The organism is Sulfitobacter sp. W027 (assembly GCF_025143985.1).
Lineage (GTDB): Bacteria > Pseudomonadota > Alphaproteobacteria > Rhodobacterales > Rhodobacteraceae > Sulfitobacter.
Genome location: NZ_CP083564.1, coordinates 664,631 through 719,521, shown reverse-complemented (window position 1 = coordinate 719,521; position 54,891 = coordinate 664,631). Strand labels below are relative to the sequence as shown.

Below are 54,891 nucleotides of genomic sequence, written 5' to 3'. Positions count from 1 at the left end.
ACCAGAACCGGACGGTAGTCATGCTCACGGGCCAGTGAGAAAGCCAGCTTCTGATCGCCAACCAGCGCCAATTGCTGTCCTTCTGCGTCATGGACCGCGTAGAGGAGCTCCAGTCCCTCCGCCTGATCGCGGACTTCGCGCGGCAGATCCGCGACAGCAATCGTTTTGACATAGACCATACGGTCGTTCCCGTGGGTGATTGCGTCTTGCATAATATTACCCCTTCTTGATCTTGATGGTTTGAACCACCGTTTCAGGCTTGGCGCGGGTCAGGTCGACATGCAGCAGACCATTCTCCATAACGGCTTCGCCCACATCGACCCCATCGGCCAGTACGAACGAGCGCTGAAACTGTCGCGCAGCGATCCCACGGTGCAAGAACACCCGGTCTTCGCCATCGTCAGACTGACGCCCACGGATCACGAGCTGTCTATCCTCAACGGTTATCGAGAGATCCTGTTCCGAAAAACCCGCAACCGCCAGTGTGATCCGGTAGCTGTAATCAGAGGTCTGCTCGATGTTGAACGGCGGATAACCTTCGTTTCCGGCCTTGGCGCTGCGTTCCAGCACCCGTTCCAATTGTTCAAACCCCAGCATGTGAGGGTAAGAGGCAAGCGTTAGTTTCGTCATGCGACACGTCCTTATCAGGTCAAGCGACAGTGTTTCACAGGCCCCGCAACCGGCAACCCGTTGTCTAGAATATGGGGGGGCTTTCTTGCCTGCGCAAGGGCTATGCCAAATGATCTCAAGCGCTTATATTCAAGGTTCAGATGCCTAACGGAATCACCTACCCATGAATGCCCCTACAGATCTGTCGATGAAAACGGATGAAGTGCTGCGTGTTGAGCTTGAGGTCTTCCGACGGGAACATCGCGATCTGGATGACGCCATCCACGCTCTTGTTGAAAAAGGAACTGGCGATCAATTGACCCTGCAGCGGCTGAAAAAGCGCAAGCTGCGGCTCAAGGATCTTATCGCCCAGATCGAAGACCGCCTGACCCCCGACATTATCGCCTAACCCATTATCCCTATGGCCCACGGCAATCGCCGTTGCCACATGGGCCGGGATGGGTATAGTGCGCGCTCTGATCCACCAAGAGAAGGCCCTCAGCAATGACCACTCCCCCGGTTGGCATCATCATGGGGTCCCAGTCCGACTGGGCCACCATGCGCGAAGCAGCGACCCTGCTGGACGAGCTTCATATCCCATTTGAGGCGCGCATCGTGTCCGCCCATCGCACGCCGGACCGGCTGTGGGACTATGGCAAAACGGCAGTCGACCGGGGTTTGCAAGTGATTATCGCGGGCGCAGGCGGGGCGGCGCATTTGCCGGGCATGATGGCCTCGAAAACCCGCGTGCCGGTGATCGGCGTGCCGGTGCAGACCAAGGCGCTATCGGGCGTGGATTCGCTTTATTCCATCTTGCAAATGCCGCGCGGCTTTCCAGTGGCGACGATGGCGATCGGATCGGCGGGTGCCGCGAATGCAGCATTGATGGCGGCAGGCATCCTTGCTTTGCAGGACGCGGAACTGGCCAAACGGTTGGACGATTGGCGCGAGGCGCTCAGCGCATCGATCCCCGAGGTGCCGCATGACTGAACCGCTGCAAACCGGTGCCACTATTGGCATTCTAGGCGGCGGCCAATTGGGCCGGATGCTCTCGGTCGCCGCCGCTCGTCTTGGATTTCGTATCCATATCTTTGAGCCGGGTGCCAACCCGCCCGCCGCCGATGTGGCCCATGCGGTGACCACCGCAGGTTATGACGACCACAAAGCGCTGGAGGCTTTCGCCCGCGCCTGTGACATCGTGACCTTCGAGTTTGAGAACATCCCCACCGAGGCGCTGGACGTGGTTGAGGCAATCACCCCGATCCGCCCGGGCCGCGAAGCGCTGCGGATTTCGCAGGACCGACTGACCGAGAAGACCTTCCTCGGCGACCTCGGCCTAAAGGTCGCCCCCTTCGCCGATGTCACCGACGCTGCAACGTTGAAAGCCGCCGTGGCGCAGATCGGCACGCCCGCGATCCTCAAGACCCGCCGTTTTGGCTATGACGGCAAGGGCCAAGCGCGGCTGAAAGACGATGCCGACCTCGACGCCGCATGGGAAGAGATGAACGGCGCGCCTTCGGTGCTTGAAGGGTTCGTCAACTTCAGCGCCGAGATTTCCGTCATCGCCGCGCGCAGCGCGACGGGCGAAGTGGCTTGTTTCGATCCCGGTGAGAACGTCCACCGGGATGGCATCCTGCACACGACCACCGTCCCCGCAAAGATCAGCAATGCACAGCGCACCGATGCGGTTCTGCTTGCCGGTCGGGTTTTGAACGCGCTTGATTATGTCGGCGTCATGGGGGTCGAATTGTTCGTCACCCCGCAGGGCCTGATCGTGAACGAGATCGCGCCGCGGGTGCATAACTCAGGCCATTGGACACAGAACGGCTGCGCCATCGACCAATTCGAGCAGCACATCCGTGCCGTGGCTGGGTGGCCGTTGGGCGATGGTCAGCGCTATGCGGATGTGGTGATGACCAACCTCATCAGTGACGATATGGACCGCGTGCCCGAGCTTGCCCGCGCCCGCGACACCGCGCTGCATCTCTACGGCAAGGCCGAGGTGAAGCCGGGCCGCAAGATGGGCCATGTGAATCAGATCATCCGCGACTGAGGTCAGACGGCGAAACGCTCTGCAATCGCCCCTGACATAAAGCTTACCCGCCCCGCCACAAATGTGGCAGCGACGCGGCCCGTCGTCTTGTCCAGCACGACGATATCGGCGCGTTTACCGGGCGTCAGCGTGCCACGATCCGTGAGGCCCAGCACCTGCGCCGGCCCGGATGAGACCAATGCCCAAGCGCCTGCAAGGTCGACGAGCCCGCTCTGCGCCAGCATCAAGGCGGCACGGCGGGGCGACGGGTAGTGATAGTCTGACGCCAAGGCATGGCAAAGCCCCATGCTGATCAAATCCAGCGCCGAGAGATTGCCGTTATGCGACCCGCCCCGCACCACATTCGGCGCGCCCATGATCACCGCATCCCCCGCCTCATGCGCCGCCTCGGCGGCCTCCTGCGTCTCAGGGAACTCCGCCAGCGTGACACCCCGCGCCCGCCATAGAGCGCGGCCCTCGGCGGTTTGGTCGTCATGGCTGCCCATCTTCACCCCGCGCTGCGCGAGCTCCGCGCAAAGCCGATCCAGCGCCGCTGGCACCTCATCGCGCCGCGCGTGCATCTCTTGCATCTGCGCCAAATGGCTCTCGGGGCTGCGCCCGGCCTTTAGCGCCTGCCCCACCAGCCGTTTGGGCATTTTCCCCTGCGCCAAACGATCATGCGGCAGGTGATCGTTAAAAACCACATAGCCTACGCCCCAATCCGCGATCTGCTGCGGCAGGCTGCCATAGAGGTCGAGCATATGGGTTTCAAACCGCAATTGCGGACGGACATCAGTGACCAATTCGGGGGCCGTGTCGCGTATGCCGGTAAAGACTTGATCGGCAAACGCCAGCCCCCGCAGCCCGCCTTCCCAACTTACGAACTGCGCCAATACCGCCGTTGTTATCCCATTGGCTGCCAATTCCGCTTCTGCCGCGACAAGCCCTTCAGAGAGTTGCTTCATCGCGCCCCGGCGCGGGGCCAAATGCCGCTCGAAAGCGTCGCCATGCAGGTCGACGATCCCGGGCAAAACCTGAAACCCAGTCAGATCGACGCGCCGACCCACCGGGTCATCGGCAATCACCCCCTCCGCAAAAGACAGTGACGCGGGGCTGAGCCCGTCGGGATGCAGAACCTCTGCGTTAATCAAATCAAGGTTTGGCATCGTCCCCTCCCATCCCCGGCAGGCACCCTCCTTCAGGGCAACCAATCGCGTTCAATACGCCGTCGATAAAGGTCATTGACCGGTCAAAGCTGCCGGTTTTCAAAAATGCCATGGTCTGCGCGATCACGCGCGGGTTGTTCATCATAAAGGTATGGGTCACGGGCAGCACAATATGTTCTTTCATGCCTGCCACACGGGTGGACGCGACAGAAACCTTTCCATCATCCGGCCCCGGCAAAAGGCTTGAGAAATAAGGGTTTAGCGACTGCGATCCAGCGATCACACCCAGCTCAAAGGGTACGGGCGGCAATTGGTTCGGCAGCGCTTCCGCCCCGGTGCCAATCTCGGCCCCGGCAGGGCCATTAAGCCACTCGAATGCAGGGTTCTCGACCAGCTCATCAACGACTTCGCTGCCGTGGTTCGGCGGTCCCAGCATCACCACGCGGCCCACCCGATCCGCCCCGGCCTCCGCCACCCATTTGCGCACTAAAATGCCGCCCATGGAATGGGTCACAAAGTCGATCCGCGCAGTGCCACATGCAGCAATTGCACGCGGCAGGGTCTGCCGGGTCAACTCAGCGATATTGGCCTCGGTCGAGGGGTAGCCCGGGCGCACCACGCGGTACCCTTCGGCGGCCAATGCGGCTTCCATCACAGCGAAAGACGTCTCGGTCCTCGCCAATCCATGCAACAACACAACACAGCGGCCCGCGGCGGTTTCAGCAGCAGCAAACTGCGGCAGCGCCAACCAAATTGCGGCAATCATCAAGGTGAGACGTTTCATCATGCCCTTCAGATAGACTGATTGCCGTGACTGTGAAATGGTCTTGGCGCGTTACCTGACGAAAGTATGCCGATGCCTCGCCCCTGCCCCCGATTGGCCGCCCGCGCCGTCTTGCTGCACGATGATCGCCTTCTGCTGGTCAATGCCTATGCTGACAACCGGCTCGGCCTGATGTGCGCCCCCGGCGGTGGGGTGGAGGCCGGCGCCTCCCTGCCCGACAACCTGCGCCGCGAGGTTTTTGAGGAGACTGGCCTGAACATTTCGGTAGGCGCGCCTTGTCTGGTGAACGAATTTCACGACCCCAGTGGCGACTTTCATCAAGTGGATATCTATTTTCGATGCCACCTTCTGGGCTCCGCCCAGATCTCGCCCGACTGGAAAGACCGCGAGGCTATTGTCGCCCGGCATCAATGGGTTACCAAAACGGAATTGGCGCAAGTGCCGCATAAGCCCGACAGGCTTGGCGCGGTGGCCTTCGGCCCAGCAGATGCGGCGATCACCTACGATCCGCTTGAACCGATCCTGCGCTGAGCGCCCAAGCAATCCCGCCCAAAACCAACGCTGTCGCGATCACTAGGGTCAAGCTAAGCGGCTCTCCTAAAAGCAGCGCACCTGCAAGAATGGCAATGATTGGCACGATAAGCTGCGCGACCGCGGCCGTACCGCTATCGATCCGGGCCAGCACCGCGTACCACAATGCGTAGCCAAGGCCCGAGGTCACCGCGCCGCAAAGCACGCCCAACAGAAGCCCAGTCATACTGAAATGCCCCCCTGCAAAGACGGGCAGGATAAGCATAACGGGGAAACAGAGCAGAAAATTCGCCGAGGTCGCGGCCAATGGATCACCCGAGGTGCGCCCAATAATCGTATATGCCGCCCAGCCTACCCCTGCGATTACCATAAGCCCGGCCCCTAGGATATCGGTGGAGCCCTCCCCGTCCGGCCAGAGAACAAGCACCAATCCCGCGAAGGCCGCCGCTGCGCCTGTCACCTGCCTCGGAGTGGGCGCTGCTCCGGTCAGCGCGGCGAATGAAAACATGGTAATCTGCACCGCACCGAAAAGGATAAGCGCGCCGAGCCCCGCGTCCAGTGTCAGATAAGCAAGGCTGAAGCCGATCATATAGACAGAAAGGCTTACCGCCCCGCCGATCCTGTTGCGCCGCAAAAGAGGCAAACGCCTGCCCCGCAGCGTCACCATCACGGCCAAAACCAGTGCGCCTGCGCCGACACGAACAAGCGCAAATCCCGCAGGATCAATATGCCCTCCGTTTACGGCCAGCCGTGTCAGAATGGAGTTGGCCGCGAAGGCGCACATGGTTAAAGCGGAGAGAAGAAAAAGCTGCATGACACTTCGCTTACCCTCCGTACTGGTCTGCGCCAAGCGCCGATGTCCCCTTGCGTGCCGATCTAACTGGGTTGTAATCATAACCTCCCTCAGTTTGAAATGTGGTGTCAGGTTAGACGACAGAATGTGCGTCTCACATCGACAAGGTGAGAGTATGCATTTGGCAGGCGGTTTGGGTTCCGTGCTCCATCGTCTATAACGCCACCCCCTGTAATCTTACCTCTACCGAAGTGCCTCGTGCGTCTCCGGGGGAAAGTAGACGCGCATCTCCGCCATAGATTCCAGCGATCTTTCGAACCAGAGCCAACCCTAGGCCGGACCCCTCGACCACATCCCGCGCTCGCAATGTGGTCATCGGCTGGAATACACGCTCATGAAATTGCGGCAAAATCCCCGGCCCATCATCCGAAACCATCAAGACAAAGGCCGCACCCTCCAACTCCCCCTGCACCTCCACCACTCCGGAAAATCTGTCATGGTGCTTAATTGCGTTTCCAATCAGTGCCGTGAGAAGCAGATGAAGGTCCCGATCGCAGATCAAGAGTGAATTGCACCTGAATTGGGGGGCAAGCCGGAAGCCGTCAGGCACCCGTATCTCCTCCACCGCGGCGTCAAAAGCATCTTGCAGGTCCACTTCATGTATATTTCGTACTACACCCGCGCGGGAATACTGCTGGAGATCGATCAGCATCCTATCCAAGCGCCGGGTGTGCCGTTTCATCAAAGCAATAGAGTCGAGCACTGACGTACCCACCTCGAGCCCGGCCTCTTTAATGTCTTCGGCAATCCAGTCAGGCAATTCCAATAGAGCCCGAATAGAGCCACGCAGGTCGTGGCTTACCAAATTGATAAATTCCTCTACATCTAGCGGCGTATCTTGCGGTTGCCTGATCGACGACGGGTTAGCGGCAGAGGGTAAATTTTGCACCGGTTGAGACATGTCGTTACAAACCTACGCCGCGTCGAAAGACGTGGACCGCTTTTGCGCTCGCTCTGAGAGAGATGGCATTCATCACGCGACATCCCGCAGCAAGCGGCGCGCATTTGGCGGGTACTTCGCCCGAAGCTGCGCCCACCTTGTAACTTGTTCTTCACGGCCGGCACGGCTGGTGATGAGTTGCCACTGTTGAGCTACTCGGCTCAGTGCCACTTCGGGCGTCACTTCCCCCTGCAATGCCTTATCCAATCCTCTCCCTAATGTTTGAAAATACTCTGATTGCCCCTTGAGGTAGAGATCAGGGATCGCCCCCTCCAGCGCAGCACGATGCACCTTCAAAAAGGGCTTAGAGTAGGCCTCCTGCACTCCCGGATCGCTGTAGTGTTCATCGCGATAGGGATCAAAGAACCCGTCTGGCTGTCGAATGGCCAACGTAGACATCTCCGGAGTGACTGCGAAGAGGGCAAAAAGGTAGGCGAGCTCCTTTTGTGCCGATGCCGTGCTAATGACAAAGCTCCACCCCCAGTTGAAATAAGGCGCTGCCAGTATTTCGCTCCCGACATTTCCACCGGGTGTTGGTCCGTGCACCATCCGTCCTCGCATCGGTGATTGAGAACGATTGAGGTACTTCTGCGTCCCACCCCAGCCGATATTGCAATACACATCGCCCTCAGCATATCGCGCCCAATTTTCGAACAGGCCGAGGCTGGACGTCTCGGGGACGAGGCAATCTGTGATTGCAATCAACTCTTCCAATGCCGCCACACCCGCATCGCCTGCAATTTGCGGTGTCATATCGGAGGCCAACGGCCAGTAACCTTTAGCGTGAAACCGAACCCACCATTCCCAAGCCAGATACCCTGGTGTGCGGAATAACAGCCCGCCATAACGACCAACTTCTGGCGCATTGAAGAACCGTATTTGCTGATCTAATTCCTCCCACGTCTCTGGTGCGGATAGAGGGCGGCCGAAACGGTCTGCGTAGCGTGCCTGTGTATCTGGATCGTGCAGCATCTCACGGTGATAAAACATCACATAGGCATCGCCATCCGTCTGAAATCCGTAAGTTTGACCGTCGAATTGATCGCCCTCCTGATAGAGCATAGCGTCGCGGAATCCCGGCGGCTCATACCGCGCAGCGTAGTCATCCAACGCATCGATCGCGCCGGCGGCTACAAGGTCGGCCACGCCAAAAGTGGCGGGCAAGGCGACGTCATATTTGGCTTCTCCGAGCACACTATTCAGCATCAATTCTGCGTTGATTTGGTCGACATGCACCTCTCGCAGGATGATCTTAGCTCCGGTTTTCGCCGTAAAAGCCGCAGCCACTGGCACAAGATTGGCCCGCGACCCTTCCGGCAGCAATGTTGAAAGAGGGCGCGCCTTATCGACTAACCTATGCGCTTGTGCAGCGACCTGTAGATCGGTCGCCTTCCCGAATACCGGCCCAGCGGCCAGCCCGGTTAGACCTGCCCCGAGTCCGAGAGACATCTGTCGTCTGGTAAGTCCACGCCCTTTTAACACTTCCCAGCCCTCCAATTCGGAATCGAGACCAAACACATTTTACTGCTGTGGATTCGGTTCTAGGGCTGCGGCGATTAACATGGCGTTAATTGGTTTCGACTACCCAGGCTGCATGGTTACGATGTATCCCCCTCGGCGACTGCTGCAGCTTTTCGGCAGCCGCATTAGCACCCGACTTAGAGCGGTGCTTCTTTTTGTTGCGGTAATTATCGGCTTGGCAGGATGGGCCGTCACAGTACAAATGCGGTCCGTATTGGCCGGTCACGCTCATTTAAGCCAATCTGCCCTGCCGATGATGGCTCTGTCACAGCAAATAGAACGGTCTTTGAACGGCCTGTTCCTGTCGATTGAACAGCTTAATCAAACAGATGCCCCAGTTTCGCTCAAAATGCTGGAAGGAGATATCGCGGCGAAGATTGATCAGGTTATCGATCTGCTGGATGACTTGAAAAGTTTAGGAATATCTTCCCCACTGGTGGCGCGGCTTGAGGGGCGATTGCAGGTGGTCCTACGTGCTACCAATACCACGCTTCAAAACCGTTTGGAGATGCAGCGTGCCGATGCCAAGATCATCGCGACCCTTGATCGCGTTGAGCAAATTCAGGAACAGAGCCATCTCATCATCGATGATCTATCTTTTCAACTGTCCGCTGAGGCCGAAGCCTTGCTACGCAAGGAGGACGGGGATCGTCAAAGGAGCGACGGCACAGCCCCCCAAACGACCTTTGGCTTTCCCGAGTTACTGCTAAATGCCCTTAATCTTAATGATATTCGTTTAAGCCTTGATGCGCTTATAAACCTCGTGATCGCACAGGGGCTGCAAAACCAACCGCTTCAACTCGAACGCGCCAAACTTCTGGTTGAGGAGTATTTACAGGATGCCATCACGCGACTTCCTCGTATTGCTGAGGTGGGCCGACGACAGTCGCTAGCACGCGAGATCGCGGCAGTGCGGGCCGTGCTCCTCGATCCGGATGATGGCTTCTTCGTACATACAGCAGCACGCCTGCGGTTTCGTGAGAGTTTTCGAACGCTGCAAAGCGAACATCTTCCGATGATTGTCGAAATCTCTGACATGTCCTCCGATCTGACGCAGAACACCCTTCAATTGGTAGATGATGCGACGGGTGACCTGAGTGATAGGATCCATCGGGTCATCTGGATTGCAGCGCTCACTGTCGCATCTGCCCTGATTGCCATCGCACTGGCAAATGGTTTGGTTATCGAGCGACAGTTTAACCGTCGCATCCGGCGGTTGACCGATTCCGTCACGGCCATCGCCGAGGGCGATCTTGATCATCAAATAACCGTACGGGGACGCGATGAACTGGGAGAAATGGCACGCGCACTGGTTGTATTCCGCAGTACTGCGGAAGAGTTGCGGCGCTCGAACATTGAACTTGAAAAATTTGCCTATGTGGCCGCCCATGACCTGCGCTCCCCCCTCCGTGCGGTTCATGAATTAAGTCTTTGGGTGCTGGAGGATGAAGAGAATGCGCTGAGTGACGAAAGTCGGAGTTATCTGCTCATGTCCCAGCAGCGGATTGATCGTCTCAACCGTCTTCTCAACGATCTTCTGGACTACGCCCGCGCCGGGCAGGATCAACCTCTTCCCGAACCGGTCAACTTGGCCCGATTGGTGGCGGACCAAGCGCGCTACATCGATACAGAAGGTCGGTTTAGGATCACCTTTACTGGGGCAGAGCCTGTAGTCGATGTACAACTTACCCCGGTGCAGCAAATTTTAGGGAACCTCATTTCCAATGCGATTAAGCATCATGACCGTGATCATGGCGCGATCCATGTAAACGCCGAGGTCGTTGAGGAACGTCTAATTCTGACCGTGCGTGACGACGGCCCTGGGATAGAGCTGCGCCATCAGAAGAAGATATTTGAACTATTTCAAACGCTCCGGCCACGAGACGAGGTCGAAGGGAGCGGTCTTGGCCTTGCGATCGTCAGTAAGCTCGCGACCCATCAGAAAGGAAAAGTCACGCTGCTTTCCAACCCTGACAAAGGGCGCGGATCAACCTTCGTTGTAGAGCTTCCGCACCCAACGCAATCGCAAAGCGCTCTGCCCGTGGCGGCCGCGGCATGACACGAACTGAAAAGGAGTGCTGGATGAAAACGACACCCGCAAAATTTCTGATCATTGATGATGACAAAGTCAGCGTGATGGCCATGCAACGGGCAATGCGTAAGTTGAAGATCGTGAATGAAACAGCAGTCTGCCACGACGGCCAACATGCGCTGGAATTTCTGGCTGAGGAGGTAAAACGGTACGGGCGATTGCCGCCCTATATCATCACGCTTGATCTCAACATGCCCCGTATGGGCGGGCTTGAGTTCTTGGAAGTTGTCCGTGCCGATCCGGCCTTGGAACGAATGGTGGTCTTCGTCTTTACCACATCCGATATGCCCACAGACGTTCAGTCAGCCTATAGCAAGAATGTTGCGGGCTATATTGTAAAAGAAAACCCGTCAGAGACCTTTGCCAATGCGCTCGACATGTTGAACGCCTATGCCCGGATTGTAGAACTGCCCTGTTAAGGGCGCTGATTACAATGCGGGGTCAGCAAATCTCTCGCCCTGAACGGAAAGAGGCGCGCCATTTCTGGCACGCCTCCATGTCTTAAGCTAATTGGGCTGGCTTACATCATTCCGCCCATTCCGCCCATGCCGCCCATGTCGGGCATGCCGCCGCCGGCACCTTCTTTGGACGGACGGTCAGCAACCATCGCCTCGGTGGTGATCAGCAGACCAGCGATGGACGCCGCGTCTTGCAGAGCTGTGCGAACAACCTTGGCCGGGTCGATAACGCCGAACTTGAACATGTCGCCATATTCTTCGGTCTGCGCGTTGAAGCCGAACTTCAGGTCGTCGCTTTCGCGGATCTTGCCGGCAACAACCGAACCGTCCACACCAGCGTTCTCAGCGATCTGACGCAGCGGTGCTTCCAGTGCTTTGCGCACGATGGAAATACCAACGTTTTGATCGTTGTTGTCACCTGTCAGGCCTTCGAGCTTTTTGCCCGCCTGAACCAGAGCAACACCACCGCCAACGACGATGCCTTCTTGAACAGCGGCACGTGTCGCGTTCAGGGCGTCGTCAACGCGGTCTTTGCGCTCTTTCACTTCGACTTCGGTCATGCCACCGACGCGGATTACGGCAACACCGCCTGCCAGTTTGGCAACGCGCTCTTGCAGCTTCTCACGGTCGTAGTCGGAGGTGGTTTCTTCGATCTGGTTACGGATCTGAGCAACACGTGCTTCGATCTCGGCCTTTTCGCCAGCGCCGTCAACAACAGTGGTCTCGTCTTTGGTAATCGACACTTTCTTGGCCGAACCCAGCATGTCCATGGTGACGGACTCAAGCTTCATGCCGAGGTCTTCGGAGATCACCTGACCACCGGTCAGAACCGCGAGGTCTTGCAGCATTGCTTTGCGACGGTCACCGAAACCAGGTGCCTTCACAGCAGCAATTTTCAGACCGCCACGCAGTTTGTTCACGACGAGTGTCGCCAGGGCTTCGCCCTCAACGTCTTCGGCGATGATCAAAAGCGGCTTCTGGGACTGAATGACCTGCTCGAGCAGCGGAACCATCGGCTGAAGGCTCGACAGTTTCTTCTCGTGCAGCAGGATGATCGCGTCTTCCAGCTCGACAGTCATTTTGTCGGAGTTGGTGACGAAATAGGGGCTCAGGTAGCCGCGGTCGAACTGCATGCCTTCGACAACATCGGTCTCTGTTTCCAGGCCTTTGTTCTCTTCAACAGTGATGACACCCTCGTTGCCGACTTTCTGCATCGCGTCCGCGATCTGGCGGCCGATCTCTTTTTCGCCGTTGGCGGAGATGGTGCCGACCTGCGCGACTTCGTCGCTGTCGGACACGTCACGGGCCGCGGCTTTGATCGCTTCGACAACGCGCGATGTGGCGAGGTCGATACCGCGCTTGAGGTCCATCGGGTTCATGCCAGCGGCAACCGACTTCATGCCTTCGCGAACGATCGCTTGGGCCAGAACGGTCGCGGTGGTGGTGCCGTCACCGGCTTCGTCGTTGGTCCGGGAAGCGACTTCCTTGACCATCTGTGCGCCCATGTTTTCGAACTTGTCTTCCAGTTCGATTTCCTTCGCCACGGATACACCGTCTTTGGTGATGCGCGGTGCGCCGAAGGATTTGTCCAGAACCACGTTACGGCCTTTGGGGCCGAGGGTAACTTTCACCGCGTCGGCCAGGATGTTTACACCCCGGAGCATCCGATTGCGGGCATCGGTGTCAAATTTGACGTCCTTAGCAGCCATGTTGTCTTCTCCTAAAATCTTGGATTGATGTGAGCGTCTTCAAAAGGGTCGGCAAGCCGGGTGGCTTACGCGATGATCCCCATGATGTCGCTTTCTTTCATCATCAGCATTTCTTCGCCTTCGATGGTGACCTCGGTGCCGGACCATTTGCCGAACAGGATCTTGTCACCGGGCTTCACGGCCATTTCGATCAGCTCGCCGTTGTCCTTGCGGGCACCGGTGCCCACGGCCACGACTTCACCTTCGGAAGGCTTTTCTTTGGCGGAATCAGGAATGATCAACCCGCCGGCGGTTTTCTCTTCGCTTTCTGTACGCTTTACCAGCACACGGTCATGAAGCGGTTTCAATGCCATCTTTGCAGCTCCTTAAGGCTCAAAGTTACTCTTCCAAGCCACCCCCTCCGGTCGAGGGGTGCAGCCGTTAGCACTCAACCCATGTGAGTGATAACGAGGCATAGCTAAGCAGCGGCCCGCGTCCTGTCAACAACGGCGTTGAAAAATTTTGCGCCAATTGGAACCGTTAGCGAGCGCCCAGAATGCGCCCTGCCGTGGCGACGGCTTCGGCGCCGGTTGGGGTCAGCCCGTAAATGCCTTTGTCGAGCTTTTCAAACCACCCATAGTGGTCGTCGCGCATCATGCGGGTTGCCGCCGAGACCCCGGTGGCGCGGGCCACGTCCGCGCCTTTGCTCGCGCCCGCCTCAAAGAGGAACATCGCCAATTTCAAAGCGTCTTGGCGGTAGGCGGTTACCAGCCCCGCGCGGGTTTGGCCGCCATCGTTCGGATCCCCCTGCCGCCGCGCGAATTCGCGCAAGAGCATCGCCGCCCGTTTGGCATTCTTGCGCGGAGCATAGGGGCCGGGGTCACAATGCACCTCAACCAATCCGTCCGAGAGCCGCACGGTGATCAGCCCCAGCCCAAGCCGCCGCGCCAGCGTGACATTATCCTTCACCGCCTTGGCAAAGCGTTTGCCGGGTTGGCGGGCCACGGCAAGGTAGACGTCATCCGAAACCTTGAGCCTCGCCAGACATTGATGAAACAGCGCCAGCGAAAAGCCGAGCTTTAACTCCACCACCACCGGCGGCTCCGCCCCACGCATGGCCACCACATCCGCCGCGCCGACTTCGGATTTGACCACATAGCCTTGATCCTCAAGGAAAGCCTTGATCGGCGGGTAAAGATCGGTTTCGCGTGGGCTGCTCATGTCGGGCAACTTGCCCCATCGTGCGACGCTATGCAAAGGGGCCACGAGTACATAAAATGACGCCATGGCCCGCGACGAATTTAACGCCTTCTGCGCCGCCCTGCCCCAGACAACTCATGTTGTACAATGGGGCAACGCAGACGTGTGGAAGGTTGGTGGTAAGGTCTTTGCCATTTGCGGTTGGGCCGAAGATGCGCCCGCCTTTACGTTTAAGGTGACCGAACTTGGATTCGAGGTGCTCTCCGACAGCCCCGGCTTGCGGCCCGCGCCCTATCTGGCCGCGCGCGGGCTTAAGTGGATACAGCATTACGCCGCGCCGGGACTGAGCGATGACAGCCTGCGCGACCACATTCGCGCCTCCTATGACATGATCGCCACCGCCCTTACAAAAAAGAAGCGCGCTGAACTGGGCCTCTAGACCCTCCACACAATGCCGCAATGCGGCAGGCGCGCGTGACAAGCCTATTCAACCTGCTATAAGGCGCGCAAATCCACCGAATAGACAGGACCGCCCCGATGACAACCCTTGTTTTTGGCCATAAATCCCCCGACACCGACAGCACCGGCAGCCCGATCGTTTGGGCTTGGTATCTCAATGAGATCAAAGGCATCGCTGCCAAACCCGTTCTGCTGGGCGAGCCGAATACCGAAGCGCTGTTCATGCTCGATAAATGGAACCTCGATAAGCCTGAAATCCTGACCGAGCTTGAGGCCGACACCAAGGTTGTGATCGTCGATACCAACAACCCCGCCGAACTGCCCGCCAACATCAATGATGCCGACATCACGGGCATTATTGACCACCACCGTCTGGTGGCCGGGCTGGAAACACGCGGCCCGATTGAGATCAACATCCAGCCGCTCGCCTGCACCGCGACCATCATGTTCAAGATGATCGGCAAACACTGGGCGCAGGCCCCGCGCGGCGTAAAGGCAGCGGCCCTGTCCTGCATCCTGTCAGACACGCTGGAATTCCGCAGCCCGACCACCACGCAAGAAGACCGCGCCATTGCCGAAGACATCGCGCGGGACTTGGGCGTCGACATCAGCGACTATGCGGCGGAAATGTTCGCCGCGAAATCCGACGTCTCGTCCTTCAGCGAGGCGGAACTGCTGCGCATGGACAGCAAGGAATTCGACCTCGACGGCACCAACCTGCGTGTGAGCGTGCTGGAAACCACCTCCCCCGCGCCGCTGTTGGAGCGCAAAGACGCACTGATGGCTGAGATGCCGAAAGTGGCCGAAGCCGACGGTGCCGCGCAGGTGCTCTTGTTCATCGTCGATATTCTGAAAGAAGAGGCGACGCTGCTGGTGCCCAACGACATGGTCAAACACATCGCCGAGCAGAGCTTTGGCGCTGAGGTCTCCGGCGACACGGTCGTGCTTCGCGGCGTGATGAGCCGCAAAAAGCAGATCATTCCCAACCTTAAGATGTAAGCCAATCGGGCGGGCCAAGTGCCCGCCCTCGCTTTTTGAAAGGCCGCACCATGACCCGCATTATCTCTGACCTGCCGCAAGTTTCCGATCAATACGACGCGCTTTTTGTCGATCTTTGGGGCTGCGTTCATGACGGGCGCAAGGCGCTGCCCGATGCGGTGGCGGCCTTGCAGGCCTATCGCAAGACCGGCGGCAAGGTCGTGCTGGTCACCAACTCCCCCCGTCCGCGCACGGGCGTGGAGAAACAGTTGCAACAGTTTGGCGTGCCGGAAGACGCATGGGACAGCATCGCAACTTCGGGCGATTCCGCGCGCTCTGCTATGTTCCGCGGTGCTGTGGGCGAAAAGGTCTGGTTCATCGGCCACCCCGGCGAGCGCAAGTTTTTCGAGCCGCTGGCGATCCTCGAAAACCCGGTAAATGTAGAAACCGTTCCGCTGGCCGAAGCAGACGGCATCGTCTGCACCGGTCCCGTCGATGCCATGGCCGACCCCGGGATCATGCGCCCTGAGTTCGAACAGGCCATCGCCCGCGGTCTGAAACTGCTCTGCGCCAACCCCGATATCGTCGTGGACCGAGGCGAGGTGCGCGAATGGTGCGCCGGGGCTCTGGCCGCGCTCTATACCGAGATGGGCGGCGAAAGCCTCTATTTCGGCAAGCCGCACGGCCCGATCTATGACCTCGCCCGGCGTCGCCTTGCAGCGCTTGAGGTCGACATCCCCGACAGCCGCATCCTTGCCATCGGCGATGGGATCTTGACGGACATCAAAGGCGCAATGGACGAAGGCATCGATTCGCTTTTCATCACCGGGGGGCTGGCGTCCGCAGAGACCGCGACCACCGAGCAACCGGATGAAGACAGATTGCGCGCTTATCTTGACCGCGAAGCCTCCTCCCCAACCTACGCAATCGGATTTCTCCGCTGAGTCAGAAATAACTTGATTTTCTGCAGCTGCGAAGTAATAAAGTTGCAGTACGGCGCGCCATAGCGTCACTTTGTTACCAAGGAGCCGTCATGTTGGACAATATGCCACGCGGGACGATCTGCATTGAAGACATCGAGATTGGGATGACACGCCACCTGCGCAAGGTCATCACCGACACGGATATCGAAATGTTTGCGAAGGTCTCCACCGACCATAACCCGGTGCATCTGGATGACGATTACGCCCGCGACACGATCTTTGAAGGGCGCATCGCCCACGGCATGCTGACGGCGGGGCTGATCTCGGCGGTAATTGGTGAACAACTTCCCGGCCATGGCACGATCTACCTTGGACAGTCGCTTAAGTTTCTTGCCCCCGTCCGCCCCGGCGACATGGTGCTGGCGGAAGTGACAGTCACCGACATGGATATCCGCAAGCGCCGGGTCAAAATGGATTGCCGATGTTCGGTCGATGGCAAGCCCGTTCTCGAAGGTGAGGCCACCGTGCTCGCCCCTTCAGCCAAGTTCGACTGACCACACAGTTTCGCCCTGCCTGCATCTTGCCCTTGCGCGCCGTCACGGCTAGGCAAGGCCCATGCGGATCATCCGAGATTATCAATTTGTCGACCTGCCGGATCGCGGTGCCACCGCCGCGATTGGCAATTTCGATGGCGTACACCTTGGCCACCGGTCGGTAATCGAACTGGCGCAGCAGGCGGCCCCCGACGCGCCCCTCGGCGTCATCACCTTTGAGCCGCATCCCCGCGAATATTTCGCCCCCGATGCCCCGCCTTTCCGCCTGATGGGCCGCGAAGCCCGCGCGCATCGGCTGGAAAAGATCGGAGTCAAACGGCTCTATGAACTGGCCTTCAACAGCACGCTGGCCAGCCTCAGCCCCGAGGCCTTTGCCCGCGACGTTCTGCACGATGGGCTGGGGCTGGCGCATGTGGTGGTCGGCGCTGACTTCTGCTTTGGCAAAGGCCGCGCAGGCACGGCTGACGATCTGGTACGCTTCGGTCAGGAATACGGCTTTGGCGTCACCATCGCGCCGTTGATGGAGCACGATGAGTTGACCGTCTCCTCGACCGCCATCCGCGAAGCCTTGAGCCGGGGTGAGACCCGCGAAGCCGCCGCCATGCTCGGCCATTGGCACCGGATCGACGGCCCCGTGATCTCAGGCGAACAGCGCGGACGCGAGCTGGGCTTCCCCACCGCCAACATGTCTATCGACGGTCTGCACCCGCCCGCCTTTGGCGTCTATGCCGTGTTGGTGGATGTGCTGGAGGGGCCGCATAAGGGCAGCTACCACGGTGCCGCCAGTATTGGCGTGCGGCCCATGTTCGGTGAGAACAAAGCCAACCTCGAAACCTATCTCTTTGACTTCAAAGGCGACCTATACGGCGCGCCGCTTTCGGTCGGGCTGGTCGAACACCTGCGCGGAGAAGAGAAGTTCGACAGTCTCGATGCGCTGATCACCCAGATGGGGGCCGACTGCGACCGCGCCCGAACCATTCTGGCGGCGCTATGAGCGATCCGATCCCCCGCAAGGGCCTAACCCCGAAATTCTGGGAGAAGAAGCCGCTCAAAGAGATGTCGAAGACCGAATGGGAGGCGCTCTGCGACGGTTGCGGGAAATGCTGCCTGAACAAGCTTGAAGACGAGGACAGCGGCGAAGTGGCCCTGACCCGCGTCGCCTGCCGCCTGCTCGACGATAGCACCTGCCGCTGTGTGCATTACGAAAACCGGCACGAGTTCGTGCCCGACTGTATCGTGCTGCGCCCCGACAACCTCGATACCCACGCCTATTGGATGCCCCAGACCTGCGCCTATCGCCTGCTCTGGGAGGGCAAACCCCTGCCCGAATGGCACCCCCTGCTGACCGGCACCCCCGACAGCGTCCATGACGCCGGGGTCAGCGTGCAATTTGATACCGTGTCCGAATTTGATACCCCATTCGAGGAATGGGAAGACCATATTATCGAGGAGCCCACCTGATGTTTTTCGCCTCTGACAACGCCGGCCCCGTCCACCCCAAGGTGATGGAGCGCGTGATCGCGGCCAACAGCGACTACGCCATGCCCTACGGCAAAGACCTGATCATGGATGAGGTGCGCGCGCAGATTCGCGAACAGTTTGAGGCACCCGGGGCCGAGGTTTACCTCGTCGCCACCGGCACCGCGGCCAATGCCCTAGCGCTGGCCTGCTACACCCAGCCGTGGCAGACGATCTTCTGCTCGAAGGTCGCGCATATCGAAGAGGATGAGTGCAACGCGCCGGAATTCTACGCAGGTGCGGCCAAGCTGACGCTGGTTGAGACCGACGACAAGATGCCCCCCGAGGCCCTGCGCCGCGCCATCGTCGCGCGAGTGGCAGGCGATGTGCACACGCCACAACGCGGCCCGGTGTCGATCACACAGGTGACGGAACGCGGCGGGGTGCATAGCCTTGAAGAGCTGCGGGCGCTCACAGCAGTTGCCAAGGAATACGACCTGCCCGTGCATATGGACGGCGCGCGTTTCGCCAATGCGCTGGTGGCACTGGGCTGCACCCCGTCTGAGATGACGTGGAAATCGGGCGTTGATGTGGTCAGCTTCGGCGGCACCAAGAACGGCTGCATGGGGGTCGAGGCGGTGGTCTTCTTCGACCCTAAAAAGGCTTGGGAGTTCGAGTTGCGCCGCAAGCGCGGGGCGCATCTGTTTTCCAAACACCGTTTTCTGTCGGCGCAGATGGCAGGCTACCTTGCGGATGGGGCTTGGCTGGAAACGGCCAAGACGGCCAACGCCAATGCGGCGCATCTGGCCAAAGGGCTACGCAAAGCGGGGGCGGAATTCTTACATGAGCCTGCGGCAAACATGATCTTTGCCCGCTTCCCCCGCGCCATCCACCGCAAGCTGCATGACGCAGGCGCGCTCTATTATCTCTGGGATGGCACGCTGGACGGTGGCGGTGACGAGATGCTGGCCGCACGGATGGTCTGCGATTGGTCGATCAGCCGCGACCAGATCGACCAGTTCCTAAGCCACTTCTAAAGGCTTAGGCCAGCGGCACGTCGTTCAAGAAATTGCGGATCGCCTCGGCGACCTCAGCGGCATGGGTGATGGGCACCATATGCCCCGCCCCCTCGACCGAGACCCGCCGCGCCTTCGGCAGGCGGCGTATGAGAGAATCGTTGATCGCGTGGGCCGCTTTGGGCGATGCGCTTCCCTCCACCAGCAGCGCGGGCATCGAGGCGCGGTCGAACATGCCCGGTGCCAGCAAGCCGGCGCTGTCTTCGCCAAGGAAAGGTGAAGAGGCGGGGATAAATCCGATCCGATCCACCATATAGGCGCGTGTCGGTTCGGGGATCTGATCCCATTTCGTGCCATCGCCCCAGACCCGATTGAACAGCCGTGCAGCTGTCTCCTTGTCGCCCTCGGCCAGGGCGGCTTCAAACGCCGCGTTCTGTTCATTGTATTCGGTCATCGCGTCAGGGTCGTCTTGCTTGGCAGCGGCGAAATAGACAGGCTCAATCAGGGTAATGCTGCGCACCAATTCGGGGTGTTCAATCGCCAGACGCAGCGCGACCGTCGCACCAAAAGAATGGCCTATCAGATCCATCGGCGCTTCAAGTAGGCTGAGCGCCATATCGGTCGCCACGTCGTGAATATCGCCCTGCCCATCCCAATCGCCCGAGCGCCCGTGCATCGGCAGGTCGAAGGCGCGCAGGGTCAGCTCATCCGACAGCGCCGCCCCGATGCCCCGCCACGCACCGGAGTGCGCGAGCGAGCAATGGATCGCCAAGGCCGGGCGCGGACCGTGACCGAACCGGCGCGCGTTGACCTCTGGAATCACAGGTTGCCCCCGAGGTGCAGATCAAGGTCTTCCAAACGGTCCTGTCCCCAGAACCGCTGATCCCCAACGATATAAAAAGGCGCACCAAAGACCCCCTGCGCGACGGCTTCCTCAAGGTTCGCAGCATAGGTCTCGGCCCCTTGCAGCAAGCCGCTGTTCGCCAGATCGGGGTCAAAACCGCCCTCTTCCAAACAGGCCCGGACCACATCGTCATGGCCGATGTCCTTTTCTTCGGCCCAGACAGCGCGGGTGATGGCATGGGTCAACTTGCCCAGATCACCGCCCCCGGCATTCTGCGCGGCGATCACCGCATAGGCCGCAGGCGCGCCGTTGGTGGGCCAATGCGCGGGCTTGAGGTTGAAGGGCAGGCCCAGCTTGCGGGCTTGGCGCGGCAGGTCTTGCGCGCGGTACTCATTGCGGCTGGGGTGACGCTCTGCCGGGGGCAGCCCCCCGGTGCGCGGGAAGGCCGCCACGATATCGAAAGGCTTGTAAACGATCTCAGCCCCATGCTTTTCGGCGATTGCCTCAAGCCGATTCCCGGCGAGGTAGCAATAGGGTGACAGGGTCGCGAAAAAATAGTCGATCCGGGCCATTTGGGTCTCCTTCGGGGGCGGTGCAGCTTTGCCCGACCGTAAGCGCATGCTAAGCGGTGTCAACGTCACGAATCTGCAACCTACCGCTGCCCCGGAGCCCCTATGCCACGCACTTCAGAACCAAAACTGATCTCAGGCAATGCCAATATGCCGCTTGCCAAGGCCATCGCGCGGCGCATGTCGCTGCACCGCGGCGTTAACGTGGGGCTCGTCGATGCGCGGGTCGAACGGTTCAACGACGGCGAGATTTTCGTCGAAGTATACGAGAACGTGCGCGGCGAGGACATGTTCATCATCCAGCCGACGTCGAACCCCGCGAACGACAACTTGATGGAGCTGATGATCATGGCCGACGCGCTGCGCCGGTCCTCGGCGGCTCGTGTCACGGCTGTCCTTCCCTATTTTGGCTATGCCCGTCAGGACCGCCGCACCAAGGCCCGCACGCCCATCACCGCCAAAATGGTCGCCAATATGCTGACCGGCAGTGGCATCGAACGCATTCTGACCATGGACCTGCACGCCGCGCAGATTCAGGGTTTCTTCGACATTCCAGTCGACAACCTCTACGCTTCGCCGATCTTCGCGCTCGACATCAAAGACGCCTTCAAAGACCGCATGGATGAGCTGATGGTCGTCAGCCCCGACGTAGGCGGCGTGGCCCGTGCGCGTGAACTGGCCAAGCGCATCAACTCGCCGCTTTCCATCGTCGACAAACGCCGTGAAAAGGCGGGTGAAGTGGCCGAGATGACCGTGATCGGCGACGTGAAGGGCAAGACCTGCCTGATCGTGGACGACATCTGCGACACGGCAGGCACGCTGTGCAAAGCCGCCGAAGTGCTGTTGGAGAACGGCGCCAAGGAAGTGCACTCCTACATTACACATGGCGTCATGTCCGGCCCGGCGGTTGAGCGTGTGGCCAATTCGGTCATGAAATCGCTTGTGATCACCGACAGCATTGCACCGACCGCCGCGGTCAAGAAAGCGCCGAACATCCGCATCGTGCCGACGGCACCGATGTTCGCCCAAGCGATCCTGAATATCTGGAACGGTACTTCAGTATCTTCGCTGTTCGAAGCAGAGACGCTTGGCCCGATCTATGACGGAATGTATGCCGCAAGCTAAGCTGCGCTGTGATCTAGGGGTGGCCCCGACGGGCCGCCCTCCCCCCGCTGGCCGTTGCGCCTAGCCGACGACCCAGTCGTCTTCTTCTCCCACCGAGCCAATCGCTGTCCAAGCCATGCGCACCCGTGCGACGCGGGTGTCACCCCATGTTCGAAAAACCATATCGAACCCCGCCTCTGTCACAGCTTCAGCGCTGATGTCGGCACGGGTTACGGTGGTGGCGTCAATGTCCCAAAGCGACATGGAAACCTGCACATGAGGCGGTTCCCGGAAGGCTTCGGAGAAGGTAATCCGGCGGCGGCGCTCGCGCTGGCCCCTGCCCGTCCACATCGGACCATCATCCTCGAAATCAGAAAACAGCATAACCTCGCCGCTGTCCAAGCCGATGGTATGGCTGCGCAGTCGTTTCATATCCGGGGCCTGTCTGCTGATCTGTCCATCCCCCGATGATGCCGCAGGAGGGGGGAGTAGAAAAGCAAAAAGCCCCGCCAAGGCGGGGCTTTCTAAAATCTTTCAAAGCATTACAGGCTGGGCTGTTTGCTCGACAATCCGATGTGATCGCCGACGGCAACCATATCGGCCAGAAGCTTGGCTGCATCATCCACGGGACCGGGCTCGTTTTCCCAGTTGTCCTTGGCGCGGGCGTAGACGGCATGCGCCTCTGCCACCATGCTGTCCATTTGCTCCTGCGTCATGTCGGCACGCGCCACGGCACGTTCCGCCAGCACAGACACGCCGCCCTGACCGCCGATTTCGGCGAAACCGCCGGTCACGACATATTCGGACGTGCCCTCAGGCCCTTCCACGCGCAGAAGGCCCGGACGCAGGGTGGTGATGGTGGGTGCATGGTCGGCCATAGCCGTCATGTCACCCTCAGCGCCCGGAATCTGCACGGCCGTCACCTGCATCGATGCCAGCCGCCGTTCCGGCGAAACGAGGTCGAATTGCATTGTGTCTGCCATTGTCAGCGCTCCTTAAGCGGCGTCTGCCGCCATTTTCTCGGCTTTCGCCTTCACGTCTTCGATGCCACCAACCATGTAGAAGGCACCTTCGGGCAGGTGATCGTATTCACCGGCAACCACGGCCTTGAAGGACGCGATGGTTTCTTCCAGCGGCACCTGAACACCGTCGGAGCCTGTGAACACTTTCGCCACGTCGAAGGGCTGGCTGAGGAAACGCTCGATCTTACGCGCACGTGCCACGGTCAGTTTGTCTTCTTCGCTCAATTCGTCCATGCCGAGAATGGCGATGATGTCCTGAAGCGATTTGTAGCGCTGAAGCACCTGCTGCACGTCTGTCGCCACCTTGTAGTGCTCGTCGCCGATGATCAGCGGGTCAAGCAGACGCGAGGTGGAGCCAAGCGGGTCAACCGCCGGGTAGATGCCCTTTTCCGAGATCGAACGATCCAGAACCGTTGTCGCGTCGAGGTGCGCAAAGGAAGTCGCAGGCGCAGGGTCGGTAAGGTCATCCGCAGGCACGTAAACGGCCTGAACGGAAGTAATCGAACCAGATTTGGTCGAGGCAATACGCTCCTGCATCACACCCATGTCCGTCGCCAGCGTCGGCTGGTAGCCCACAGCGGAAGGAATACGGCCCAGCAGAGCGGACACTTCGGAACCGGCCTGCGTGAAGCGGAAGATGTTGTCGACGAAGAACAGAACGTCGGAACCGGATTCGTCGCGGAACTGCTCGGCCAGTGTCAGACCGGTCAGGGCGATCCGCATACGCGCACCGGGAGGTTCGTTCATCTGGCCGTAGACCAGCGCAATTTTCGAATCCACCAGGTTGTCAGGAACGATAACGCCGGATTCGATCATCTCGTGGTAGAGGTCGTTGCCCTCACGGGTCCGCTCACCCACGCCCGCGAACACGGACAGACCGGAGTGCACTTTGGCGATGTTGTTGATCAGTTCCATGATCAGAACCGTCTTGCCCACGCCGGCACCGCCGAAGAGACCAATTTTACCACCCTTTGTGTAGGGGGCCAGCAGGTCGATCACTTTGATGCCTGTGACGAGGATCTGTGTCTCGGTCGACTGCTCGGCGAACTCGGGCGCGTCGCCGTGGATCGCACGGGTGGCTTCGGAGTTTACCGGACCTTTTTCGTCAACCGCGTCGCCGGTGACGTTCATGATGCGGCCCAGGGTCGCGGTGCCGACGGGCACGCGGATCTGGTCGCCTGTGTCGCTTACCGCTTGGCCGCGAACGAGACCTTCGGTGGCGTCCATCGCGATGGCACGAACCGTGTTTTCGCCAAGGTGCTGCGCCACTTCGAGAACCAGCGTTTTGCCCTGGTTTTCGGTGTGGAGCGCGTTGAGGATCTCCGGCAGGTCGCCTTCGAATTGAACGTCAACGACAGCGCCGATGACCTGTGTGATTTTACCGACAGCATTTGCCATGTCGTTTCTCCGATTTGCTTACAGCGCTTCCGCGCCGGAAATGATTTCGATCAGCTCGTTGGTGATGACAGCCTGACGCGAGCGGTTGTACTGGATGGTCAGCTTGTCGATCATCTCGCCCGCGTTGCGTGTGGCGTTGTCCATCGCCGACATCCGCGCACCCTGCTCGGACGCGCCATTCTCCAGTAGCGCCGAGAAGATCGCCGTGGCGACCCCGCGCGGCAGAAGATCGGCCAAGACTGCTTCTTCGCTGGGTTCATAGTCGAACAATGTGGACGCACCGCTGTCTTCGCCGTCTTCGGCGTCGAATTTGGCGGGGATGATCTGCTGCGCCGTCGGCGTCTGCATGACCACATTCACGAACTTCGCATAGAAGATCGTTGCCACGTCAAATTCGCCCTCGTCAAAGCGGTTCAGCACGTTCTGCGCGATCTTCTGCGCATCACCATAGCCGATCTTTTTGACTTCGCTGAGGTCCACATGGCCAACCAGAAGGTTGCCCATGTCACGCCGCAGCGCATCACGGCCTTTCTTGCCAACGGTAAGGATTTTCACCTCTTTGCCCTGGGCCAGCAAGTCACGCGCATGGGCTTTCGCCTTTTTTGCGATGTTGCTGTTGAAGCCGCCGCACAGCCCGCGTTCGGCGGTCATGACCACCAGCAGATGCACTTTGTCTTCACCCGTGCCGCTGAGCAGCTTGGGCGCGCTGTCGGAACCGCCAACGCTGGCCGCGAGCCCTGCCATCACGGCATTGAACCGCTCCGTATAGGGACGCGAAGCCTCGGCAGCCTCCTGCGCGCGGCGAAGCTTCGCCGCGGCAACCATTTGCATGGCCTTGGTGATCTTGCGGGTCGATTTGACCGACGCGATCCTGTTCTTCAGGTCCTTGAGATTTGGCATTGCCTTATCTCCCGTTTAAGCGAAGTCGGCGGCGAAACCGTCAATGGCGGCTTTGATCTTCTCTTCCAACTCGCCTTTGACCTTGCGGTCATTGTTGGTGATGTCCTTGAGAAGGTCGTCGTGCTTGCTGCGCAGATGCGCCAGCAGGCCTGCCTCGAAACGGCCAACCTCCGACACGTCCACCTTGTCGAGATAGCCATGCGTACCGGCGTAGATCACGCAGACGATTTCCGAGTTGGTCAGCGGCGCATACTGCGGCTGCTTCATCAGTTCGGTCAAACGCGCACCACGGTTCAGCAGCTGCTGAGTTGCGGCGTCGAGGTCGGAACCGAACTGAGCGAAGGCCGCCATTTCGCGGTACTGAGCCAGCGACAGTTTCACCGGGCCAGCCACGCTCGACATCGCCTTGGTCTGAGCCGAGGAGCCAACGCGCGAAACCGACAGACCGGTGTTCACGGCAGGACGGATGCCCTGATAGAACAGTTCGGTCTCAAGGAAGATCTGACCGTCGGTGATCGAGATCACGTTGGTCGGAATAAACGCGGATACGTCGCCACCTTGGGTCTCAATGATTGGCAGAGCTGTCAGAGAGCCGTTGCCAGCCTCATCACCCAGCTTTGCGGAACGCTCAAGCAGGCGGGAGTGGAGATAGAAAACGTCGCCCGGGTAAGCTTCACGGCCCGGTGGGCGGCGCAGCAGCAGGGACATCTGACGGTAGGACACGGCCTGCTTGGAGAGGTCATCATAGATGATCAGCGCGTGGCGGCCATTGTCGCGGAAGTGCTCCGCCATCGCGGTGGCGGCGTAGGGCGCGAGGAACTGCATAGGTGCAGGCTCGGACGCGGTTGCGGCAACAACGATGGAGTAGTCGATCGCGCCGGTTTCTTCGAGCTTTTTCACAAGCTGAGCAACAGTCGAACGCTTCTGGCCGATGGCGACATACACGCAGTACATCTTTTTGCCTTCGTCGTCGCCAGCAGCAGCGTTAACCTGCGCTTGGTTCAGCATCGCGTCGAGGGCGACGGCGGTTTTACCGGTCTGACGGTCACCAATGATCAGCTCACGCTGGCCACGGCCGATCGGGATCATCGCGTCAACGGACTTGAGGCCGGTTGCCATCGGCTCATGCACCGATTTACGCGGGATGATGCCGGGCGCTTTGACGTCGGCGATGCCGCGCTTGGTGGCGCCGATGGGGCCTTTGCCGTCGATGGGGTTGCCCAGACCGTCAACAACGCGGCCCAGCAGTTCGTCACCGATTGGCACGTCCACGATGGAGTTGGTGCGCTTGACGGTGTCGCCTTCTTTGATGTCACGGTCGGAACCGAAGATAACAACACCGACGTTGTCCGCTTCGAGGTTCAGGGCCATGCCCTGAATGCCACCGGGGAATTCGACCATCTCGCCGGCCTGGACGTTGTCCAAGCCGTAAACGCGGGCGATACCGTCACCGACGGAGAGAACGCGGCCCACTTCGGCGACTTCGGTTTCTTGACCGAAATCCTTGATCTGGTCCTTCAGGATCGCAGAAATCTCTGCTGCTTGGATACCCATTTATCCGACCTCTTTCATTACATTCTGGAGGGAATTGAGCTTGGAACGGATCGACGTATCGATCATTTTCGAGCCCACTTTGACAACAAGACCGCCGATGAGGCTTTCATCAACGGTCGCATGAAGTGATACTTTTTTGCCGGTGGAGGCGTTGAGCGACTTGGTCAGCTTGTCCGACTGCGTCTTGGTCAGCGCCTTGGCCGAGGTGACGTCTGCGGTGATCTCGCCCTTGGCTTCGGCAATTGTTTCGCGCAGCGCTTTGACCAGCGCGGGCAGCACAAACAGACGACGCTTTTGCGCCATCAGCGCCAGCGTGCTCGCCATGGTCTTGGTCAGGCCCATTTTGTCGGCCAGCACTTTGATCGCCTGCGCCTGCTGTTCGCGCGTATAAAGCGGCGAAGTGATCAGGCGCTGAAAGTCATCGCTGTCGGTCAAGGCCGCTTCAAGCGCGGTAAGATCGCCCTCGATGGCATCGACCTGATTGGCCTCGCGGGCCAGATCATACACGGCTGTCGCATAACGTTCCGCGATGCCGGTGGAAATGGAAGCAGGTTCGGACACGTCCATCCTCTCGTTCAATAAGCGCCGGATATGCGAAGATGTCGCGTCACCAGCAGTTGGCGCGGCTTGAAGTTACCCAAGACGTCTAAATCAGGGGCGATGTAGCAGACAGGTTCACGCCCGGCAACACAGTATAGGCAGGTAATGTCCCGGGGCGCTGCAATATTGCAAGGGCTATGGCCCGACGCGGCCCTTTGCCGCAGAAAAATGCGGTCTTTATGGCCAAGGGCGTGCACTGAGGGCGAATCCTCTGGACCAAGCGGCGCTTGCTTCAAGCCTGCAAGGCTCAGACCGGTTTGGCCTGCGGCTCAGCGATCCCCTCCAACACCCCGATGGCGCGCCGGGCGGTGCTGCGCTGTGGGCGGCCCCGCGGCGGGTAAACGAGCTTTGTCGCCTCGACCAAGATCGCACCACCGCCCATCATCGTTGGCATCTGGCGACCGATTTTTTCGAACAAAGGCGCAGATTTCATCCAGATTCGCTGCTGTGAGGGGAATTGAAACAACGCACCAAGGTGACGCTCAGGCAGGAATTGATGCTTGCGCAGCTGCGTTTCCAACTGCCCCGGCGAATAGGGCCGCCCATAGCCGAATGGCGTGCGGTCCCGCCGTGCCCACATGCCCGCGCGGTTCGGCACGATGAACAGCGCCTTCCCCCCCGGCCCCAACACCCGCCAGCATTCGTCCAGCAGTTCACTGGGCCGTTCCGAGGTCTCAAGCCCATGCATCAACACCAGCTTATCCACCGCCCCCGTCTCTACCGGCCAAAGCGTCTCTTCGGTCAGGACCGAGGTGTTGGGCATCCCCGCAGGCCAAGGCATCACGCCCTGCGGGCCGGGCATCAGCACCATCACGCGCCGGGCATCGGCCAGATAGGGCCGCAGCAGGGGTGCGGCAAAGCCAAAGCCAACGACAGTCTGACCCTTCGCCTCGGGCCAAAGCTCCAACAAGCGCCCCCGTAAGGATTTCTGCGCCGCACGTCCCAACGCGCTGCGATAATAGAAATTGCGCAGATCCTGTACATCAAGATGCATTGCAGCCCGCCTTGGTGAGTGTCACTCTTGCCCGACCATAACAACACAGCGAGGTAAGACGCCATGGCCTTTGATCTGGTCACGATTCCATGTCTGTCAGACAATTACGCCTTCCTGCTGCGCGACCATGACAGCGGCGCCGTGGCGCTGGTCGATGTACCCGAAGCTGCCCCGATTATGGCAGAGCTTGATCGCCGTGGCTGGACGCTGAGCCAAGTCTGGCTGACCCACCACCATCCCGACCACGTCCAAGGGCTTGCCGAAGTGCTGCCCCGCTTCCCCGCGCAGGTGATTGGCGCCAAGGCCGATGCCCACCGCCTCCCCCCGCTTGACCGCGAAGTGGTGGACGGCGACAGAATTGAATTGGGCGCGCTGACAGCCCAAGTGCTCGACGTATCTGGCCACACCGTGGGTCATATCGCCTTTCACGTGCCAAAAGCCAAAGTGGCATTCACCGCTGACAGCCTGATGGCGCTTGGCTGCGGGCGTCTGTTCGAAGGCACGCCCGGACAGATGTGGGAAAGTTTGCAAAAGCTGGCCGCACTGCCCGCTGATACAACCATCTGCTCGGGCCATGAATACACCGCCGCCAACGCAAAATTCGCGCTAACCGTTGATCCACAGAACCCGGCGCTTATATCAAGGGCCAAGGACATCGACAGCGCCCGCGCCAAGGGGCAGCCGACCGTCCCCTCGCCACTTTCACTGGAACTAGAAACCAATCCCTTCCTGCGCCCGGGCGATCCCGCCATCCGCGCCACTCTGGGGATGCCAGACGCCACCGACACGGAAGTGTTCACTGAAATCCGCAAGCGAAAAGACCAGTTCTGATTGCCTGCAATCATGGCTCAAAGTCCCCGGTCACGCGAAATGTGACCGATTCGGACCAGAATCTTCTTGAAGATGGGCGATGATCAACCAAACTCTAATACTATGAGGCCATGGTCGGACCGGGCTCTGAGACACCTCAGCACCTCACCGACCCCGATCGAAAAGGAGCACGCCCGTGCCTTCATTCTCGACTACACTTGAGCAGGCAATCCACGCGGCGCTCGCGCTGGCGAATGCCCGCCGCCACGAATTTGCAACGCTCGAACATTTGTTGCTGGCCTTGCTCGACGAACCCGACGCCGTGCAGGTCATGAAAGCCTGTTCCGTTGATGTCTCTGACCTGCGCGATACGCTGGTTGAGTTCGTCGACGATGATCTGAGCAACCTGATCACCGACATCGACGGCTCCGAAGCGGTGCCAACAGCAGCATTCCAGCGCGTGATTCAGCGCGCCGCGATCCACGTGCAATCCTCTGGCCGGACCGAGGTGACGGGCGCGAACGTGCTCGTTGCGATCTTTGCCGAGCGTGAGAGCAACGCCGCCTATTTCCTGCAAGAGCAGGACATGACCCGCTATGATGCGGTGAACTTCATCGCCCATGGGGTTGCCAAAGACCCCGCATATGGTGAATCCCGCCCCGTCGCAGGCGCGCCAGAGCATGAGGAAGAACCACAAGGGGTCACCGAAGGCGACAAGAAGGAATCCGCGCTGGCGAAATACTGCGTGGACCTGAACGCCAAATCCCGCGAAGGCGACATCGACCCGCTGATCGGTCGCGAGAGCGAGGTTGAGCGTTGCATTCAGGTGCTCTGCCGTCGGCGCAAGAACAACCCGCTGCTGGTGGGTGATCCAGGCGTTGGTAAAACCGCAATCGCAGAGGGTCTGGCGCGCAAGATCGTTGCTGGGGAAACCCCAGAGGTTCTGTCCAAAACGACGATCTACTCGCTCGACATGGGCGCTCTGCTTGCAGGCACCCGCTATCGCGGTGACTTTGAGGAGCGTCTGAAAGCCGTCGTGACGGAGCTCGAAGAACACAAGGACGCGGTGCTCTTCATTGATGAGATCCACACCGTGATTGGTGCAGGCGCCACCTCAGGCGGCGCGATGGACGCCTCTAACCTGCTGAAGCCTGCGCTTCAGGGCGGCAAACTGCGCACCATGGGCTCCACCACCTATAAGGAGTTCCGCCAGCACTTCGAGAAAGACCGCGCGCTCTCCCGCCGGTTCCAGAAGATCGACGTCAGCGAGCCTTCGGTTGAAGACGCCACCAAGATCCTTAAAGGCCTCAAGCCCTATTTCGAAGAGCACCACAGCGTCAAATACACCTCGGATGCGATTAAGACCTCCGTCGAACTGGCACATCGCTACATTAACGATCGCAAGCTGCCTGACTCAGCCATCGACGTGATCGACGAAGCCGGTGCCGCTCAGCATCTCGTGGCTGCCTCCAAGCGCCGCAAGACCATCGGCACCAAGGAAGTCGAGGCCGTGGTCGCCAAGATCGCCCGCATCCCGCCGAAGAACGTGTCGAAAGACGACGTGGTGGTGCTGAAGGATCTGGAAAACTCGCTCAAGCGGGTGGTCTTCGGTCAGGACGACGCCATCGTGGCGCTGTCTTCCGCGATCAAACTGTCCCGCGCGGGCCTGCGCGAACCGGACAAGCCTATCGGTAACTACCTGTTCGCGGGTCCAACCGGTGTGGGTAAAACCGAGGTCGCCAAGCAATTGGCGGATACCTTGGGTGTGGAACTGCTGCGCTTCGACATGTCGGAGTATATGGAGAAACACGCCGTTTCCCGCCTGATCGGCGCGCCTCCGGGCTATGTCGGTTTTGACCAAGGTGGCATGTTGACCGACGGCGTCGACCAGCATCCGCACTGCGTGCTACTGCTCGACGAGATGGAGAAAGCGCACCCTGACGTCTATAATATCCTGTTGCAGGTGATGGACCACGGTAAGCTGACCGACCACAACGGTCGGACGGTGGATTTCCGCAATGTGGTGCTGATCATGACCTCCAACGCCGGCGCCTCCGAGCAGGCGAAAGAGGCCGTGGGCTTTGGCCGCGAGCGGCGCACTGGCGAAGACACCGCCGCGATTGAGCGGACCTTCACGCCGGAGTTCCGCAACCGTCTCGACGCTGTCATCAGCTTCGCGCCGCTGCCGAAATCGGTAATCCTGCGGGTGGTCGAAAAGTTCGTGCTGCAACTCGAAGCGCAGCTGATGGACCGTAACGTGACCATCGAGCTGAGCAAGAAAGCCGCCGAATGGCTTGCCGATAAGGGCTATGACGACAAGATGGGCGCACGCCCCTTGGGCCGCGTGATCCAAGAGCACATCAAAAAGCCGCTCGCCGAAGAACTGCTCTTTGGCAGGCTGGCCAAAGGTGGGGTCGTCAAAGTGGGCGTGAAGGACGAGGCACTGACGCTCAAGGTCTTGAGCAGCGAGAACAAGCGCCTTTCCGGTGACCGGCCACCGCTGCTGACAGCAGAATGAGTGTCAGGGCCGCCTTGGCCCTGATCCTTTCCTCCGCCAGCCCTGCGCTGGCGGAGGATTTGCAGCTGGCCTTTCCGCTGGATTGCACCCTTGGGCAGGACTGCCACATCCAGCAATATATGGACCGAGACCCGAGTGCCGCCGCGCAAGACTATCGTTGCTCGGGGCTGACTTATGGCGGTCACAAGGGCACGGATTTCGCCCTTCCCGATCTTGCGGCGATGGCGGCTGGCGTCACGGTCCGCGCAGCGGCACCTGGCGTGGTCAAAGGTCTGCGTGACGGTATGCAAGACGGCGCACCGTTGGCCCAGGTCCAAGGGCGCGAGTGCGGCAACGGCGTGGTGATCGACCTCGGCGCGGGGTGGGAAACGCAATACTGCCACCTCAAACGTGGGTCTCTTAGCGTTGTCGAAGGACAAGAGATCGCCGTTGGCGATGCGATCGGTCTGGTCGGACAATCTGGCAAAGCCGCCTTTCCCCATCTCCACCTCTCCCTGCGCCACAATGGCGAACCGGTCGACCCTTTCGATCCCGAAGGCAGCAGTTGTGACGTGGAACCGTCCAAAACCCTCTGGCAAGACACCCCGCCCTACCGCCCCGGCGGGTTGATCACGCTCGGGTTTGCAGACCACGTTCCGACCTATGCAGATATCAAGGCAGGAAATGCCAATCGTGGTACGCTGCCGACAAATGCCCCCGCCTTGGTCATTTACGGCTACAGCTACGGCACCCAAAAAAACGACGTGCTGCGGCTTAGCCTCGCAGGGCCAAACGGCACCGTAATCGAGAAAGACGTGCAGCTGGAAAAACCGCAGGCGCAATCTTTCCGTGCCATCGGCAAACGCGCCGCTTCTGCCGCTTGGCCCGCCGGGCGCTATGACGGCACGGTCACCCTGTTGCGCGATGGGCGTGTGATCGACGAAAAGACCGGCAGGTTGACGGTGCAATAGCACCGCCTTTGGCCGCTTACTTCTCGGTAAATTTCAGCTCGATCCGCCGGTTCTGCGCGCGCGCGGCTTCGGTATCGCCTTCGGCCACGGGCTGATATTGCCCGAACCCGTTTGCCGCCAGACGATCCGGCGCGATGCCAAGGAAGTTGACCATATATTTGACGACCGACAGCGCCCGAGCTTGGCTTAACTCCCAGTTGTCGGCAAATTCGCCAAAGCCGGAAAGCGGCAGATTGTCGGTATGACCATCGACACGGATGACCCAATCAATTTCGGCTGGGATATCATTCACCACACTGCGCAGAATGCCTGCCACTTTGGCAATCTCGCCCTGCCCGTCTTGGCTCAGCACCGCGCTGCCGGGTGCAAAAAGAACTTCGGAAGAGAACACAAAGCGGTCGCCCTCGATCCGTACCCCTTCTTGATTGCCCAGAAGGTTGCGCAAGCGGCCAAAGAACTCAGACCGGTATTGCGCCAAGTCTTTACTCTCCTCCTCCAGCCGCCTGCGCTCTGCCGCTTCCAACTCGGCGCGGCGACGCTCTTCCGCTGCGACCCTTGCCAGCGCGGTGTTCAGCTCAGACCCCAGCGATTGCAGTTCGACCGATTTCGCGGCATCCCGCGCCACGGCATCGTCCAATAGAGCCTGCAGGTTTCCCAGCTGTGCGCGCAATTCCGCAACTTGCTGGTTCAGCAATTCTGTCTGACGCTGCGCCTCGGCGCTGATGGCTTTTTCCTCGGATAAAGTCTGCTCGGCCTGCGCCAGAAGTGCGGCGCGGCGTTCGGCGGCGGTGGTCTTGTCCTCGGCCAATGTCTCTGCAGCGAGCTTGGCCGCCAGCGCCTGCGCAAGCCGTTCGCGCAAATTCTTCTGATCCCCGCTGAGCGTCTCACCTTGTTCCTCAAGCGTCTGTACGCGGGTCAGCGCTTCGGCCAGCTTCGTGTTCAGGGCTTGCTCAGACGCCTCTGCCTGCGCCAAACGTCTGCGCAGATCGCCCTCGGTGCCCTCTGCCGTTTCTAATTGCGCGCTTAAAGCCGCACGTTCGGCTTCCAACTCATTGCCGCTCTGCTCAAGGGTCTGCATCCGCAGCAGCGCGGCCGCTAGTTCTGTATCAAGATCACGCCGCGCCGCGCGGGCGGCGGCCAGAAGGGTCAGCGTGTCTTCGGCCTTCTTGCGCTGCGCCTCTAATGAAAGGGTCATGGCCGTGAGTTCCGCATCTGCATTCTCAAGCCGGTCGCGCAGCGCCTGCGCCGCGGCGGCCTCGGCCAAACGGGCGGTCTCTTCTGCGCTGAGGGCGTCCTCGGCTTTGGCCACTTCGGCATTCAGTGCGGCCACCTCGGCCTCCGCTTCAGCGTTCTCGGCGCGCAGATCGGCCACCAACGCGTCCAGCGCCTCACGCCGTGCGGCTGCCAAACGGGCGGTCTCTGCCTGCGCGTCGATCTCCTCCCGCGCGGTGCTGAGCGCGAGGTTCAACGCCTCCTGCTCGTTCAAAAGCTCGGTTTCGCGATCTTCCAGCGTCCCGATGCGGGCCTGATCGGAGGCCTGTGACGCCAAAAGCGCCGCCACCCGCGCCTCAAACCCGGTGATCTTGGCCTCTGCCGCTTGCAGGGCCGCATCTTGATCATCACGCTCAGTCGTCAGCCCGGCGATCACTGCCTCTTGGCGCGACACCTCATCGCGGGCGTCGTTTAATGAGGCATTCAGCGCGCCAAGCCGGGCTTCCAGCCGTGCGGTGGTACGTTCCTCAACCCCAAGCGCTTGGGCAAGGGCAGCGACCTCTCCGGCCAGTTCGTTCAACTCGCTTTCTTGGCCGCTGATGCGTTCGGTGAGGACGAATTGCACCACCATAAAGATGGTAAGTACGAACATCAGAACCAGCAACAGCCCGGTCATCGCATCAACGAACCCCGGCCAGATTGAGCCCTGAAACCGCGTACCTGTCCGCCGGGAAAGTGCCATTACTGGTCCCCGCCACCGGGGGCATCACCTGCGCGCGGGCGACGTGCCTCAGGGGCGCGCTGCCCAGAAAGCGCCTTGGCCAACAGGGAGATATCCTTGCGAAACTCTGCCATAGTCTCCTGCCGCCCGGCTGAGATTTCTTCCAAGATCCGCAGCATCTGCACGTCGATAGAGCGTAGCCGCATCCGGCTTTCCGCGTCGATCCCTTCGCCCGTGAGCTGCTCTTCGAGCACGCCAATCAACCGATCCTGCCCCTCGGCCATGCGTTCAAGCGCGGTATTCGTCGTCGTGTCATGTTCCATCCGCGTGGTCATCCGGTCCACGGCATCGGCAAGCTTGCCCAGCTTGTCGTCCACCATGGCGCGGCTGATATCGGATTGGGTGAACATCTGCTGCATTTCGCCCATCTGTTCGACCATCTGATCCATCACGCTGGCCATAATGTTCTGGTCGCTCACATCGTCGCCGGAGGTCAGACCGACCCGCGTGATGGAACTCAGCCAATCTTCCAGCTCTTGATAAAACCGGTTCTGCCCGTGGCCCGCGAAAAGCTCCAACAGCCCGACGACGAGTGAGCCCGCAAGCCCCAGAAGCGAGGAGCCAAAAGCCACGCCCATGCCGCCCAATTGCGCTTCAAGCCCGGTCATCAAACGGCCAAAGACATCGACGCCCGCCTCCCCCTCACCGGGGGCGAGCGAGCGGATCGTGTCGACCACCGCCGGAACGGTCGTGGCGAGCCCGTAGAAGGTGCCAAGAAGGCCGAGGAAAATCAGCATGTTGACGATGTAGCGCGTGATCTCGCGCACTTCGTCGATACGCGAGGCAACGGAATCGAGGATCGAACGGGTTGAGGCCGTGCTGACCTGCATCCGCGCGCCACGCTGGCGCAGAAGTGACGCCAAGGGGGCCAAAAGCTGCGGCGGCTGCGCATCGGGTTCGGAATTGTCAGCGGCGAAGTCCTCGATCCAGCGGACAGAGCCGATCAGCTGCGTCACCTGATAGAAACAGGCCAGCACACCGACGACGAAAACAAAGATGATGACCCCATTAAGCCATGGGTTCGCGGCGAAGATCGGCAGCACGCTGGGCAGGGCCAAAAATGCCCCTACGCCGGTCAATGCCAATACGATCAGCATCAGTGAAATCTGACGCACCGGTTGTGAAAACTGCGGTTTTGCCTTGCGGTCTGGCTGTGCCATGCGGCCTTTCCTGACCCTCTATTCTGCTCTTGGCGCAGCTTACACTGAAACTGCGCGGAGTTGCCAAGTTTTTATGAGGCCAAAGCCCTTACACGATCATGCAACCACTCCAACGCAGGGTCATGCAAGCCCACTTCAGAAAGATGCACGGCGGTGTTGATCAAATACTCGGTATTCGGCCCGCGTCCGCCCACTGCGCGGGCAATGATCTGTGCTTGTTCTTCCAGCGGCAGCCCACCGCAATATTGGTCATGCGCCGCGTCGATCACATAGGTGACTGCCTCTACATCGCGCCCATCGGTCAGATGCACAGTAAGGTTTTTCTCCACATAGGCCGATGAGATCAACTCACGCTCGCGCAGGTAGTCCAGCGTCTGTGCCTCATGCCCCGCCGCCACGCGCATCGCCATGCCTTCGCAGGCCGAGCGGACGGATTCGTCAAGCGCCAGCACCAGCCCCGGCTGTTCGACCGTGCCACGGTGATGGATCGAGCGCATGCAGAAAGATCGGGCATAGCCCGGCAGCGTGCCGATCACGCTTTCCGCCACCTCGAAACCGGGGTTCCACAAAAGGCTGCCATAGCCAAATACCCACATTGTCATCCTGCTGGTCCTTTCTGCTGGCCTTCGGTAAACCGCATCTGAAGCACGATTTGAAGGGCTATCGAAATGCGGAAACTGGTTTGGCTGCTGATTGTGCTCGCCGTACTTTGGGGCGCGTGGTGGGCCACTGCGACGACGCAGATGCAAAGCACCCTGACCGGCCTGCTCGACACCCGCCGCGCGGCGGGGTGGGAGGTTACGCTCAAGCACATCAGCAAGGCCGGTTTCCCCCTGACGCTTGAAAACCGGTTGAGCGATCTTTCGGTGGCGGCCCCTGCCCGCGGTCTGGCATTCGAGGCACCGCAGCTTGATCTTTCGGCCCCGGTTTGGTGGCCCGGCGATCTGTCGGCGCGCGCTTCTGCCGCAAACGCCGCTCTGCCCGCCGGCGCACTGCCCTTGACGCTGAACATGAGCGACCTGCGCGTTGATGTAGAGCTGCATCCCGGGTCAACGCTTCAACTGGAAGCGTTGAAGGTCCGCAGCGCGTATCTTGAGGTTAATGGCCCCGACGGGCCGCTGCTAGAAGCGGAAGAACCGCAGATGCAGGTCACGCAATCCTCTGCCGCGGCGCGGGACTATGACATCGCCTTGCTGCCCGGTGGCATCACCCCCGGTCCCCTGTTGCGAAAAGTCTTGGGAGAGGGCGCAGGCCAGCCCGGCGGGCAGCCGATCCTGTCGGCGCGGATGGCGGTCACCTTTGCCCGCCCGCTGGATCGTCACAGCGCGATGGCAGGTAAACTGCCGCAGATCGACGCGTTGACGGTTGAAAATGTAGATGCCGCATGGGGTGACGTGGCGCTGGCCGCCGAAGGGGCGCTGACCTTTAATGCGCAAGGCACCCCCGACGGGGTGCTCAGCCTGCGGGTCACCAACTGGTCCAAACTGCTTGATGCGGGCGAGCGTGCGGGCTTTTTGCCGCCATCGATGCGGGGGCAGGTGAATACCATGCTGCGGCTGTTGGAGGCGCGGAGCGGCACGCCGGGCGGGCTTGATCTTGATCTGCTCTTTGCCGACGGCCAGATGACGCTCGCAGGCATCCCGCTTGGCCCCGCGCCTCGTTTGATCCAGCCCTAAGCGGGCCTTAGCGGCAATAGCTGCCGCTGCGATACCGCGCCGTGTCGAAATGGAAATGGTCTTGATGAAAGCGGTCGGATTCCGGCCCGAGAACCGTGCCGAACGGCCCACAGGCACCTTGGTGCATCCGCCGCATTACTTTGCTGCTGCGCCGGGCGCGCCAGCCTTTCAGAACAGTAATCGTGCGACCATCCGCCAGTTCAAACCCTGAAATGTCGATCGCGCGGCCCTTGCCGTGTTCTGAGATCTTGCCGCCCTTCCGGTTGTTGCGCGTGCGGCAGGCGTAATGCGCAGCGACCCGTAACTCTTTGAGCCCGCCGCCCTGCCCCGCCAAGGCAGGCACCGCCGATTGCCGCACCCATGTATCGAGCGCCTTGGCCGTAGTGCAATCCATCACCGCGGCATTGCTAAGCTTGATGCCAGAGACCGAGCGCACCTTGACTGCGTTCTCGATCCCGCAACCACTGATCTTGCCCGGCACCCGGCCCACCGGCGCGCCTTGGATCGCCAGATCCCCGCAAACCGCACCCTTCGCCAGCATCTGCTGCCGGGCGCGGGCGGCTTTCTCAACCTTGCGGCTGCGAAGGGAGGGACGGAGAGAGGATTTGATCCCCCGACCCGCTTCGGCGGCAGCGCGGGCAGCGGGGTCACGTTTAGGCTGTTCGATCGCACCCGAGGGCACGACGATAACCGGCAGCGTAGCGTGATTGTCTCGCGGGACCGGGCGTTGCGAACTGTCCGGCCCCGCGGCCAGGGCCATCTGCCCCAGCACGATCAGCGGCAGGACAGCCCAGCCCTTCATGGCTTGCGCGCGCCCCGGCCAAAGTCGGGCGCGTCGGTGTCTTGCCCCGCCTCAATAATGCCGCGCCGGATCGCGCGGGTGCGGGTGAAATAGGCGTGCAGATGCGCCCCGTCGCCGGTGCGGATGGCGCGTTGCAGGGCAAAAAGCTCTTCGGTGAAACGCCCGAGGATTTCCAGCGTCGCGTCCTTGTTGGTCAGGAAGACGTCGCGCCACATCGTCGGATCGCTCGCCGCGATGCGGGTGAAATCGCGGAAACCGGCGGCGGAATACTTGATGACCTCGCTGTCGGTCACCCGGCGCAGATCGTCGGCGACGCCGACCATCGTATAGGCGATAAGGTGCGGCGCGTGAGAAGTAACGGCCAGCACCAGATCGTGATGCTCGGCGTCCATCTCCTCGACATTGGCTCCCGCCCCTTCCCAGAGCGCGCGCAGACGCGCGATGGCCGCGGGGTCAGTTCCCTCGACCGGGACCAGCAGGCACCAGCGGTTGTCGAAGAGCTCGGCAAAGCCGCTGCGCGGGCCGGAGTGCTCGGTCCCCGCCAATGGGTGGCCCGGAATGAAATGTACGCCCTCGGGCAGATGCGGACCGACCTGCGCGATGACATCGGCCTTGACCGAGCCTACGTCCGTCACTGTGGCGCCCGGAGACAAGTGCGGTGCAATCTCGGCGGCGACGGCCCCCATTACGCCCACCGGCACGCAGAGCACCACCAAATCAGCGTCCTTGACGGCTTCGGCGGCGCTGTCGCAGACGCGGTCGCAAAGGCCAATCTCACGCGCCGTGGCGCGGGTCTCATCGCTACGGGCATAGCCGGTGACCTCGCCTGCCAGACCACCACGTTTGATCGCCCAGAAGAGCGAAGAAGCAATCAGCCCCAGCCCGATCAGCGCGACCCTGTCATAGACCTGCGCCATCAGCTGCCTCCCTTAAACTGCCGCACAGCATGGACCACGCGGCGGCAGGCGCTCTCATCCCCTACGGTGATGCGCAGACATTGCGGCAGGTTGTAGCCCGCCACCCGCCGCACAATCAGCCCTTGTGTCTTGAGGTGATCATCGCAGGCTTCGGCCTCGGCCTGATTAGCGAAACGGGCCAGTACGAAGTTGGCGCAGGAAACATCCGAGGGCACGCCAATTTCGGCCAGCGCATCGGCCAGCCAAGTGCGCCAACGGGCGTTCTCGGCCCGGCAATGGTCGGTATAGGCGCGGTCGCGGATCGCGGCCTCGGCGGCGGCAAGTGCGGCCTGCGACAGGTTGAACGGCCCCCGCACGCGGTTGAGCACGTCGATCACATGGCCCGGCCCGTAGCCCCAGCCGATGCGCAGCCCGCCCAGCCCGTAGAGCTTGGAGAACGTCCGCGTCATCACCACGTTGTCGCGGCGATCGACCAGCTCGGCCCCGCCGTCATAGCCCTCGACATATTCGGCATAGGCCCCGTCGAGCACCAAGAGCGCCTGCGGCGGCAGCCCTTCGGCCAGACGCTCGATCTCGGCCAAACCGATCATCGTGCCGGTGGGATTGTTAGGGTTGGCGATGAACACCAGTCGGGTCGCGTCGGTACAGGCGGCGAGGATGGCGTCCACATCGGTTACCCGCTCACGCTCGGGCACCTCAACGGGCGTGGCCCCGGCGGCGAGCGCGGAGATTCGGTACATGGCAAAGCCGTGTTCGGTATGCACCACCTCGGTTCCCGGTCCGGCATAGGCTTGGCAGAGGAAGGCGATGACCTCATCCGAGCCCGCCCCGCAGATGATCCGCTCCGCATCTAGGCCCAGCACGTCACCGATGGCAGTGCGCAGCGCGTGGTGGTCGGAGGAGGGATAGCGATGCAGGTCATAGGCCGCGCGGCGATAGGCTTCGACGGCGGCAGGGCTTGGCCCCAGCGGGTTTTCGTTCGAGCTGAGTTTGACCACATTCTCAAGGCCCGCGACATACGCCGCACCCCCTTGGTAAAGGTCAATCTCCATAATGCCCGGTTGCGGTGCGATCTGTGTCATCTCGCTCTTTTCCTCACGCTACTGCCGCCCTTCTATCGGGGCGACAGCGGTGATGCCAGAATCATTCTGCATCCGCGCTTCCGCCGGACAGCCTGTTGCATCGCTGCGCCCCAGCCCAACCCCGCGCAAAGAAAAAGGCCGCGCGGTTTGCACCACACGGCCTTTCGGTATTCGACGGGCGAAGAAACTTAGTTCTTCGCGTAGAATTCCACAACGAGGTTCGGCTCCATGACAACCGGGTATGGCACGTCGGACAGGCCAGGTGTGCGCACAAAGGTTGCTGTCAGCTTGGAGTGATCCGTCTCAAGGTAGTCAGGCACATCACGCTCGGGCAGCTGAACGGCTTCAAGAACGGAAGCCAGCTGCTTGGAACGGTCACGCACTTCGATGACGTCACCCTCTTTTACGCGGTAGGAGGGGATGTTCACTTTCTTGCCGTTCACACGAACGTGGCCGTGGTTCACGAACTGGCGCGCTGCGAAAACGGTCGCAACGAACTTGGCGCGGTACACAACGGCGTCCAGACGACGCTCCAGCAGACCGATCAGGTTTTCACCGGTATCGCCTTTAACACGCTCGGCTTCGCCGTAGATGCGACGGAACTGCTTTTCGGTCAGGTCGCCGTAGTAGCCTTTAAGCTTCTGCTTGGCGCGCAGCTGGATACCGAAATCGGAAATCTTGCCCTTACGACGCTGGCCGTGCTGGCCGGGGCCGTATTCACGACGATTCACCGGGGACTTCGGACGGCCCCAGATGTTTTCGCCCATGCGGCGGTCTAGTTTGTGCTTGGCAGCTGTGCGTTTGGTCACGGCTGTTCTCCTTTATAAGGCCCCGAGGGGCGGTAAAGGGCGTTGTCCTTTGGCCGAAGCCCGACAGGGTTCCCCTTGCGGGGTCCACCAACACCAATGAAGGGGCGCTTATACGGCGCCATGGCCGGGAGTCAACGGGGGATTTCAGCAGGGGCAATACGCCCCGCCCTAACGCGCCATCGCGGCACAGGGGCCGTGGCGGTGGCAGGTCAGGATATGATCGTTCACCAGCCCGCAGGCCTCCATCCACGCATAGGTGATCGTCGGCCCACAGAACTTGAAACCGGCTTTCTTCAGGTCTTTACTCACCTGCTCGGACAGCGCTGTTTTCGGTGGCACTTCGGCCTGCGTGGCAAAGCCGGGCTGCAATGGCACGCCGTCGACGTAGCGCCACATGAATTGATCAAACCCCTCGCGAGCCTCGATCTTTTGCCAGGCGCGGGCGTTGGTGATCGCGGCCTCGATCTTGCCCCGGTGGCGGATAATGCCCGGATCGCCCAGCAGGCGCGTGACATCCGCCTCCCCCCATTCGGCGATCTGATGCGGATCGAACCCGGCGAAAGCGGCGCGAAAATTATCGCGTTTTTTAAGGATGGTGATCCAGCTCAGCCCGGCCTGAAACCCATCCAGGATCAGCTTTTCCAAAAGCGCGCGGCTGTCATATTCGGGCACACCCCATTCGGTGTCATGATAAGCTTGGTAAATCGGGTCATCCCCGGCCCAGTCACAGCGCTGCATCTTAACCCTCCCGCGTGATCCACCGCGGAAATCGCCGCTGATTAAGACCGTGTTATCACCTTTGCGCCCATACCCTTGGCAGGACAGAAAGAAGAGTACCGCCGTGCCCCGCCGATTCCAACGCCCTATTGCCGACATCCCTCCGGGAGGGGACAGCCCGCTGAACTATGCGGTCACGCAACGCGATGCCGCGATGCGGGAAATGGTGCGCGACGCCGTCGCGCATCGTCAGACCTTATTGGCCTTTCAGCCGGTCATGCGGGCCAGCGATCCGACGCGCATTGCCTTTCATGAGGGTTTGATCCGCCTGCTTGACCCTACAGGCCGTGTGATCCCGGCCAAGGACTTCATGTCGGTCATTGAAGATACAGAAACGGGTCGGCAAGTTGACGTGCTGGCCCTGCGCTTAGGACTGAACGCACTGCACAGCCATCCGGGCCTGCGCTTGTCAATCAACATGTCCGCCCGCTCCATCGGGTATCACGAATGGAACCGCGTGCTGCGCCACTGGCTCGCCCGCGATGCTACTTTGGGAGAACGGCTGATTTTAGAGATTACCGAAAGTTCGGCTATGATGGTGCCGGAACTGGTGGCGCATTTCATGGATCAGTTGCAACCCTATGGCATCTGCTTTGCCATGGATGATTTCGGCGCAGGGCAAACGGCAATCCGCTACTTCAAAGATTTCTATTTCGACATCCTGAAACTCGACGGGCAATTTATTCGCGGCATCGCCACGAACCCGGACAACCGCGCCTTGACCGCCGCCTTGATGTCGATCGCCACGCATTTCGACATGCTCACCGTCGCCGAATGCGTTGAAAACGCGGCCGATGCGGCAGTGCTGGTCGAGATGGGCGTCGATTGTCTGCAAGGTTATCACTACGCCGCGCCCACCACCCGACCCGACTGGATGGATTTCGACCAGACTCGCGCCACTGGCTGAGCCTACCTCGGTGTAACAGCACAACGATGGCCTGAAGCCGCCTGCTCAGTTGCCGCATCGCAGCGCATCCGCTATCACTACCCCAGAGGGACGGGAGCGCCCACGCCCGAGGATGGCGCGTGTCGGTGTGCCCCCGCCCAGTCAGGTAGAGGAAAGTCACATCATGACCAATGTCGTCATCGCATCCGCCGCCCGTACCGCCGTGGGCAGTTTCGGCGGGGCGTTTGCCAATACACCCGCCCATGATCTTGGTGCCGCCGTTCTGAAGGAACTGGTGGCCCGCGCCGGGGTGGACCCGTCCGAAGTCTCTGAGACCATTCTGGGGCAGGTGCTGACCGCCGCCCAAGGCCAGAACCCCGCGCGTCAGGCGCATATCAATGCGGGCCTGCCGAAAGAAAGCGCCGCTTGGGGCATCAACCAAGTCTGCGGCTCGGGCCTGCGCGCCGTGGCACTTGCAGCTCAGCACATCCAACTGGGCGATGCGAGCATCGTTTGCGCCGGTGGTCAGGAAAACATGACCCTAAGCCCCCATGCGCAGAACCTCCGCGCGGGTCAGAAAATGGGCGACTTGCAGTTCATCGACACGATGATCCGCGACGGTTTGTGGGATGCCTTCAACGGCTACCATATGGGCCAAACCGCCGAGAATGTTGCCGAAAAATGGCAGATTTCCCGCGACCAGCAGGACGAATTCGCCGTCGCCTCGCAAAACAAGGCCGAAGCCGCCCAGAAGGCTGGCAAATTTGCGGATGAGATTGTCGCCTATACCATCAAAACCCGCAAAGGTGAGACAGTCGTCGATCAGGACGAATACATCCGCCATGGAGCCACCATCGAAGCAATGCAGAAACTGCGCCCCGCCTTTACCAAGGACGGCTCGGTTACTGCGGCCAACGCCTCCGGCCTCAACGACGGCGCGGCGGGTGCGTTGCTGATGAGCGCTGATGAGGCTGAAAAGCGCGGCATCACCCCGCTAGCGCGGATCGCCTCCTATGCCACCGCCGGTCTTGACCCGTCGATCATGGGTGTCGGCCCCGTCTATGCCTCGCGCAAGGCGTTGGAGAAAGCAGGCTGGAAGCCCGAGGACCTAGACTTGGTCGAAGCCAACGAAGCTTTCGCCGCGCAGGCCTGTGCCGTGAACAAGGAAATGGGCTGGGATCCGGAAATCGTGAACGTCAACGGCGGTGCCATTGCCATCGGTCACCCCATCGGCGCCTCCGGCGCGCGCGTGCTCAATACTCTACTGTTCGAAATGCAGCGCCGCGGAGCCAAAAAAGGTTTGGCGACGCTGTGTATCGGTGGCGGTATGGGTGTTGCCATGTGCCTTGAGCGCCCCTAAGACTATATTCGGCGCGCAACTTTATTGCGCGCCGAAACATGCATTTGCAAGAACATTACCTTGAGGGAGGGATTACATGTCACGCATCGCTTTGGTCACCGGAGGCAGTCGCGGCATTGGCGCGGCCATCTCCACCACGCTGAAGGACAAAGGCTATACCGTCGCCGCCACCTATGCCGGCAATGACGAGGCTGCCGCGAAATTCACCGAAGAGACCGGCATCAAGACCTATAAATGGAACGTGGCAGACTACGAGGCCTCCAAAGCAGGGATCGAACAGGTCGAAGCCGATCTTGGCCCTATCGAAGTGGTCGTTGCCAACGCAGGCATCACCCGCGATGCGCCGTTCCATAAAATGACCCCCGATCAGTGGAATGAGGTCATCGCGACCAATCTCACCGGCGTTTTCAACACGATCCATCCGGTCTGGCCCGGCATGCGTGAACGCAAATTCGGGCGCGTGGTCGTGATCTCTTCGATCAATGGGCAGAAAGGTCAGTTCGCGCAGGTAAACTATGCCGCCACCAAGGCAGGCGATCTGGGCATCGTGAAATCACTGGCCCAGGAAGGCGCGCGCGCAGGCATCACCGCGAATGCGATCTGCCCCGGCTATATCGCAACCGATATGGTCATGGCCGTGCCCGAAAAAGTCCGTGAGAGCATCATCGCGCAGATCCCCGCAGGCCGTCTGGGTGAACCCGAAGAAATCGCCCGCGCCGTGGCCTTTTTGGTCTCGGACGATGCAGGTTTCATCAATGGCTCGACCATCTCAGCCAATGGCGCGCAATTCGTCGTTTAACTGGCGAGACCTATCAGGATTGAAAAGGCCAGCCCTTCATGAGGCTGGCCTTTTTTATATTGGCTAGGGGCGACATCCGCCCCTCCAAGCCACCGCGCGGCATGAGTATGCGCCAGCCGTAAACAAAAACTAAGCTGCCGCCCCGCCAAGACGGAACGACAGCCATCAAGAGAGCTTTAACTCTTGTTAAGGATTAGCTCGACAGTCGGCTAATCTCCTCCTTCAGGCGCAGTTTTTCCTTTTTCATGGAAGCCACTTTTAGATCGTCCATACCGGGGGCGCGTTGCGCGGATTCAACCGCCTCACTCATTGCCTGATGCTTTCGCTTCAGGGTATCCAGATGTGCGCTCAAAGCCATACAATCCTCCATGATTGGTGTTTAGAAATTCAGTGGACCACAGCGCGACACACAAGTCACGCAGCACCGCAGCATAGGGGTGAAGTTGGTGAAAAAATGCTTAAGAGGTAGGAAAAACCAGCGGCGCACCGCAGCGCAGGACCGCTTCGATTTCGGGCACATAGCTAATGCCATCCATCTCATGCTGTGCACCGATGTGCATGACGTAGCTGTGGTAGAGACGGAACGCGCCCCGACCGTTCTTGCGCGCGCGCAGAAGAATCAGTTCCGGCGGCCGTCCTACGCGTGAGGCAAGCGGCAACACTTCGACCGACCCCATCTCATGCGGCAGCGCCGCCAGAAGCTCAGGCAACCGTTCCGCGCGGTGGATAAAATGCGCCTGCCCCTTCGGTTTCAATCGTTTTGCCGCCATGCGGACCCATTGCCGTAAAGGCGTGGCCTCACCCAAGGCGGTCTCTCGTCCCGGCTCGCGGGACTGGACCGAAGCGGCGCGGTCAAAATAGGGCGGGTTGGCCAGCACATGATCGAATTGCCGTTGGCGCAGGTGCAATGGCATGTCGGTCAAATCGGCCTCCACCACCTCCAGCGCCTCCCCGCCATTGCGCCGCGCAAGATCGGCATAGGCTGGCTGTAGCTCACACCCCGTCAGCGCCAGCCCCGGCACCCGGGCGCCCAAGCACAGTACCGCAGCTCCCACCCCACAGCCCAGTTCCAACACGCTCTGCCCTGCCATCGCCTCGACACTCGCGGCCAGCAAGACCGGGTCCACCCCGGCACGATAGCCGCGCCCCCGGCGCGGCTGCCACAGGTGCAGGTTACCCCCCAAGAAGGCATCGCAGGTCAGGTCATCTTCGATGAAACGGGTCACAGCCCGAGGGGGATCTCATTGTCGCGCATGACCCGTAGGGCGGCGTCATGGTCATCGGGGTGCACCATCAAACGGCGCGGGAAAATTCCGATGCCACCTTCGAGCACGCTCATGTTTACGTCCATTTCAAAGCAGTCTATATCCTCCCCCCTGAGAAGGGCGGTGGCAAAGGCGATGATGGTCATGTCGGTGCTGCGCAAAAGTTCCTTCATATCAAAGATGTAAAGCCGGATCACCGGCATGTCGAGCGGGACGCGGGAAATGATGATGAAAAGTGATGCAACGGGCAAACCGCACGACCGCATGGCGGCCTATCTGAGTGATGATATGGCGGCGGTGAGCGCGCTGATCCGCGAGCGGATGGCGTCGAAACACGCGCCCCGCATCCCCGAAGTCACCGCCCATCTGGTCGAAGCGGGCGGCAAGCGCCTACGCCCGATGCTGACACTCGCGGCGGCACGAATGTGTGGCTACGACGGCCCCTATCACGTCCATCTGGCCGCTACGGTGGAGTTCATCCACACCGCGACGCTGCTGCATGACGATGTGGTGGACGAAAGCGCCCAGCGGCGGGGGCGGCCCACGGCGAATCTCTTGTGGGACAACCAGTCGTCGGTGCTGGTCGGCGATTACCTCTTCGCGCGCAGCTTTCAGTTGATGACCGAACCGGGCTCAATGCCCGTCATGCGCATCCTGTCCAATGCTGCGGCGACGATTGCAGAGGGCGAGGTGTTGCAACTGACAGCGGCGCAGAATTTGGCTACGGACGAGGCGGTCTACCTGCAAGTCGTGCGGGGCAAAACGGCGGCGTTGTTCTCAGCCGCGACGGAAGTGGGTGGCGTGATCGCCGACGCGCCAAAAGGTCAGGTCAAAGCGCTTTACGACTATGGTGACGCCCTTGGCATCGCATTCCAGATCGTCGACGACCTGCTGGATTATCAAGGCGATACCGGCGCCACAGGCAAAAACGTGGGCGATGATTTCCGCGAGCGCAAGCTGACCCTGCCGGTGATTAAGGCCGTGGCCAAGGCCGATGCGGAGGAGCGCGCCTTTTGGGTGCGCACCATCGAAAAGGGCAAGCAGGAGGATGGTGACCTCGACCATGCGCTGATGCTGCTGTACAAGCACGACACGCTGACCGCGACGCAGCGCGATGCCTGTGACTGGGCGGAAAAGGCCAAAGCGGCGCTTGCCCCCCTGCCCGACCATGAGTTGAAAGACATGTTGATCGATCTGGCCGACTACGTGGTCAGCCGGATCAGCTAAGCGGCCAGGATCGGCGCGGCGGCGACCCACCAGTGGGGCGCGGCGGCGCTGATGCGGTGGGCGGCGGCTTTAGCCTGCGCGGCATTGGCGTAGAGGCCGAAACAAGTCGCGCCGGAGCCCGACATCCGCGCCAGCGCCGCGTCGCTCAATGCCTCCAGACAAGACGCGATGACCGGTTCCCGTGCGATGGCCGGGGCAGCGAGGTCATTGCGCTGCTCGCGGAGAAAATCGATGAGATCAGAAAAGCCTGCGAAAGTCGGGATCACATCCGGCATCGGCGGCTGGTTCTTGTCGCTCAGGGCCGAGAAGACAGCAGGCGTCGGCACATCCACACCGGGGTTCACCAGCACCATCTGGCAGGGCGGCAGCGCGGAGAGCGGCGTGAGGACCTCCCCCACCCCCTGCATCCGCTGCGGGCCGCGTGTCAGGCAAACCGGCACATCGGCCCCGAGCCGCGCCGTGTCTGCGGGCAGCGGGACGCCCCAATGCGCGGAGAGCAAATCTAACGCCGCCGCCGCATCTGCAGAGCCGCCCCCGATCCCCGCGGCAGCAGGCAAATGTTTCTCCAGATGCAATGCCGCGCCCCGGCCCGCGCCAGCGTCCAACATCTCTGCCGCCTGCAACACGAGGTTGCGCGCATCGGTCGGCACCCCTTCGGCCCGTGCGCCGCTCACCGTAAGGCTCAGGTCTTCGGCGGGGACTACATGCAACGCATCGCCCACGCCAGCCCGGACCACCAGCGAATCCAGCAGGTGATAGCCGTCTGCGCGTTGTCCGGTGCAATGTAGCGTCAGGTTCACCTTGGCCCAGGCCATCCGCGACGCCGCAGCGCCGGGGCTAGCGGGTGCCGCATCTTCCAGAAAGCTCATTCGTCCGCAGCAACCTTCAAGGGCGGCGCGCCTTCTTCGGACAGCACGGCATCAAGCCCCACTTCCAGTTTACGGCGCATCCGCTCGGGGTCGGCCTCGGAATCCGCATCGGTGAGGTCGACGAAGGACAGCGCCCGGCGCCATTGGAACTCAGCCTCGCGTTTGCGGCCCACGGCCCAGTAAACGTCTCCAAGGTGATCATTCACCACCGGATCGACGGGCTCCAACTCAACCGCGCGTTCCATCTGCTCCACCGCCTCGTCGTAGCGGTCCAGACGGTAGAACACCCAGCCCAGAGAATCGACGATATAACCGCTGTCGGGGCTGGCCGCGACGGCGCGTTCGATCATGTCCAACGCCTCGTCCAAGCTGCGCTGCTGTTCGACCAGTGAATAGCCGAGATAGTTCAAGACCTGCGGCTGCTCAGGGTTCAGTTTGAGCGCCGCGCGGAAATCAGCCTCGGACCCTTCCCAATCGCCACTGCGTTCCTTGGCGATGGCGCGAGCGTAGAACAGCACCCAACGGGCGCGGGCGGTTTCGGCGGTCAGGTCAAGCGCCTGATCGTAGGAGGCAATGGCCGCCTCATAATCTTCCTCGGCCCGCAGCATGTCGCCCAGCGTGGAGTGCACCACGGCCAGTTCACCATGGCTCCGCGCAAGCTGCTCTAACACTTCGATGGCCTGCGCGGTCTTGCCCGAGCGGCGCAGCGCCTCGGCACGGCCCAATTCAGCGGCGTGATAGGCGGGGCTATTGGCAGGCAGGGATTTATACTCAGCAATCGCCAGATCATGCTCGCCGAGGTTTTCCAAAAGGCTCGCCGTCAGCAGCAGCGCGTCGATATGATCGGGGCGCAAGAAGCGGGAGATGCGGGAATAGAGCAGCACATAGTAATCCCCCGCCGCCTCATTGCGCAGAACGGCAGCGAAGGTGAAAAACACCTCGGCCATCCCGGCTTGGGCGTCGGGCATATGGCTGAAGGGGGGGGGCGTGTCTTGCTGCAAGGCTTCAATCAGCCGCGCAATCTCTGGATCGGTGTCATCGCCAAAGCCGTCTTTAAGAACGGCCAGCGCATCATCGCGGCGGTCCAATTGCCCGAGGATCTCGGCATGGGCCATGACCCCGCGCCGGGTCTGGCCTGCCGCCCCTGCCGCTTCACTGGCGAAAATCGCCTCTGCCCCTTCGAAATCGCCCACGCTCGCCAGCGCCAAGGCCTTGTGATACATTACAAAACCCTGCATCCCGGCCTCTTCGCTAAGGCTATCGAAAGCCGACATGGCGGCGGTCACATCGCCTGCGCCCATATGCGCCCATGCCTGCACCAGCCCGCCAACCCAAGGACCGATGGCCGAGGTGTCGCGTTCCAGCAGGGCTTTGTAATCACCCTCTTTCGCCATAGCGGCCACGAGGGTCATCTCGGCCACTTGGCTTTTGGTGCCGAGGGTAATCATGTTCCGCGCCAGCGGCAGCGCCTTATCCACCCGCCCGAGCGAGAGATAGGACAACACCGCGCTTTCCATCAGTTCGATGTTCTTGGGGTCGCGCGCCAGGGCCTCGGTATAGTAACGCGCCGCCTCCGGGTAGTCGCTGTTCACAGCCGCGTGACGCCCGGCCAGATAGGGGCCCGCGATGGATTGCGCCATCAGCGGCGCAGAAAGGCCGATGCAAAGCGCCGCAACGCTGGTGAACCCTAGGACATTCCGAAACATGCAAACCGCCTCATATCGCTTTGCGCTCAGGCTATCATCTCTGTGTCCGGGCGCAATGGCGTGGCCCCTATGTAGTCTGTGGCAGACAGGATTTCGCCGAAGCGACGAAAAAGACCGACACGCTTGCGCATGCCGGTCCATTGATCGCGCCTATTGGCGAGCATTTACATATTGGGGTAGTTCGGCCCGTCGCCGCCCTGTGGCGTGGTCCAGACGATGTTCTGCGTCGGGTCTTTGATATCGCAGGTTTTGCAATGCACGCAGTTCTGGAAGTTAATCTGGAACCGTGTCTCGCCGGTCTTTTCATCCTCGACGAACTCGTAAACCCCCGCCGGGCAGTAGCGCGCCGAAGGGCCTGCGTATTTCGGCAGGTTCACCTCGACCGGAATACTTGGGTCTTTCAGCTTAAGGTGCGCGGGCTGGCTTTCCTCGTGGTTGGTAAAGGAGAAGGCCACGTTGGTCAGACGGTCAAAGCTGAGCTTGCCGTCGGGCTTGGGATAGTCGATCTTCTTGTGCTGATCCGCAGGCTCGGTCGCCTCGGCGTCTGACTTGCCATGGCTCAACGTGCCCAACAGCGAGAAGCCGAGCGTGTTGGTCCACATATCAAAGCCACCAAGCACCAGAGAGGCTGTGAGCCCGTATTTCGACCACAGCGGTTTGACGTTGCGCACTTTCTTAAGGTCCGTCGCGATCGGCCCTTCGCGCACATCGGCCTCATATTCGGTCAGCTCATCGCCGCCCCGACCGGCTTGGATCGCGGCATAGGCCGCCTCTGCCGCCGCCTTGCCTGAGAGCATGGCATTGTGGTTGCCCTTGATGCGCGGCACGTTGACCATACCGACCGAACAGCCGAGCAGCGCCACACCGGGGGCCACCATTTTGGGCATCGACTGATAACCGCCTTCGGTGATCGCCCGCGCGCCGTAGGCCACACGTTTCCCGCCTTTAAGCAGGTCGGCCACCATCGGGTGATGCTTGAAGCGCTGGAATTCCATGTAGGGAAACACATGGGGGTTCTTATAGCCAAGGTGGACAACGAAGCCGACGTAAACCTGATTGTTCTCAAGGTGATAGATGAACGACCCGCCGCCCGCGTTGCTGTTCAGAGGCCAGCCCATGGTGTGAGTCACGGTGCCTTCTTTATGCTTGGCGGGATCAATCTCCCAAATCTCTTTCATGCCAAGGCCGTATTTCTGCGGCTCTTTGCCCTCGTCCAACCCGTATTTCGCGATCACCTGTTTGCTCAGGCTGCCGCGCACCCCTTCGGAGAGGAAGACATACTTACCGTGAAGCTCCATGCCCGGCTCATAGCTGGGGCCGGGGGTGCCATCGGCGTTTTTACCCATCTCACCGGCAACGACGCCTTTGACTTCGCCGTTCTCGCCAAAGACGAGTTCGGAACAGGCCATGCCGGGAAAGACTTCGACGCCCAGTTCTTCGGCCTGCTCGGCCATCCAGCGGCAGACATTACCCATGGAGACGATGTAGTTGCCGTGGTTTTTCATCAGCGGTGGCATCGGAAATTCGGGGATGCGCAGCTTGCCCGCCTCGCCCAGCAGATAGAAGTTGTCTTCTTTCACCGGCACATTGATCGGCGCGCCTTTTTCCTTCCAATCGGGGATCAGCGCATCCAGCCCGCAAGGGTCAAGCACCGCACCCGACAGGATATGCGCGCCCACTTCGGAGCCCTTCTCCAACACCACAACATTGCAATCGGCATCCAACTGCTTGAGCCGGATCGCAGCCGACAGGCCAGCAGGCCCGGCGCCGACGATCACAACGTCATATTCCATCGCTTCGCGTTCAATCTCGGCCATCGTGGTGCTCCCTCACGGCAAATTCGGTTTGGATTTGGCTAAACCAGAGCCACGCGCAATGCAATCACGACCCTGCGTTTATTGCGCAAAAGGTGCTCTGAGCGACATAACATGACGCGCAACCCATCAGGTCGCCGGTTCGTCCCCCATCAGATAGCGCGGTCCGGGGCCTTTTTCACCTGCGCGGTCGACCGGATTGTAAAGCGCGCAGGCCTCTAAGCTCAGGCAGCCGCAGCCGATACAGCCGTCAAGGCTATCACGCAGTTTGGTCAGAGTGGCGATCCGCGCGTCGAGTGCAGCGCGGAACCCCTCGGAAATGCGGGTCCAATCGGCCTTTGTTGGCGTGCGCCCGCCCGGCAAGCGGTCCAACTCAGCCTTGATTTGGGGCAGGGTGAAGCCGAATTGCTGGGCGATCATGACGAAGCTCAGCCGCCGCAGATCGGCCCGATCAAACCGCCGCTGCCCGCCCGCATTGCGCCATGGCGCGATCAGCCCCTGCGCCTCATAGTAGCGAATGGCCGAAACGGCGAGCCCGGTGCGCTTTGCCAAAGCCCCGATCGACAGCCCCTCAATTACCGCCATTTCGCCCCCACAATTCCCTTGACCTAAAGTTAGGTTTAACAATTACGCTCAGATGGCACAAGCGATCACAAAAAGGATAAACGCCATGCCCGCGCAACTTGAACATGCCAATTTCACCGTCTCTGACCCCGCCGCCACCGCCAATTGGATGCGCGAGGTCTTTGGCTGGCACCTGAGATGGGAGGGCGACGCCATGGCCGGGGGCCATACCAAACATGTCGGCACCGAGGCGCATTACGTCGCGCTCTACAATCCCGGCAAGGCGGGCACTCTGATGAACACCAGCTACGAGACGATAGGCGCGCTCAATCATATTGCAGTCGTGGTGGATGACTTGGACGCGACTGAAAAAGCAGTGCTGGCGCAGGGGTTCACCACCGGCAATCACGCCGATTATGAGCCCGGACGGCGCTTCTACTTCCACGATGCGGACGGGATCGAATATGAGGTCGTGCAATACGATTGACGGCATTCAACCGCCGATCTCAGGACCGTTAAGCTCTTGCAATTGGCGGGCAGTTTGGGTCAGGTAACCCCCAAGTTGACACGCAATTGGCCGCCCCCCGGCGAAAACCCGGGTGCGGCCCTCATTATGTAGGCATACCGCCATGGAAAAGATCCCGATGACCCGCGATGGTCACACCGCGCTCGAAGTCGAACTCAAGCAGCTCAAGTCGGTTGAACGGCCCGCCATCATCAAGGCCATCGCCGAAGCGCGCGAACATGGTGACCTGTCGGAAAATGCCGAGTATCATTCTGCCAAGGAAAAGCAGTCTTTCATCGAAGGCCGCATCAAAGAGCTTGAGGGCGTGATCTCGCTCGCGGATGTGATTGACCCCAAGAAACTGTCGGGGTCGATCAAATTCGGGGCCACGGTAACGCTGGTGGACGAGGACACCGACGAAGAGAAGACCTATCAAATCGTTGGTGAATATGAGGCCAATATCGAAAAGGGCTTGCTGAACATCAAGTCGCCCATCGCACGCGCGTTGATCGGTAAGGACGAAGGCGATTCCGTCGAGGTTCGCACCCCCGGGGGGCAAAAGTCCTATGAGGTTCTCAAGATCGTCTACGCTTGAACGGGAAGGCTGACATGGCAGAGCCCGACGCTTCCGCACCCCAAGACCAAGCCCCCCGCGCCCCGCGTGGCGGGAATGGCGCCGCACGGCCCGCGCCATTAGGCGTTTATGACCGTCCCAGAGCCAATAGCATCACCGAGATTGAGATCATCGCGGGGGCGCTCTCGGCGCTTTGGCTGCTTGGCACGGCGGTCTATTTCACCTTCATCGCCGCCGAGGTGCCGGAAGGTGCCAATGACGGTGGGCTGCGCGGGCCGTTGATCCTGCTGGTGGTGATCATGCCGGTCGCGATGATCTGGGTCGGGGCCACAGCCGCCCGCGCAGGGCGGGTCATGCGCGAGGAAAGCCAACGCCTACAAGCCGCGATCGACGCGATCCGGCATTCCTACATCTCGCAACAGCAGGGCAACAAACCGGCAGGCGAAGGCAGCATCGCACGCAAGCTGGACGAACTTGCTGCCAGCGCCCGCAAGACCGAGATCGCGCTGGCCGGACTGCAGGGCCGCGACGAGTCCATGCGCCCCGTCACCCCAGCCGCCGCGCCGACACCGCCCGCTGCTGAAGACCAGCCCACACTGGCGCTTGGCACGCAGGCGGGCGACAGTGCGCAGCCACTCTCTGCCGAGGATTTCACCCGCGCGCTTAACTTCCCCGAAACGGCGGAAGATCAGGCCGGGTTCGACGCGCTGCGCCGTGCGCTGAAGGACCGCTCCGCCGCGCAGCTGGTGCAGGCCGCGCAGGACGTGCTGACCCTGCTCAGCCAAGACGGCATCTATATGGACGACCTGCGCCCCGACCGCGCGCGCCCCGAGGTCTGGCGGCAATTCGCCAGCGGTGCGCGGGGCCGCACGATTGCGCCTTTGGGCGGCATTCGGGATCGCTCCTCACTGGCGCTGGCCAATGCGCGTATGCGACAAGACCCGATCTTTCGCGATGCGGCGCATCACTTCCTGCGCCGGTTTGACCGGACCTTTGCCGAGTTCGAGAAACAGGCAACGGATGAGGAAATCTCATCGCTGGCTGACACCCGCACTGCCCGCGCCTTTATGCTACTGGGCCGCTGTGCGGGCACCTTCGACTGACGCGGGGTTTTAGCTGGTAAAGCTGCCGTAGGGGATAAAGCGCACGGTGTCGCCCGGCTTGATGTCGCGGGCGGCTTCGTCCAATTCGACCAACCCTTCGGCCCAGCTTAGCCCGCTGATCCGGCCCGATCCTTCTGAGGCAAAAACCTCGGCCCGGCCATCGCGCATCCGGGCGCGCAGGTATTCCCGCCGCCCGGCCTTTTTGCGCTTCTCAAACGCCGCAGGCACATCAAAACCCTGAGGTTCCTGCCAGCCGCCCCCGGCGAGCAGCGCCATGGCGGGCCGCGCGAAAATCAACGAACAGACCATCGCCGCCACCGGGTTGCCCGGCAGCCCGAAGACCGGCACGCCCTGCCACATCCCAAGCGCCAAGGGCCGCCCCGGTTTCACCGCGATCCGCCAAAGCTGCATTGCCCCCGCTTCGGTCAGCAGGGCGGAGACGTGGTCTTCGTCCCCCGCCGAAGCACCGCCGCTGGTG

The 54,891-nt window shown here is 60.8% G+C and carries 60 protein-coding genes (2 of these 60 only partly in view); 25 read left to right on the top strand and 35 right to left on the bottom strand.

Annotated features, from left to right (window positions below; genetic code table 11):
- A protein-coding gene (locus K3759_RS03580) for a DUF1150 domain-containing protein (RefSeq protein WP_259984353.1) crosses the window boundary here: on the bottom strand, nt 1–212 show its 5' portion. Its footprint begins 7 nt before the window's first position; the window shows 212 of its 219 coding nt (coding positions 1–212); the start codon lies at nt 210–212; the stop codon falls past the left edge of the window.
- A gap of 4 nt (nt 213–216) precedes the next feature.
- On the bottom strand, nt 217–630 hold the full coding sequence (locus K3759_RS03575; RefSeq protein ID WP_067267324.1) for an Hsp20 family protein: 414 nt from the start codon (nt 628–630) through the stop codon (nt 217–219).
- Between the two features lie 163 nt (nt 631–793).
- Between K3759_RS03575 and K3759_RS03570 the strand changes: the two genes are divergently transcribed.
- The 3 genes from K3759_RS03570 (at nt 794) to K3759_RS03560 (ending at nt 2,662) form a co-directional block, all read left to right on the top strand.
- The gene (locus tag K3759_RS03570; protein ID WP_007119020.1) at nt 794–1,018 is read left to right on the top strand and encodes a YdcH family protein; all 225 of its coding nucleotides are present in this window, start codon (nt 794–796) and stop codon (nt 1,016–1,018) included.
- 95 nt (nt 1,019–1,113) lie between these two features.
- Entirely contained in the window at nt 1,114–1,599 is a 486-nt protein-coding gene (gene purE / locus K3759_RS03565) for a 5-(carboxyamino)imidazole ribonucleotide mutase (protein ID WP_259984352.1), read from the top strand.
- Nucleotides 1,592–2,662 carry a 5-(carboxyamino)imidazole ribonucleotide synthase gene (locus K3759_RS03560; RefSeq protein WP_259984351.1) on the top strand — a complete coding sequence of 357 codons (1,071 nt, stop codon included), beginning with the start codon at nt 1,592–1,594 and terminating at the stop codon, nt 2,660–2,662. Before purE ends, K3759_RS03560 begins: the two co-directional genes overlap by 8 nt.
- Before the next feature lie 2 nt (nt 2,663–2,664).
- On the opposite strand, the gene K3759_RS03555 is transcribed toward K3759_RS03560, so the two are convergent.
- A complete protein-coding gene (locus K3759_RS03555) occupies nt 2,665–3,807 on the bottom strand; it encodes an alpha-D-ribose 1-methylphosphonate 5-triphosphate diphosphatase (protein ID WP_259984350.1) in 1,143 nt (380 codons plus the stop codon).
- Nucleotides 3,794–4,591, bottom strand: coding sequence for an esterase/lipase family protein (locus tag K3759_RS03550; protein WP_409202500.1), 798 nt, complete (start codon nt 4,589–4,591; stop codon nt 3,794–3,796). The genes K3759_RS03555 and K3759_RS03550 overlap by 14 nt, the downstream gene beginning before the upstream one ends.
- Before the next feature lie 66 nt (nt 4,592–4,657).
- On the opposite strand from K3759_RS03550, the gene K3759_RS03545 reads away from it, so the two are divergent.
- Nucleotides 4,658–5,122, top strand: coding sequence for an NUDIX domain-containing protein (locus K3759_RS03545; RefSeq protein ID WP_259984349.1), 465 nt, complete (start codon nt 4,658–4,660; stop codon nt 5,120–5,122).
- Here K3759_RS03545 and K3759_RS03540 read toward each other — a convergent pair.
- The 3 genes from K3759_RS03540 to K3759_RS03530 all read right to left on the bottom strand — a co-directional run bounded on the left by K3759_RS03540 (nt 5,088) and on the right by K3759_RS03530 (nt 8,433).
- On the bottom strand, nt 5,088–5,936 hold the full coding sequence (locus K3759_RS03540; protein WP_259984348.1) for a DMT family transporter: 849 nt from the start codon (nt 5,934–5,936) through the stop codon (nt 5,088–5,090). The two genes, K3759_RS03545 and K3759_RS03540, sit on opposite strands and share 35 nt — an antisense overlap.
- Before the next feature lie 193 nt (nt 5,937–6,129).
- Nucleotides 6,130–6,876, bottom strand: a complete 747-nt coding sequence (locus K3759_RS03535) for an ATP-binding protein (RefSeq protein WP_259984347.1) — start codon at nt 6,874–6,876, stop codon at nt 6,130–6,132.
- Nucleotides 6,877–6,948: 72 nt separating this feature from the next.
- Nucleotides 6,949–8,433: an extracellular solute-binding protein gene (locus tag K3759_RS03530; protein ID WP_259984346.1), complete on the bottom strand. Its 1,485-nt coding sequence runs from the start codon at nt 8,431–8,433 to the stop codon at nt 6,949–6,951.
- A gap of 43 nt (nt 8,434–8,476) precedes the next feature.
- Here K3759_RS03530 and K3759_RS03525 point away from each other — a divergent pair, with 43 nt between their 5' ends.
- On the top strand, nt 8,477–10,495 hold the full coding sequence (locus tag K3759_RS03525) for an ATP-binding protein (protein WP_259984345.1): 2,019 nt from the start codon (nt 8,477–8,479) through the stop codon (nt 10,493–10,495).
- A 23-nt stretch (nt 10,496–10,518) separates the two neighbouring features.
- A complete protein-coding gene (locus tag K3759_RS03520; protein ID WP_259984344.1) occupies nt 10,519–10,947 on the top strand; it encodes a response regulator in 429 nt (142 codons plus the stop codon).
- Between the two features lie 101 nt (nt 10,948–11,048).
- Here K3759_RS03520 and groL read toward each other — a convergent pair whose 3' ends face one another.
- From groL to K3759_RS03505, 3 genes are all read right to left on the bottom strand, one after another.
- Nucleotides 11,049–12,695: a chaperonin GroEL gene (gene groL, locus K3759_RS03515; protein WP_259984343.1), complete on the bottom strand. Its 1,647-nt coding sequence runs from the start codon at nt 12,693–12,695 to the stop codon at nt 11,049–11,051.
- 65 nt (nt 12,696–12,760) lie between these two features.
- A complete protein-coding gene (groES, locus tag K3759_RS03510) occupies nt 12,761–13,048 on the bottom strand; it encodes a co-chaperone GroES (protein WP_259984342.1) in 288 nt (95 codons plus the stop codon).
- Between the two features lie 166 nt (nt 13,049–13,214).
- On the bottom strand, nt 13,215–13,895 hold the full coding sequence (locus K3759_RS03505) for a DUF2161 domain-containing phosphodiesterase (RefSeq protein ID WP_259984341.1): 681 nt from the start codon (nt 13,893–13,895) through the stop codon (nt 13,215–13,217).
- Nucleotides 13,896–13,959: 64 nt separating this feature from the next.
- Between K3759_RS03505 and K3759_RS03500 the strand changes: the two genes are divergently transcribed.
- From K3759_RS03500 to K3759_RS03470, 7 genes are all read left to right on the top strand, one after another.
- Entirely contained in the window at nt 13,960–14,313 is a 354-nt protein-coding gene (locus K3759_RS03500; protein ID WP_259984340.1) for an MmcQ/YjbR family DNA-binding protein, read from the top strand.
- A 98-nt stretch (nt 14,314–14,411) separates the two neighbouring features.
- Entirely contained in the window at nt 14,412–15,332 is a 921-nt protein-coding gene (locus tag K3759_RS03495; RefSeq protein ID WP_259984339.1) for a manganese-dependent inorganic pyrophosphatase, read from the top strand.
- A 50-nt stretch (nt 15,333–15,382) separates the two neighbouring features.
- Nucleotides 15,383–16,255, top strand: a complete 873-nt coding sequence (locus K3759_RS03490; protein ID WP_259984338.1) for a TIGR01459 family HAD-type hydrolase — start codon at nt 15,383–15,385, stop codon at nt 16,253–16,255.
- Between the two features lie 89 nt (nt 16,256–16,344).
- Entirely contained in the window at nt 16,345–16,788 is a 444-nt protein-coding gene (locus K3759_RS03485) for a MaoC family dehydratase (protein WP_259984337.1), read from the top strand.
- Between the two features lie 61 nt (nt 16,789–16,849).
- On the top strand, nt 16,850–17,782 hold the full coding sequence (locus K3759_RS03480) for a bifunctional riboflavin kinase/FAD synthetase (RefSeq protein ID WP_259984336.1): 933 nt from the start codon (nt 16,850–16,852) through the stop codon (nt 17,780–17,782).
- Nucleotides 17,779–18,249, top strand: coding sequence for a YcgN family cysteine cluster protein (locus K3759_RS03475; protein ID WP_259984335.1), 471 nt, complete (start codon nt 17,779–17,781; stop codon nt 18,247–18,249). The genes K3759_RS03480 and K3759_RS03475 overlap by 4 nt, the downstream gene beginning before the upstream one ends.
- The gene (locus tag K3759_RS03470) at nt 18,249–19,283 is read left to right on the top strand and encodes a low specificity L-threonine aldolase (protein ID WP_259984334.1); all 1,035 of its coding nucleotides are present in this window, start codon (nt 18,249–18,251) and stop codon (nt 19,281–19,283) included. The genes K3759_RS03475 and K3759_RS03470 overlap by 1 nt, the downstream gene beginning before the upstream one ends.
- Nucleotides 19,284–19,287: 4 nt before the next feature.
- On the opposite strand, the gene K3759_RS03465 is transcribed toward K3759_RS03470, so the two are convergent.
- Both K3759_RS03465 and K3759_RS03460 read right to left on the bottom strand, forming a co-directional pair.
- The gene (locus K3759_RS03465) at nt 19,288–20,085 is read right to left on the bottom strand and encodes an alpha/beta fold hydrolase (protein ID WP_259984333.1); all 798 of its coding nucleotides are present in this window, start codon (nt 20,083–20,085) and stop codon (nt 19,288–19,290) included.
- Nucleotides 20,082–20,678 carry a 2-hydroxychromene-2-carboxylate isomerase gene (locus K3759_RS03460; RefSeq protein ID WP_259984332.1) on the bottom strand — a complete coding sequence of 199 codons (597 nt, stop codon included), beginning with the start codon at nt 20,676–20,678 and terminating at the stop codon, nt 20,082–20,084. Before K3759_RS03460 ends, K3759_RS03465 begins: the two co-directional genes overlap by 4 nt.
- 102 nt (nt 20,679–20,780) lie before the next feature.
- On the opposite strand from K3759_RS03460, the gene K3759_RS03455 reads away from it, so the two are divergent.
- Nucleotides 20,781–21,800 carry a ribose-phosphate pyrophosphokinase gene (locus tag K3759_RS03455; RefSeq protein ID WP_259984331.1) on the top strand — a complete coding sequence of 340 codons (1,020 nt, stop codon included), beginning with the start codon at nt 20,781–20,783 and terminating at the stop codon, nt 21,798–21,800.
- A 60-nt stretch (nt 21,801–21,860) separates the two neighbouring features.
- Here the strand turns inward: K3759_RS03455 and K3759_RS03450 are convergent, their stop codons facing one another.
- The 7 genes from K3759_RS03450 to K3759_RS03420 all read right to left on the bottom strand — a co-directional run bounded on the left by K3759_RS03450 (nt 21,861) and on the right by K3759_RS03420 (nt 28,247).
- Nucleotides 21,861–22,211, bottom strand: coding sequence for an H-type lectin domain-containing protein (locus K3759_RS03450; RefSeq protein WP_259984330.1), 351 nt, complete (start codon nt 22,209–22,211; stop codon nt 21,861–21,863).
- A 110-nt stretch (nt 22,212–22,321) separates the two neighbouring features.
- On the bottom strand, nt 22,322–22,762 hold the full coding sequence (locus tag K3759_RS03445) for a F0F1 ATP synthase subunit epsilon (RefSeq protein ID WP_259984329.1): 441 nt from the start codon (nt 22,760–22,762) through the stop codon (nt 22,322–22,324).
- A 12-nt stretch (nt 22,763–22,774) separates the two neighbouring features.
- Nucleotides 22,775–24,199 (bottom strand): F0F1 ATP synthase subunit beta, encoded by a 1,425-nt coding sequence (atpD, locus tag K3759_RS03440; protein ID WP_259984328.1) that lies wholly within the window; start codon nt 24,197–24,199, stop codon nt 22,775–22,777.
- Between the two features lie 18 nt (nt 24,200–24,217).
- The gene (locus K3759_RS03435) at nt 24,218–25,099 is read right to left on the bottom strand and encodes a F0F1 ATP synthase subunit gamma (RefSeq protein ID WP_259984327.1); all 882 of its coding nucleotides are present in this window, start codon (nt 25,097–25,099) and stop codon (nt 24,218–24,220) included.
- 15 nt (nt 25,100–25,114) lie between these two features.
- Complete coding sequence (gene atpA / locus K3759_RS03430) at nt 25,115–26,653, bottom strand: F0F1 ATP synthase subunit alpha (protein WP_067629561.1); 1,539 nt, start codon at nt 26,651–26,653, stop codon at nt 25,115–25,117.
- Complete coding sequence (locus tag K3759_RS03425; protein WP_259984326.1) at nt 26,654–27,214, bottom strand: F0F1 ATP synthase subunit delta; 561 nt, start codon at nt 27,212–27,214, stop codon at nt 26,654–26,656. It abuts the gene before it with no gap.
- Between the two features lie 286 nt (nt 27,215–27,500).
- Nucleotides 27,501–28,247, bottom strand: a complete 747-nt coding sequence (locus K3759_RS03420) for a class I SAM-dependent methyltransferase (RefSeq protein WP_259984325.1) — start codon at nt 28,245–28,247, stop codon at nt 27,501–27,503.
- Between the two features lie 63 nt (nt 28,248–28,310).
- Here K3759_RS03420 and gloB point away from each other — a divergent pair, with 63 nt between their 5' ends.
- From gloB to K3759_RS03405, 3 genes are all read left to right on the top strand, one after another.
- The gene (gloB, locus tag K3759_RS03415; RefSeq protein ID WP_259984324.1) at nt 28,311–29,078 is read left to right on the top strand and encodes a hydroxyacylglutathione hydrolase; all 768 of its coding nucleotides are present in this window, start codon (nt 28,311–28,313) and stop codon (nt 29,076–29,078) included.
- 175 nt (nt 29,079–29,253) lie between these two features.
- Nucleotides 29,254–31,575, top strand: a complete 2,322-nt coding sequence (gene clpA / locus K3759_RS03410; protein WP_259984323.1) for an ATP-dependent Clp protease ATP-binding subunit ClpA — start codon at nt 29,254–29,256, stop codon at nt 31,573–31,575.
- Nucleotides 31,572–32,525 (top strand): M23 family metallopeptidase, encoded by a 954-nt coding sequence (locus tag K3759_RS03405; protein WP_259984322.1) that lies wholly within the window; start codon nt 31,572–31,574, stop codon nt 32,523–32,525. Before clpA ends, K3759_RS03405 begins: the two co-directional genes overlap by 4 nt.
- Nucleotides 32,526–32,541: 16 nt before the next feature.
- Here the strand turns inward: K3759_RS03405 and K3759_RS03400 are convergent, their stop codons facing one another.
- From K3759_RS03400 to K3759_RS03390, 3 genes are all read right to left on the bottom strand, one after another.
- Nucleotides 32,542–34,479: a peptidoglycan -binding protein gene (locus K3759_RS03400; protein WP_259984321.1), complete on the bottom strand. Its 1,938-nt coding sequence runs from the start codon at nt 34,477–34,479 to the stop codon at nt 32,542–32,544.
- Nucleotides 34,479–35,678: a biopolymer transporter ExbB gene (locus tag K3759_RS03395; RefSeq protein WP_259984320.1), complete on the bottom strand. Its 1,200-nt coding sequence runs from the start codon at nt 35,676–35,678 to the stop codon at nt 34,479–34,481. The genes K3759_RS03400 and K3759_RS03395 overlap by 1 nt, the downstream gene beginning before the upstream one ends.
- Nucleotides 35,679–35,749: 71 nt before the next feature.
- Nucleotides 35,750–36,280 carry a gamma-glutamylcyclotransferase gene (locus K3759_RS03390; RefSeq protein ID WP_259984319.1) on the bottom strand — a complete coding sequence of 177 codons (531 nt, stop codon included), beginning with the start codon at nt 36,278–36,280 and terminating at the stop codon, nt 35,750–35,752.
- A gap of 66 nt (nt 36,281–36,346) precedes the next feature.
- Here K3759_RS03390 and K3759_RS03385 point away from each other — a divergent pair, with 66 nt between their 5' ends.
- Nucleotides 36,347–37,354, top strand: a complete 1,008-nt coding sequence (locus K3759_RS03385) for a DUF2125 domain-containing protein (protein WP_259984318.1) — start codon at nt 36,347–36,349, stop codon at nt 37,352–37,354.
- Between the two features lie 7 nt (nt 37,355–37,361).
- On the opposite strand, the gene K3759_RS03380 is transcribed toward K3759_RS03385, so the two are convergent.
- The 5 genes from K3759_RS03380 to K3759_RS03360 all read right to left on the bottom strand — a co-directional run bounded on the left by K3759_RS03380 (nt 37,362) and on the right by K3759_RS03360 (nt 41,702).
- The gene (locus K3759_RS03380) at nt 37,362–38,156 is read right to left on the bottom strand and encodes an extensin family protein (RefSeq protein ID WP_259984317.1); all 795 of its coding nucleotides are present in this window, start codon (nt 38,154–38,156) and stop codon (nt 37,362–37,364) included.
- Nucleotides 38,153–39,073 carry a prephenate/arogenate dehydrogenase family protein gene (locus K3759_RS03375; protein WP_259984316.1) on the bottom strand — a complete coding sequence of 307 codons (921 nt, stop codon included), beginning with the start codon at nt 39,071–39,073 and terminating at the stop codon, nt 38,153–38,155. The genes K3759_RS03380 and K3759_RS03375 overlap by 4 nt, the downstream gene beginning before the upstream one ends.
- Nucleotides 39,073–40,155 carry a histidinol-phosphate transaminase gene (gene hisC, locus K3759_RS03370; protein ID WP_259984315.1) on the bottom strand — a complete coding sequence of 361 codons (1,083 nt, stop codon included), beginning with the start codon at nt 40,153–40,155 and terminating at the stop codon, nt 39,073–39,075. The genes K3759_RS03375 and hisC overlap by 1 nt, the downstream gene beginning before the upstream one ends.
- A 188-nt stretch (nt 40,156–40,343) precedes the next feature.
- Nucleotides 40,344–40,964, bottom strand: coding sequence for a 30S ribosomal protein S4 (rpsD, locus tag K3759_RS03365; protein ID WP_007118979.1), 621 nt, complete (start codon nt 40,962–40,964; stop codon nt 40,344–40,346).
- A 168-nt stretch (nt 40,965–41,132) separates the two neighbouring features.
- Entirely contained in the window at nt 41,133–41,702 is a 570-nt protein-coding gene (locus K3759_RS03360; protein ID WP_259984314.1) for a DNA-3-methyladenine glycosylase I, read from the bottom strand.
- Nucleotides 41,703–41,805: 103 nt separating this feature from the next.
- Here K3759_RS03360 and K3759_RS03355 point away from each other — a divergent pair, with 103 nt between their 5' ends.
- The 3 genes from K3759_RS03355 (at nt 41,806) to phbB (ending at nt 44,786) form a co-directional block, all read left to right on the top strand.
- Complete coding sequence (locus K3759_RS03355; RefSeq protein WP_259984313.1) at nt 41,806–42,648, top strand: EAL domain-containing protein; 843 nt, start codon at nt 41,806–41,808, stop codon at nt 42,646–42,648.
- Between the two features lie 163 nt (nt 42,649–42,811).
- Nucleotides 42,812–43,987: an acetyl-CoA C-acetyltransferase gene (locus K3759_RS03350; RefSeq protein ID WP_243262332.1), complete on the top strand. Its 1,176-nt coding sequence runs from the start codon at nt 42,812–42,814 to the stop codon at nt 43,985–43,987.
- A 76-nt stretch (nt 43,988–44,063) separates the two neighbouring features.
- Nucleotides 44,064–44,786 carry an acetoacetyl-CoA reductase gene (phbB, locus tag K3759_RS03345; protein ID WP_243262331.1) on the top strand — a complete coding sequence of 241 codons (723 nt, stop codon included), beginning with the start codon at nt 44,064–44,066 and terminating at the stop codon, nt 44,784–44,786.
- A gap of 193 nt (nt 44,787–44,979) precedes the next feature.
- Here the strand turns inward: phbB and K3759_RS03340 are convergent, their stop codons facing one another.
- From K3759_RS03340 to K3759_RS03330, 3 genes are all read right to left on the bottom strand, one after another.
- On the bottom strand, nt 44,980–45,144 hold the full coding sequence (locus K3759_RS03340; RefSeq protein WP_259984312.1) for a YdcH family protein: 165 nt from the start codon (nt 45,142–45,144) through the stop codon (nt 44,980–44,982).
- Between the two features lie 100 nt (nt 45,145–45,244).
- Nucleotides 45,245–46,012, bottom strand: a complete 768-nt coding sequence (locus tag K3759_RS03335; protein ID WP_259984311.1) for a tRNA1(Val) (adenine(37)-N6)-methyltransferase — start codon at nt 46,010–46,012, stop codon at nt 45,245–45,247.
- The gene (locus K3759_RS03330; protein WP_040700850.1) at nt 46,009–46,224 is read right to left on the bottom strand and encodes a DUF2007 domain-containing protein; all 216 of its coding nucleotides are present in this window, start codon (nt 46,222–46,224) and stop codon (nt 46,009–46,011) included. Before K3759_RS03330 ends, K3759_RS03335 begins: the two co-directional genes overlap by 4 nt.
- 55 nt (nt 46,225–46,279) lie before the next feature.
- Between K3759_RS03330 and K3759_RS03325 the strand changes: the two genes are divergently transcribed.
- Nucleotides 46,280–47,278: a polyprenyl synthetase family protein gene (locus K3759_RS03325; protein WP_259984310.1), complete on the top strand. Its 999-nt coding sequence runs from the start codon at nt 46,280–46,282 to the stop codon at nt 47,276–47,278.
- Here the strand turns inward: K3759_RS03325 and K3759_RS03320 are convergent.
- The 4 genes from K3759_RS03320 to soxR all read right to left on the bottom strand — a co-directional run bounded on the left by K3759_RS03320 (nt 47,275) and on the right by soxR (nt 52,252).
- Nucleotides 47,275–48,147, bottom strand: coding sequence for a 4-(cytidine 5'-diphospho)-2-C-methyl-D-erythritol kinase (locus K3759_RS03320; protein ID WP_259984309.1), 873 nt, complete (start codon nt 48,145–48,147; stop codon nt 47,275–47,277). The two genes, K3759_RS03325 and K3759_RS03320, sit on opposite strands and share 4 nt — an antisense overlap.
- A complete protein-coding gene (locus tag K3759_RS03315; RefSeq protein WP_259984308.1) occupies nt 48,144–49,853 on the bottom strand; it encodes a tetratricopeptide repeat protein in 1,710 nt (569 codons plus the stop codon). The genes K3759_RS03320 and K3759_RS03315 overlap by 4 nt, the downstream gene beginning before the upstream one ends.
- Nucleotides 49,854–50,017: 164 nt before the next feature.
- On the bottom strand, nt 50,018–51,670 hold the full coding sequence (locus K3759_RS03310) for an electron transfer flavoprotein-ubiquinone oxidoreductase (protein WP_259984307.1): 1,653 nt from the start codon (nt 51,668–51,670) through the stop codon (nt 50,018–50,020).
- 126 nt (nt 51,671–51,796) lie between these two features.
- Nucleotides 51,797–52,252 carry a redox-sensitive transcriptional activator SoxR gene (soxR, locus tag K3759_RS03305; RefSeq protein WP_259984306.1) on the bottom strand — a complete coding sequence of 152 codons (456 nt, stop codon included), beginning with the start codon at nt 52,250–52,252 and terminating at the stop codon, nt 51,797–51,799.
- Nucleotides 52,253–52,337: 85 nt separating this feature from the next.
- On the opposite strand from soxR, the gene K3759_RS03300 reads away from it, so the two are divergent.
- The 3 genes from K3759_RS03300 (at nt 52,338) to K3759_RS03290 (ending at nt 54,413) form a co-directional block, all read left to right on the top strand.
- Nucleotides 52,338–52,718 (top strand): VOC family protein, encoded by a 381-nt coding sequence (locus tag K3759_RS03300; RefSeq protein ID WP_259984305.1) that lies wholly within the window; start codon nt 52,338–52,340, stop codon nt 52,716–52,718.
- 142 nt (nt 52,719–52,860) lie between these two features.
- Nucleotides 52,861–53,331 carry a transcription elongation factor GreA gene (gene greA, locus K3759_RS03295; RefSeq protein WP_067624274.1) on the top strand — a complete coding sequence of 157 codons (471 nt, stop codon included), beginning with the start codon at nt 52,861–52,863 and terminating at the stop codon, nt 53,329–53,331.
- A 14-nt stretch (nt 53,332–53,345) separates the two neighbouring features.
- Complete coding sequence (locus K3759_RS03290) at nt 53,346–54,413, top strand: hypothetical protein (RefSeq protein ID WP_259984304.1); 1,068 nt, start codon at nt 53,346–53,348, stop codon at nt 54,411–54,413.
- Between the two features lie 9 nt (nt 54,414–54,422).
- Here K3759_RS03290 and K3759_RS03285 read toward each other — a convergent pair whose 3' ends face one another.
- On the bottom strand, nt 54,423–54,891 hold the end of the coding sequence (locus K3759_RS03285; RefSeq protein WP_259984303.1) for a bifunctional molybdopterin-guanine dinucleotide biosynthesis adaptor protein MobB/molybdopterin molybdotransferase MoeA. 1,295 nt of this gene lie beyond the right edge of the window; the window shows 469 of its 1,764 coding nt (coding positions 1,296–1,764); the start codon falls outside the window, past its right edge — the gene reads right to left on this strand; it ends in the stop codon at nt 54,423–54,425.

Bases quoted from the DNA above. Each gene is read 5' to 3' on its own strand.
- K3759_RS03485 (WP_259984337.1), top strand. From the start codon at position 16,345: ATGTTGGACAATATGCCACGCGGGACGATCTGCATTGAAGACATCGAG.
- K3759_RS03395 (WP_259984320.1), bottom strand. From the start codon at position 35,678: ATGGCACAGCCAGACCGCAAGGCAAAACCGCAGTTTTCACAACCGGTG.
- K3759_RS03460 (WP_259984332.1), bottom strand. From the start codon at position 20,678: ATGGCCCGGATCGACTATTTTTTCGCGACCCTGTCACCCTATTGCTAC.
- groES (WP_259984342.1), bottom strand. From the start codon at position 13,048: ATGGCATTGAAACCGCTTCATGACCGTGTGCTGGTAAAGCGTACAGAA.
- K3759_RS03340 (WP_259984312.1), bottom strand. From the start codon at position 45,144: ATGGCTTTGAGCGCACATCTGGATACCCTGAAGCGAAAGCATCAGGCA.
- K3759_RS03405 (WP_259984322.1), top strand. From the start codon at position 31,572: ATGAGTGTCAGGGCCGCCTTGGCCCTGATCCTTTCCTCCGCCAGCCCT.
- purE (WP_259984352.1), top strand. From the start codon at position 1,114: ATGACCACTCCCCCGGTTGGCATCATCATGGGGTCCCAGTCCGACTGG.
- K3759_RS03325 (WP_259984310.1), top strand. From the start codon at position 46,280: ATGAAAAGTGATGCAACGGGCAAACCGCACGACCGCATGGCGGCCTAT.
- atpD (WP_259984328.1), bottom strand. From the start codon at position 24,199: ATGGCAAATGCTGTCGGTAAAATCACACAGGTCATCGGCGCTGTCGTT.
- K3759_RS03360 (WP_259984314.1), bottom strand. From the start codon at position 41,702: ATGCAGCGCTGTGACTGGGCCGGGGATGACCCGATTTACCAAGCTTAT.
- K3759_RS03330 (WP_040700850.1), bottom strand. From the start codon at position 46,224: ATGAAGGAACTTTTGCGCAGCACCGACATGACCATCATCGCCTTTGCC.
- K3759_RS03495 (WP_259984339.1), top strand. From the start codon at position 14,412: ATGACAACCCTTGTTTTTGGCCATAAATCCCCCGACACCGACAGCACC.
- K3759_RS03555 (WP_259984350.1), bottom strand. From the start codon at position 3,807: ATGCCAAACCTTGATTTGATTAACGCAGAGGTTCTGCATCCCGACGGG.
- K3759_RS03575 (WP_067267324.1), bottom strand. From the start codon at position 630: ATGACGAAACTAACGCTTGCCTCTTACCCTCACATGCTGGGGTTTGAA.
- K3759_RS03545 (WP_259984349.1), top strand. From the start codon at position 4,658: ATGCCGATGCCTCGCCCCTGCCCCCGATTGGCCGCCCGCGCCGTCTTG.
- K3759_RS03390 (WP_259984319.1), bottom strand. From the start codon at position 36,280: ATGACAATGTGGGTATTTGGCTATGGCAGCCTTTTGTGGAACCCCGGT.
- K3759_RS03480 (WP_259984336.1), top strand. From the start codon at position 16,850: ATGCGGATCATCCGAGATTATCAATTTGTCGACCTGCCGGATCGCGGT.
- K3759_RS03385 (WP_259984318.1), top strand. From the start codon at position 36,347: ATGCGGAAACTGGTTTGGCTGCTGATTGTGCTCGCCGTACTTTGGGGC.
- K3759_RS03490 (WP_259984338.1), top strand. From the start codon at position 15,383: ATGACCCGCATTATCTCTGACCTGCCGCAAGTTTCCGATCAATACGAC.
- K3759_RS03310 (WP_259984307.1), bottom strand. From the start codon at position 51,670: ATGGCCGAGATTGAACGCGAAGCGATGGAATATGACGTTGTGATCGTC.
- K3759_RS03560 (WP_259984351.1), top strand. From the start codon at position 1,592: ATGACTGAACCGCTGCAAACCGGTGCCACTATTGGCATTCTAGGCGGC.
- K3759_RS03540 (WP_259984348.1), bottom strand. From the start codon at position 5,936: ATGCAGCTTTTTCTTCTCTCCGCTTTAACCATGTGCGCCTTCGCGGCC.
- K3759_RS03535 (WP_259984347.1), bottom strand. From the start codon at position 6,876: ATGTCTCAACCGGTGCAAAATTTACCCTCTGCCGCTAACCCGTCGTCG.
- K3759_RS03505 (WP_259984341.1), bottom strand. From the start codon at position 13,895: ATGAGCAGCCCACGCGAAACCGATCTTTACCCGCCGATCAAGGCTTTC.
- greA (WP_067624274.1), top strand. From the start codon at position 52,861: ATGGAAAAGATCCCGATGACCCGCGATGGTCACACCGCGCTCGAAGTC.
- K3759_RS03315 (WP_259984308.1), bottom strand. From the start codon at position 49,853: ATGTTTCGGAATGTCCTAGGGTTCACCAGCGTTGCGGCGCTTTGCATC.
- K3759_RS03520 (WP_259984344.1), top strand. From the start codon at position 10,519: ATGAAAACGACACCCGCAAAATTTCTGATCATTGATGATGACAAAGTC.
- groL (WP_259984343.1), bottom strand. From the start codon at position 12,695: ATGGCTGCTAAGGACGTCAAATTTGACACCGATGCCCGCAATCGGATG.
- K3759_RS03450 (WP_259984330.1), bottom strand. From the start codon at position 22,211: ATGAAACGACTGCGCAGCCATACCATCGGCTTGGACAGCGGCGAGGTT.
- K3759_RS03475 (WP_259984335.1), top strand. From the start codon at position 17,779: ATGAGCGATCCGATCCCCCGCAAGGGCCTAACCCCGAAATTCTGGGAG.
- K3759_RS03350 (WP_243262332.1), top strand. From the start codon at position 42,812: ATGACCAATGTCGTCATCGCATCCGCCGCCCGTACCGCCGTGGGCAGT.
- K3759_RS03570 (WP_007119020.1), top strand. From the start codon at position 794: ATGAATGCCCCTACAGATCTGTCGATGAAAACGGATGAAGTGCTGCGT.
- K3759_RS03470 (WP_259984334.1), top strand. From the start codon at position 18,249: ATGTTTTTCGCCTCTGACAACGCCGGCCCCGTCCACCCCAAGGTGATG.
- K3759_RS03435 (WP_259984327.1), bottom strand. From the start codon at position 25,099: ATGCCAAATCTCAAGGACCTGAAGAACAGGATCGCGTCGGTCAAATCG.
- K3759_RS03445 (WP_259984329.1), bottom strand. From the start codon at position 22,762: ATGGCAGACACAATGCAATTCGACCTCGTTTCGCCGGAACGGCGGCTG.
- K3759_RS03525 (WP_259984345.1), top strand. From the start codon at position 8,477: ATGGCGTTAATTGGTTTCGACTACCCAGGCTGCATGGTTACGATGTAT.
- K3759_RS03375 (WP_259984316.1), bottom strand. From the start codon at position 39,073: ATGGCGCAGGTCTATGACAGGGTCGCGCTGATCGGGCTGGGGCTGATT.
- K3759_RS03380 (WP_259984317.1), bottom strand. From the start codon at position 38,156: ATGAAGGGCTGGGCTGTCCTGCCGCTGATCGTGCTGGGGCAGATGGCC.
- K3759_RS03300 (WP_259984305.1), top strand. From the start codon at position 52,338: ATGCCCGCGCAACTTGAACATGCCAATTTCACCGTCTCTGACCCCGCC.
- gloB (WP_259984324.1), top strand. From the start codon at position 28,311: ATGGCCTTTGATCTGGTCACGATTCCATGTCTGTCAGACAATTACGCC.
- K3759_RS03320 (WP_259984309.1), bottom strand. From the start codon at position 48,147: ATGAGCTTTCTGGAAGATGCGGCACCCGCTAGCCCCGGCGCTGCGGCG.
- hisC (WP_259984315.1), bottom strand. From the start codon at position 40,155: ATGACACAGATCGCACCGCAACCGGGCATTATGGAGATTGACCTTTAC.
- soxR (WP_259984306.1), bottom strand. From the start codon at position 52,252: ATGGCGGTAATTGAGGGGCTGTCGATCGGGGCTTTGGCAAAGCGCACC.
- K3759_RS03400 (WP_259984321.1), bottom strand. From the start codon at position 34,479: ATGGCACTTTCCCGGCGGACAGGTACGCGGTTTCAGGGCTCAATCTGG.
- K3759_RS03500 (WP_259984340.1), top strand. From the start codon at position 13,960: ATGGCCCGCGACGAATTTAACGCCTTCTGCGCCGCCCTGCCCCAGACA.
- K3759_RS03420 (WP_259984325.1), bottom strand. From the start codon at position 28,247: ATGCATCTTGATGTACAGGATCTGCGCAATTTCTATTATCGCAGCGCG.
- K3759_RS03290 (WP_259984304.1), top strand. From the start codon at position 53,346: ATGGCAGAGCCCGACGCTTCCGCACCCCAAGACCAAGCCCCCCGCGCC.
- K3759_RS03455 (WP_259984331.1), top strand. From the start codon at position 20,781: ATGCCACGCACTTCAGAACCAAAACTGATCTCAGGCAATGCCAATATG.
- K3759_RS03550 (WP_409202500.1), bottom strand. From the start codon at position 4,591: ATGAAACGTCTCACCTTGATGATTGCCGCAATTTGGTTGGCGCTGCCG.
- phbB (WP_243262331.1), top strand. From the start codon at position 44,064: ATGTCACGCATCGCTTTGGTCACCGGAGGCAGTCGCGGCATTGGCGCG.
- atpA (WP_067629561.1), bottom strand. From the start codon at position 26,653: ATGGGTATCCAAGCAGCAGAGATTTCTGCGATCCTGAAGGACCAGATC.